Origin of the sequence: Streptomyces sp. NPDC002018 (assembly GCF_042890865.1) — a bacterium.
In the GTDB taxonomy this organism is placed as follows: domain Bacteria; phylum Actinomycetota; class Actinomycetes; order Streptomycetales; family Streptomycetaceae; genus Streptomyces.
The window spans coordinates 170,866-228,536 of sequence record NZ_JBIASO010000002.1 but is presented as its reverse complement, the minus strand read 5'-3'; the positions used below and the strand labels follow the sequence as shown (position 1 = coordinate 228,536).

Genomic DNA, 57,671 nt, shown 5'->3' with positions numbered 1-57,671 from the left:
TGCACAGCGGCGAGGAGCTGATCGTCAAGATCCGCGCCCACCGCCCCGGGGACCGGCTGGAGCTGACGCTCCTGCGCGGCGGCCGGGAAAGGACCCTGACGGTGGCCCTGGGCTCCGCGGACGGCACCTGACGGTCACCCGAAGGTACCGCCCGGACAGGTGCGGCAGGTACCGTGGAGCGGCCCGGACCTCGACCGCTTCAGGCCAGGACGGCCATCGACCTCCGTCCGCGGACCTGGAGAACAACAAGGAGCAGCAAGGTGTTCAATGACATCGGCGCACTTGAGCTGGTCACGATCGTGGTCCTCGCGGTGCTCGTGTTCGGCCCGGAGAAGCTGCCCAAGGTCATCCAGGACGTCTCCCGCTTCATCCGCAAGATCCGCGACTTCTCCGAGAGCGCCAAGGAGGACATCCGCTCCGAGCTGGGCCCCGAGTTCAAGGACTTCGAGTTCGAGGACCTCAACCCCAAGACGTTCGTCCGCAAGCAGCTCATGGACGGCGACGATCTGGGGCTGAAGGAGATCCGCAGCAGCTTCGACCTCCGCAAGGAGATGGCCGAGGTGACCGACGCGGTGAACGGCCATGAGAGTGGCTCCGTGTCGGACGCGCCGGTGGCTCCCGTCACCTCGGCGAACGGTTCCGCCGGCACTCCCGACCTGCTCAAGAAGCCCGACCGGCCCGCTCGGGACGACCGTCCGCCCTTCGACGCAGACGCCACCTGAACGACATCAATCCCGGCGAGCCGGGACGGGATGGCTATCCTCCATCTGTCCGGCAGTGAGGCGCCCGTAGGGGGCGGGCCGCTGCGGACGTACGAGATCGAGGAGGCGCCGGCCAGATGGAGACGACAAGCCGGACAGAGGCGCGGAGCGCCGGCTCATCCACCGCCCGGGGAGTGCCGGCGCTCGCCGGCCGTACGGTCGCGGACTATCTGCGCGCCCCGTTCCCCTGGTACGGGCTGGACGAGGCGTTCACCGGGCCGCGCTGGCTGATGCAGGTCGGAGCCACGGCCGACGGCGCCGTACGGCACGGCTCCACCGGTCATGGGGAGGAGCCGTCGATAAGGCCGGACCCCTCGGCGGACCAGGAGCGCTTCGCGGTGGTGGTCACGGTCGCCGTCAGCCCCGAGCGCCGCAGCGGTGACGGCAGCGGCCATCTCGATGCCATCACCGCCTCCTCGGCGGCCTGGCTGGCCGGCTCGGCGCTGCTCTCCTCGACCTGGCCGCCGCAGCTCGACCACACACTGCGCGACGACTGGCTGAAGCAGCAGACGGAGGCCGCGTTCGAACTGGCCGACGATCTGGAGGGGCCCGCCTGGTCGGCGCTCTCGCTGCCGGTCGACGGGGTGCCGACGCCCTTCTACTACCGCGAGTCCGAGTTCGGCTGGGTGCTGGCCGGGTCACCGAAGGGCGCCGTGCACCTCGGGGCCTACGGACGCGGGATGAGCGCCTACGGCCTCGGGTTCTCGGCGATCGAGGACATCCGCTCGTACGCCGCGTAGTCCGCCCCGCGTAGTCCGCCCCGCGGGTCCACGGCCCGTACGGCGTCCGGCAACGGGTGAGGGGCGAACGGGTAAGCGGCGAAGAGGTAAGGGGCGACCGCCCTGGCGGTCGCCCCTTACCCATGCCATGCCCGTCGTACGGCCGTGGCGGGGCCGTGGGTCCGTCAGAACTTGTTGCGCGGGGTGATCCCCAGCGACATGCCCGCCAGACCGCGCTGGCGGCCGCCCAGCCTGCCCGCGATCTCACGCAGCGCCGTGGCCGCCGGGGAGTCCGGGTCGGAGAGCACGATCGGCTTGCCCGCGTCCCCGCCCTCCCGCAGCCGTACGTCGATGGGGATCGAGCCCAGCACCGGCACCGTGGCACCGGTCGTCCTCGTCAGCCCCTCGGCGACCAGCTTGCCGCCGCCGGTGCCGAAGACATCGATCATCTCGTCGCAGTGCGGACAGGGCAGACCCGACATGTTCTCGACCACGCCGACGATCTTCTGATGGGTCTGTACGGCGATGGAGCCGGCCCGCTCCGCGACCTCGGCCGCGGCCTGCTGGGGGGTCGTGACCACCAGGATCTCGGCGTTCGGCACCAACTGCGCCACCGAGATCGCGATATCGCCCGTCCCCGGCGGCAGGTCGAGCAGCAGCACATCCAGATCGCCCCAGTACACATCCGCGAGGAACTGCTGGAGCGCGCGGTGCAGCATCGGCCCGCGCCACACCACCGGCGAGTTGCCCGGGGTGAACATACCGATGGAGATCACCTTCACACCGTTCGCCGACGGCGGCATGATCATGTTCTCGACCTGGGTGGGCCGCCCGTCCGCGCCGAGCATCCGCGGCACGCTGTGGCCGTAGATGTCCGCGTCGACCACTCCGACCTTCAGCCCGTCGGCGGCCATCGCCGCGGCCAGGTTGACCGTCACCGAGGACTTGCCGACCCCGCCCTTGCCGGACGCCACCGCGTACACCCGGGTCAGCGAGCCGGGCTTGGCGAACGGCACCTCGCGCTCCGCGGTGCCGCCGCGCAGCGACGACGCCAGCTCGCGCCGCTGCTCGTCGCTCATCACGTCCAGTGTCACCTCGACCCGGGTGACACCCGCGACCCCGGCCACCGCGTCCGTCACGCTCCGGGTGATGGTGTCGCGCATCGGGCAGCCGGAGACCGTGAGATACACCGTGACAGCCACCGCGCCGTCCGCGCCGATCTCCACCGATTTGACCATGCCCAGATCGGTGATCGGCCGGTGGATCTCGGGGTCGTTCACCGTCGCCAGCGCGGCGCGCACCGCCTCTTCCGCGGGGACGGTGGTTCCGTACGTGTCGGTAGCCATACCGAGATGGTACGGCGCCCGGGACCGCGGCGGGAAAGCCCGTCAGCGATCGGATTCCTCGCGTCCGTGGCCGGTCTCGGTGGGGAACACCACACGGTGCTCCACCATGTCCCGCAGCAGATCCTGGAGTTCGGAACGGATCCAGTCGCGGGTGGCGACCTCCCCCAGGCCCATCCGCAGCGCCGCGATCTCCCGGGTCAGATACTCCGTGTCCGCGATGGAGCGCTCGTTCTGCTTGCGCTCCTGCTCGTGGGTGACCCGGTCCCGGTCGTCCTGGCGGTTCTGGGCCAGCAGGATCAGCGGCGCGGCGTACGAGGCCTGGAGGGACAGCATCAGCGTCAGGAAGATGAACGGGTACGGGTCCCAGCGCAGCCAGACCGGGGCGGTGATGTTCCAGACGAGCCAGACGATGATGATCAGCGTCATCCAGACGATGAAGCGGCCCGTTCCCAGGAAACGGGCGATCCGCTCCGAGAGCACCCCGAAGGCCTCGGGGTCGTAGTCGGGCAGCAGTTTGCGCCGCGGGGTCAGCGGCTGGTCCAGCCGGTTCCGGCTGCCGCGCGACACCGCCGTGGACCCCATGCCGGGAACGGACCGCGCGTGGTCCCGGCCGCCGTCCTTGTCGCCACCCGTACGACGCTCACTCATCACGGCCCACCGCCTCCTCCAGGCCGTGATAGTCCGTCTCGCGCCAGTCGTCCGGCAGCATGTGGTCGAGGACGTCGTCGACGGTCACCGCGCCGAGCAGCGCCCCGCCGTCGTCCACCACGGGCGCCGAGACCATGTTGTACGCCGCGAGGAAACTGGTGATCGCCGAGAGCGGGGTCTCGGGGTCGAGCGGCGGCAGATCGCTGTCCACGATCGAGCTGACCAGGGTGTACGGCGGCTCCCGCAGCAGCCGCTGGAAGTGGACCGTGCCCAGATACCGGCCCGTCGGTGTCTCGTCCGGCGGCCGGCACACATAGACCTGCGCGGCGAGCGCGGGGGAGAGGTCCTGCTGGCGCACCCGGGCCAGCGCGTCGGCGACCGTCGCGTCGGGCCGCAGCACGATCGGGTCGGTCGTCATCAGACCGCCCGCGGTCCGCTCCTCGTACGCCATCAGCCGCCGTACGTCCGCCGCGTCGTCCGGACGCATCAGTGTCAGCAGCCGCTCCTTGTCCACCTCGGGCAGCTCGGAGAGCAGATCGGCCGCGTCGTCCGGGTCCATCGCCTCCAGGACATCGGCCGCGCGCTCCTCCTCCAGCTTGCCGAGGATCTCCACCTGGTCGTCCTCGGGCAGCTCCTCCATCACATCCGCGAGCCGGTCGTCGTCGAGCGCCGCGGCCACCTCGGCCCGCCGCTTCGGCGTGAGATGGTGCAGCGCGTTGGCGAGATCGGCCGGGCGCAGCCGCTCGAAGGTGGCGACGAGGTTCTCCGCGCCCTGCCCCTCCTCCTCCAGGGAGAAACCGGTGACGGCCGACCACTCCACGGTCAGCGCCTCCCCGCGCCGCCGCAGCGCGCCGCCCTTCCTGCCGCGCCGTACATAGACCTTGTCGATCTCCCAGTCGCGGCGGGCCGGGAGCTGGCGGACGGCGACGTCGAGGACCGTCACCTCCTCGCCGCTGTCCACCAGCCGCACCCGGCGGTCGAGCAGCTCACCGAGGACCAGACGCTCGGTCGGACGCTGCTCGAAGCGCCGTACGTTCAGCACCCCCGTGGTGATCACCTGGCCCGACTCGATGCCGGTGACACGCGTCATGGGCAGGAAGATCCGGCGCCGGCTGAGCACCTCGACGACCAGACCGAGCAGCCGCGGCGGCCGCCGGCCGACCCGCAGCATCGCCACCAGATCGCGGACCCGGCCCACCTGATCGCCGCTGGGATCGAAGACCGGCACACCGGCCAGATGCGAGACGAAGACCCGAGGAGCGCCGGCTGCCATAGCGCGCGCCTCCTTGTCCCTGAATGTCCTTCTATCCAGCGCGATAACGGGTTCAGGCTAGCCCGTACCGGTGCGGTACGGCCTGGTGGAACGGTCCGTACGGCGTGCGTACGGCTCTCTGTCGAGCGGTGCGGACAGCCCGGGTACGCTGCGGTCTGCCACCCGCCACCGTGCATGAGAGGCAGTGTGTCTGTGTCCCTTCTCCTGTCGTCCGGCCGTATGCGCCGGGCCGCACTCCCCGTCGCGCTCTGCGCGGGGCTGGCCGCCGTACTCACGGCGTGCGGTGAGGATCCGGACGAGGGGACGAACGGTGTTGGCAAGCTCACCGCCACCGAGATCGAGAGAAAGGCGCAGTCCGCGGCGGGCGGCGCGAGCGCGGTCCGGCTCTCCGGCTCGCTGGTGAGCAACGGGGAGACCTACAAGCTCAATATGCAGCTCAAGGCGGACGGCGGCATCGGTTCGGTGATCTCGAAGGACAGCACCTTCCAGCTCCTGCGGATCGAGGACGAGCTGTATCTGAAGGCCGACGCCGGGTTCTGGAGCCATGCGGACGACGATGAGGACCAGGACGCGGGCGGCGGCGACGAGCCCAGCGAATCGGACGCCGCGGTCGCGGACAAGCTCCAGGACAAGTATGTGAGGGTCCCCGACGACGACCCGTCGTACAAGCAGCTCAGCGGCTTCACGGACAAGAATGTGCTGCTCGACGGGATACTGACGCTGCACGGCAAGCTGACCAAGGGTGACCGCGACCGTATCGGCGGGCTGCGGACCATCAAGGTCAACGGCGGTGAGGGCGACGGCGGGACGCTGGACGTCTCCCTGGAGGGCGTGCCGTACCCGCTGCAACTGGTGCGCGCGGGCGGTGCCGGGACGGTCACCCTCTCCGACTGGGGAAAGGACTTCGTGCTGGAGGCCCCGGCGAAGGGCGAGACCGTCGACTACGGCAGAAGCCTGCCGAAGGCCGAGGACTAGGGTCTTTCGTCTGGATCTGGCTGGGTCGGGCCCCGGCCCTAGCGCTTCTTCGCGCGCTTCAGGAGCAGCCGGCCGAGCGAGGCGGGCACGGGCAGGCGGGTGGTCGCCGCCGTCGGCAGGGGCACGGCCGCCAGCGAGTCCGACGGCAGCTCGGTGGTCATGTCCTGGGGCGCCAGCCGCAGCACCCGGCACTCACGCGCCCAGCGCTCCGTCATCCCGTCCGCGTCCGTCGCGTTGAGCCGCTTGCCCTTCAGCTCGGCGACGGCCCTCTCCCAGGCCTCCGTGTGCGGGGGCAGTTCGGTGACGGCCGCGGTCCAGGTGACCAGCCGGCCGCCCTTGTCCTTGCTCCGTACGGTCACCTCGGCGGTGGAGCCGTCCGCGAGGCCCGGCAGAGGCTGTTCCACGGGACCGTCCCCGACCAGACAGGCGGCGCCCTCGTGCCAGATGTGCCACAGGGCACGCGCGGGCCCCGGGCCCCGTACCCAGATGAGGCCGGACTTCTTGGTGGCCTCCTCGACAAGCGCCGGGCCGAGCTGCGGATCCGTCATGCCCGCAGCTTAACGGGCGCACCCGGCCCGGATCCGGACACGGCCGGTGCCGGGCGGCCCGACAGGCCTGGGCTGGGCCTGGGCAGGGCCTGGGCAGGATCCACACGAGAGGCCCTAGAGCCAGCCGTTGCGCTTGAGCGTGCGGTGGATGGTCACACAGGCGATCGCGATCGCGCCGAGCACCATCGGATAGCCGAACTTCCAGTGGAGCTCCGGCATGTGATCGAAGTTCATGCCGTAGACCCCGCAGATGGCCGTCGGCACCGCGATGATCGCCGCCCATGATGTGATCTTGCGCATGTCCTCGTTCTGCGCGACGGTCGCCTGCGCCAGATTCGCCTGGAGGATCGAGTTCAGCAGTTCGTCGAAGCCGATGACCTGCTCGTGCACCTGCGCGAGATGGTCGGCGACATCGCGGAAGTACTTCTGGATGTCGGGGTCGACCAGCCGCATCGGCCGCTCGCTCAGCAACTGCATCGGCCGCAGCAGCGGGGAGACGGCCCGCTTGAACTCCAGCACCTCACGCTTGAGCTGATAGATCCGCCCGGCGTCCGAGCCGCGCGGGCTGCCCTTCGCGGGCGCGGAGAAGACATCGATCTCGACCTCGTCGATGTCGTCCTGCACGGCCGAGGCCACCGCGATGTACCCGTCGACGACATGGTCGGCGATCGAGTGCAGTACGGCCGAGGGCCCTTTGGCGAGCAGCTCCTCGTCCTCCTCCAGCCGGTGGCGCAGGGCGCGGAGCGAACCCTTGCCGCCGTGCCGGACGGTGATGACGAAGTCCCGTCCGGTGAAGCACATGACCTCGCCGGTGTCCACGACCTCGCTGGTCGCGGTCAGTTCGGTGTGCTCGACATAGTGGATGGTCTTGAAGACCGTGAACAGGGTGTCGTCGTACCGCTCCAGCTTGGGCCGCTGATGCGCGTGCACCGCGTCCTCGACCGCCAGCGGGTGCAGCCCGAACTCGGCCGCGATACCGGCGAATTCCTCCTCGGTCGGCTCATGGAGGCCGATCCAGGCGAAGCCGCCGCCGTCCCGTACCCGCAGCATCGCCTCGTGGGGCGTGACACAGGGGTCCTCCATCACCCGCCGGCCCTTGCGGTAGACCGCGCAGTCGACCACCGCGCTCGACGCGGACGGGTCACGGGTGGCGTCGTACGAGTCGTACTTGCCGTAGGCGGCGGTGCTCTTGCGCAGGGCCGGGCGGACCGCTGCGCGCAGGTCTCGGATCATCGACATGGCGGGCTCCTTCACGGAGAGGCCGTCGGCGAGGTGGCACAGCCCGGAATGGGGACGTGGTGCGGTACGTCCGCAAAGCGGGCGGCACCGCGGGGTCGCGGTGACGGCGTTCGCTACAGACAGGCGGAAAACACAGGCGAGAAAAGAAGTGCTCTTCCGTCGTGCGAGGTGCCGTGCCTGGACGGGGTGTGAGGCCTCAGATCCCCGGGACCCGGGTCAACGGGACGAACACGGGGCGGAAGAGCGGTTGGTATTGGCCGGGTGACTTCGATCCACCGCAGCCCCACCTCCTCCGGCCGGTCCCCCGTGGGGGATGACGTGACGTCGGGACTGGAGAGTGACGCTTCTGCGTACTGTCCCGACCAGCGGCCAAGACTATCAGCAGACAGACGTCAATCCCTTCCCTTGCCCGATTCTTACGCGATCTATGCTCGCCGTATGGCAGAAATTCTCGCTCTGGTGGAGGCCGGGCTGTGCGCGGCGCTGGGTGAACCGGACGCACGGGCCGCGGTGACCTTCCTGGGGACGGACCGTATCGAGGTGCTGCGCTTCCAGGGCTCCCGGAGCGGGCCGGCGGACGGTGCCTCCGCCGGGGGCCCCGGTGTGGTGCGGTACGCCACGCTCGGGATGTCCGCGCAGCCGATGGCGGACCCCTCGGCGCTGCTCGCCGATCCGGTGAAGGGGCCGCGCGCGGAGCTGATCCTCACCGTGCGGGCCGGGCTCGCGGAGACCGACCAGGTGCTCCGTCCGCTGGCCACACTCGCCGCGTCCCCGCAGGTCGAGGGCGTGGTCGTGGCCTCGGGCGGCTCGCTGGACCTCGGGGCGCCGCTCTGGCCGGGGGCGCCCTTCCAGTCGGTCCTGGTGGGGGAGTCCGGGGGCCTGGTGCCGGACCTGGAACTGGACGCTCCGCTGGAGCCCGTACGGTTTCTGCCGCTGCTGCCGATGACCCCCAACGAGGCGGCGTGGAAACGGGTCAGGGGCGCGCGGGAGCTCCAGGAGCGCTGGCTGGCGCACGGCACGGATCTGCGCGATCCGCTGCGCCGTTCCGTACCTCTGGACTGATCCCCGGCACCTCGGCACCGGTCTCCGGAGGCCTCAGGACCGGCTCCCGGCCGCCCCACGGATGAGGGACGCGTCATGTTCAGTCGCGCCGCGACTCCCTCCGGACGGGTGATCGTCCTTGACGCGGCGTCGGCCGGGGAGGACCGTGGGGCGCTATGAGGGGCGAACCCAGTTGCCCGAAGTGCGGTGGCCGGGTCAGGGCGCCCGGTCTTTTCGCCGACTCCTGGCAGTGCGATGTGCACGGCACCGTGCATCCGCTCCAGCCCGTGATACCGCCCAGCGTCGAGGCCCTCGGTGTCGTGGTGCACCGTGCGCAGGTCCCGGTCTGGATGCCCTGGCCGCTGCCCGTCGGCTGGCTGTTCACCGGGGTGGCGTACGCGGGCGACGACCGCAGCGGGGGCAGGGCCACCGCCGTCGCCTGCTCGGGACCCGGACCGCTCGGCGGTACGGGAGAACTGCTGCTGGTCGCCGAGGAGCTGGGGGTCGGGCTGGGCGCCCGGTACGCGGGGATCGACGGCCCCGACCCCGGACCGCACATCGGCGTCGACAAACCCCCGCAGGCCAAGCTGCTCGCCGCGGGCCGGCCCACCCCGCTCTGGCATGTCGCCCAGGCCCCGGCCGACCGGGCGGTCTTCGCGGGCGAGGCGCTGGGACTGTGGCTGTGGGCGATCGTCTGGCCCGAGCAGTCGGGACTGCTGCTCTACGACGAGCTGGTGCTGACCGATCTGCGGGACGCGGGCGCCGAGGTGGAACTGCTGCCCTGCGGGGCGCTGTCGCCCCGGCTGCTGAACTGACCGTAGCTGTAGCTGTAGCTGTAGCCGTCGCCGTCGTTGTTGCTCGTCGCCGTCGTCTCCCTGCCCACGGTCCGGGGCGCCCTCCCCGTGGCTCGGGGCTTCCCTCGCCTCCGTATCTCCATCTCCCGTGCCTCCTGAGCCTGTTGTGCTCCCCGGCTGTTCCCCGGCGCCCGTCATGACGTGCGCCGCGTCTCGCGGGCCGGGCGGAGGCGGGCCGACGGCGTCCCTGGTGTTCGAATCTCCCGTTATCCTGGAGCGTCCCTGTCCGCCCCGAGCCTCCGGAGTACGCGTCGTGCGCATCGATCTGCACACCCACTCCACCGCCTCGGACGGTACGGACACTCCGGCCGAACTGATGCGCAACGCGGCTGCCGCCGGGCTCGATGTCGTCGCACTGACCGACCACGACTCCGCGCGCGGCCACGCCGAGGCGATCGCCGCGCTCGCGGACCTCGACCGGGATCTCACCCTGGTGACCGGTGCCGAGCTGTCCTGCCGGCTCGACGGCGTCGGGCTGCATATGCTCGCGTACCTCTTCGACCCGTTCGAGCCCGAGTTCCTGCGCGAACGCGAGCTGGTGCGGGACGACCGGGTGCCCCGGGCGCGGGCGATGGTCACCAGACTCCAGGAGCTGGGCGTCCCGATCACCTGGGAGCAGGTGGCCCGGATCGCGGGTGACGCCTCCCTCGGGCGTCCGCACATCGCCACCGCGCTGGTCGAACTCGGAGTCGTCGCGACCGTGTCCGACGCCTTCACGTCCGAGTGGCTCGGCAATGGCGGGCGCGCCTACGCGGAGAAGCACGAGTTCGATCCGTTCGAGGCGATCCGCCTGGTCAAGGCCGCGGGCGGGGTCACCGTCTTCGCGCATCCGCAGGCCGTCAAGCGCGGTGCGGTCGTGCCCGACTCCGCCGTCGAGCGGCTCGCCGCCGCCGGTCTGGACGGGATCGAGGTCGACCACACGGACCATGACGCGCCGACCCGGGCCCGGCTGCGCGGCCAGGCCGCCGATCTCGGGCTGCTGGTCACCGGCTCCAGCGACTACCACGGCAGCCGGAAGTCCGTGGAACTCGGCGCGTGCACGACCGATCCGGAGATCTACGGCGAGATCACCCGGCGCGCGTCCGGCGCGTTCCCGGTGCCCGGCGCGGGCGGACGCGCCCAGGGCCTTTCGTAGGGCCTGCCTCTGGCCCCCGGGCCTGTCCCTGGCCCTGGCCGCAAAGGGCTCGGGCCCGTTCGTACCGGCGGGCAGGTCTGCCCGGCCGGTCGGCCCGGTCCCGTCCTGTCCCGTCCTGCCGTGCCGTCACCCTGCCGTGCGCCGCGCTCTCCTCCGCTCCGCCCCCTCATCACGCAAGGCATCACCGTGTTCGATTTCGCTGTTTTCGGATCGCTCTTTCTGACCCTCTTCGTGATCATGGACCCGCCGGGGATCACACCGATCTTCCTCGCCCTCACCTCGGGCCGCCCCGTCAAGATCCAGCGCGCGATGGCCTGGCAGGCGGTCGCCGTCGCCTTCGGCGTGATCACCGTTTTCGGGATTCTCGGCCAGCAGATCCTGGACTATCTCCATGTCTCCGTACCGGCGCTGATGATCGCCGGCGGTCTGCTCCTGCTGCTCATCGCGCTCGATCTGCTGACCGGCAAGAACGATGAGCCGAAGCAGACCAAGGACGTCAATGTGGCGCTCGTACCGCTGGGCATGCCGCTGCTGGCGGGGCCCGGCGCGATCGTGTCCGTCATCCTCGCCGTGCAGCACTCCGACGGGGTCACGGCGCAGCTCTCGGTCTGGGCCGCGATCCTCGCCATGCATGTCGTGCTGTGGCTGACGATGCGCTACTCGCTGGTGATCATCCGGCTGATCAGGGACGGGGGTGTGGTGCTGGTGACCCGGCTGGCCGGGATGATGCTCTCGGCGATCGCCGTGCAGCAGATCATCAACGGCGTGACCCAGGTCGTGCGGGGCGGCTGACCGGTCCCCGGACACAGGCAGCGCCCCCGTACGGGTGATCCGTAGGGGGCGCTTCGTCTGCGATGTGATGTGGAGTGCGTTATGAGGCCGGGGCTTCGGCCGGACGGATATAGATCCGCTGGCCCATCGCGGCTGCCTGCTGCACGATGCGGTTGACGGAGGCGGCGTCCACGACGGTGCTGTCCACGGCGGTGCCGTCGACGTCGTCGAGTCGCATGATTTCGAAGCGCATGGCTTCTCCCTTCGTCTGATCCTCCGGCTGGAGAACTGTGGGTGACGGGACGTCCTTCGTCTTTATGTGAATGGTGTTACGTGTAGCTTCAACGGGTTGCCCTCTGCAAATATTCCCTTGGCTAAGGAAATTCTCTGGGAGGCTGACTACTGGCGGGTACGGTGTCGTCCACAGAGAATGAAACGCGTATGAACGAGGCAGAGATCAACCCAGAGATCACCGAGGTCACCGCCCGGCTGGAGCGGACCAACGAGCTGCTCCAGCGCATGCTCGCCGAGGTCGCCAAGACACCGTCCACACATGCCATCTTCGTGGACGCCGGTTACGTCTATGCTGCGGCCGGGTTGCTTGTGGCGGGCACCGAAGACCGGCGTGCCTTCGATCTCGACGCCGAGGGACTGATCGAGGCCTTCATCGACAAGGCCCGGATCATCTTCGCGGACAGCCGACTGCTCCGCGTCTACTGGTACGACGGCGCCAGACGGCGGATCCACACCCCCGAGCAGCAGTCCATCGCGGAGCTGCCGGACGTCAAGGTCAGACTCGGCAACCTCAACGCCAACAACCAGCAGAAGGGCGTCGACTCCCTGATCCGCACGGATCTCGAATCGCTCGCCCGGCACCGTGCGATCAGTGACGCGGCCCTGGTCGGCGGGGACGAGGACCTGGTGTCCGCGGTGGAGGCAGCGCAGGGCTACGGCGCACGCGTCCATCTCTGGGGCATAGAGGCCGGCGAAGGCCGCAACCAGGCCGAGCCGCTGCTGTGGGAGGTCGACAGCCAGCGCACCTTCGACCTGGAGTTCTGCAAGCCGTATGTCACCCGGCGCCCGGTCACGACGTACGAGCACGAGGGCGAGCCGCCGCCCTCCCGGGACCAGGTGCGCTTCATCGGCGCGCAGATCGCCGCGACCTGGCTGGCGGAGCGCGGCCGGGAGGCGATGGGCGAGCTGCTGCCGGGCCATCCGTATCTGCCGGGCCCGGTGGACCAGGATCTGCTGATCGAGGCGGAGCGGCTGCTCCAGCGGTCCCTGCGGGGCCACGCCATACTGCGCCGGTCGCTGCGCGACGGCTTCTGGCAGCACCTCCAGTCGCAGTACTGACTCCGGTCGCGGTACTGACTCCGATCGCAGTGCCGACTCCGGTCGCAGTGCCGACTCCGGTCGCGGTACCGAACGGGGCACGGAGCGGGCGTCCACGGAGCGGGCGGTCACGGGACGGCGGTCCCACCGGCCGCCGGTCCGCCCGGCGGCGCTCTCAGCAGTGGCCGTCCCAGAAGCCCGTCAGCGCGGCGGCGGTCTCCAGCGGCCGGTCGGTGTTGGGCGAGTGCTGGGCGCCCTCGATGACGCTCCGGTGGGCCTTGAGCCGCTCCGCCATCGCGTCGAGCAGCGGAATCGGCCAGGTGTCGTCGCGCTCGCCGGAGAGCACATGTTTGGGCAGCGGCTGCACGGCGGCCAGCTCGTCCACCCGGTCCGGCTCCACGGAGAGCTGCCTGCCGGTGGTGATGAGCTGCGCCGGACGCGTCCGCAGCCAGCGTCTGCGCAGATCGGCGCCGTCGACGGGGGTCTCCTCGGGCGTCTCCATCGTGCGCATGACCTCCCAGACCTGCTCCATGGTCCAGGTGGCGAGCGCGTCGCTGAGCATCCTCACCCGCTCCCGCTGGGCCGGGGCGACCCGCGCGGGTCCCGAGGACATCAGGGTCAGGGAGAGGAACGGCCCGCGGTCGAGCAGTACGGCGGCGCGGGCGATCTGGCCGCCCAGCGAGTGCCCGAGCAGATGGACCGGGGTGCCGATCGCCTCCGCCTGCGCGAGCACATCGGCGGCCAGCTCACCCTGGGCGTAGGCCTCCGGGGTGTCCGGTCCCTCGGTCTCGTACTGTCCTCGGCCGTCCACCGCGAGCGCGCGGTACCCGGCCTCGGCGAAGGGTTCGAGCAGCGAGATGAAGTCCTCCTTGCTGCCGGTGTACCCGGGCAGCAGGAGCACGGTCCCCCGGGGCGTCCCCGTGGGCCCGCCGTCGAGCACGGCGAACCGGCCGCGACGGGTCGACAGGGTACGGGCGCGGGCGCAGGAGGGCGGGGTGAAGCTGGACGGCCGACTCATGCGACGAGGCTAGCGGCGGGGCGGTGGAGCGGCGCTGGTGACCCCGCCGCTCCGGCGCCCGCCCGCCTGCACCGCTCCGGCGGCCTGCCCACCGGCCCCCGCCCGCGCGCCGTACGGGAGCGGACACGCCGTACGGGAGCGGACACGCCGATGGCCCGGCATCCCTGGGGGTGTCGGGCCATCGGCGATATCCGTGGGCCGGTACCGGCCGGCGAAGGCCGGCTCAGCTCTCGGTCTTGGCCACGGTCGTACGCGTACGGCGGCGGCGCGGCTTGGGCACCGCCTCCCCCTCCGGTGTCCCGGCGGCCGTCTCCGCCGTGTCCGCCGCCTCGGCGACGGGCTTGGCGACGCGGGTACGCCGACGGGGCTTGGTCTCCGCGACGGGGGCCTCGGCCGGGTCGGCCACCGCCACCGTCTCCGCCACGGCCGCCGTCCCGGCCACGGGCTTGGCGACCCGCGTCCGTCTGCGCGGCTTGGTCTCGGCGACAGGAGCCTCGACGGTGTCCACGGCCACGGCCGCCACGGCCGTCTCGACCGCTATGGCGGCGTCGGCCGAGGGCTTCGCGGCCCGGGTACGGCGCCGGCGCGGCTTGGCCGCCGCCTCGGTCTCCGTCTCGGGCGCCACCGGCTCGGCCACCGCGGCGGCGGTGTCCACGGTGCCGGTGCCGGTACCGGTGTCGGTGGCGGTGGCGGTGGCGATGTCAACAGGGTCGGTCAGGACCGGAGCCTCGGCCCCGGGGGCCGCCACGGCACCGCCACGGGTACGCCGACGACGGCGCGGGGTGCGCGGCTCGGCCGGCTGCTCCGCGCTCGCCGGCACATCGGCCGGAACCGCCGTCTGGAACTGCGGCTCGGCCGTCCCGTCCAGCGCTGTTCCGTCCAGTGCGGTCCCGTCCAGTGCCGTCCCGTCCAGTGCGGTCCCGTCCAGGGCGGTCCCGCCACGGGTGCGGCGGCGCTGGCGCGGGGTCCGCGTACGGGCCGGGCGCTCCTCCCGAACCGCCGTGGCGGCGGACTTGCGGCCCCGGCCGCCCGTCTCGCCCAGATCCTCGACCTGCTCGGCCGAGAGACCGGCGCGGGTGCGCTCGGCCCGCGGGAGGACGCCCTTGGTCCCCGCGGGGATGTTCAGCTCCTCGAACAGATGCGGGGACGTGGAGTAGGTCTCCGGCGGGTCCGGGAAGCCGAGGTCGAGCGCCTTGTTGATGAGCTGCCAGCGCGGGATGTCGTCCCAGTCGACCAGCGTGACGGCGGTGCCGGACGCGCCCGCCCGGCCGGTGCGGCCGATGCGGTGGAGGTAGGTCTTCTCCTCCTCGGGCGACTGGTAGTTGATGACATGCGTCACACCCTCGACGTCGATACCGCGCGCGGCGACATCGGTGCAGACGAGCACGTCCACCTTGCCGTTGCGGAACGCGCGCAGCGCCTGTTCCCGGGCGCCCTGGCCCAGGTCGCCGTGGACCGCGCCGGAGGCGAAGCCGCGCTGGGCGAGCTGGTCGGCGATGTCGGCGGCCGTGCGCTTCGTACGGCAGAAGATCATCGCGAGTCCGCGGCCCTCGGCCTGGAGGATGCGCGCGACCAGCTCCGGCTTGTCCATGGAGTGGGCGCGGTAGACACGCTGGGTGGTGTTGGCGACGGTCGCGCCCGCGTCGTCCGGCGAGGTGGCGCTGATGTGCGTGGGCTGCGACATGTACCGGCGGGCGAGGCCGATGACCGCGCCCGGCATGGTCGCGGAGAACAGCATGGTCTGCCGCTTGGGCGGCAGAAGCTGGATGATCTTCTCGACGTCGGGCAGGAAGCCCAGGTCGAGCATCTCGTCGGCCTCGTCCAGGACGAGCGCGCGGACATGCGAGAGGTCGAGCTTCTTCTGGCCCGCCAGGTCGAGCAGCCGGCCCGGGGTGCCGACAATCACATCGACGCCCTTCTTGAGGGCCTCGACCTGGGGCTCGTAGGCCCGGCCGCCGTAGATCGCCAGTACGCGGACGTTCCGCACCTTGCCGGCCGTGAGCAGGTCGTTGGTGACCTGGGTGCACAGCTCGCGGGTGGGGACGACGACGAGCGCCTGCGGGGCGTTGGTGAGCTTCTCCGGCACGGCCCGGCCGGACTCGACGTCCGCGGGGACCGTGACGCGCTCCAGGAGCGGCAGACCGAAGCCGAGCGTCTTGCCCGTGCCGGTCTTGGCCTGTCCGATGACGTCCTTGCCGGAAAGCGCGACCGGGAGCGTCATCTCTTGGATGGGGAACGGAGACAGAATGCCGACGGCTTCAAGCGCCTCGGCCGTCTCGGGGAGGATTCCGAGTTCTCGGAAAGTCGTAGTCAGGGTGCTGCCTCTTCTGTGAGACGCGGCGAGAGGCGAACGCTGGGGGTCGTACCGCACCTGGGTACTCGGCCGGCCGTGGGTTGGCCGGATGGCGCGGGACCACTGCCGTCGCTCGAGCGCTCGTGCCGCTGAGGGGGCCCCTCATCTGCGGTCGTACGCTGCTGTGCGTACGATTCGCGTGGAGGGCGGTCGGGTCGGAGCCGATCGGGCCACCGACCGGGCATCCTCATGGGGCCTGTCCGAGGAAAAGACCCTCGGGCAAAACACTGCCAAACACTGCCAAACACTGCGAGGGCCCGCCAGAAAGCCAGCGGGCTCATTACCACTGTACCCCGGAATCGCGCATGTGTGTTGGGCGAATTCGTCGGAACGGTGTGACGACAGTGTCTGACCAGGGCCTTCCCGGGTGGGAAGAGCGGGCTATTGTGCCGTCCATGGAGACGCCCGACAACGCCACCGCACCCGCACCCGAAGCCGAGGCACCCACTGGGATCGCCGCCCAGGACTGGGGCACGGCCTCCACAGAGCCGCAGTACCGCGCCGCGGTCGTGGATCTGCTCGGCGCACTCGCCTACGGCGAGCTGGCGGCCTTCGAGCGGCTCGCCGAGGACGCCAAGCTGGCGCCCACCCTGGCCGACAAGGCCGCGCTGGCGAAGATGGCCGCCGCCGAGTTCCACCATTTCGAGCGGTTGAGTGACCGGCTGCGGGCGATCGACGCCGAGCCGACCGGCGCGATGGAGCCGTTCGCGAAGGCCCTCGACGAGTTCCACCGCCAGACCGCGCCGTCGGACTGGCTGGAGGGTCTGGTCAAGGCGTACGTCGGGGACTCGATCGCCAGCGACTTCTACCGCGAGGTGGCCGCGCGTCTCGACACCGACACCCGCTCGCTGGTGCTGGCCGTACTGGACGACACGGGGCACGGCAACTTCGCCGTGGAGAAGGTGCGCGCCGCGATCGACGCGGAGCCCCGGGTCGGCGGGCGGCTGGCGCTCTGGGCGCGGCGGCTGATGGGGGAGGCGCTGTCGCAGGCGCAGCGGGTGGTGGCCGAGCGTGACGCGCTCTCCACGATGCTGGTCGGCGGGGTGGCCGACGGGTTCGATCTCGCGGAGGTCGGCCGGATGTTCTCCCGGATCACCGAGGCCCACACCAAGCGGATGGCCGCGCTGGGGCTGGCGGCCTGACACCGTGACCACCGGGCCGTGCGTCAGGACGGCATGGCCCGGCGCAGCCGGCGGCCCGTGGGGCGGACCAGCAGCGACAGCAGCACCGCCCCCACCAGCAGCGCGCCGCCGAGCATCGCCAGCACATGGCCGGGTCCGAGTGCCATATACGTGAGATAGGCGCCGAAGAGGGCGCCGAGCGGACCGGTGAGGAACACCGTCCGGTGCGCCGGCAGCCGGTGCGACAGCAGATGGGCCGCGGCCCCCGAGAGACCGAGCCCGAGCAGGGCCGATCCCAGAGCTACCCAGATCACTGCCGATCACCTCACCACACCATGACGCCACCGCGGTACGGGCCTTTGGGCCCAGCACGTCACTACCCGGCGTGGCTGGAAGGCAACCCTCCCGGCATCTCCCGGACACGATCGATCCGGGGCCCGCGGCGATGGTGACGGAGATCGCGGTGCGTGCGGGCGGGATGTGCGGTGCAGCGGTATGTGCGGTACGAGGGGCGGCGGTACGGGGAATGGCCCGGCGGGAGTCCCGCCGGGCCATTCCTGATGCCGGTACGACCGGCCCCGGGCCGTGTCCGGCACCGATGGCCGGACACGCCCTAGAGCGCGCCGAATCCGACCCGTCGTGTCGTCGGCTCACCGATCTCCACGTACGCGACCCGCTCGGCCGGTACGAGGACCTTGCGCCCCTTGTCGTCCGTCAGGCTGAGCAACTGCGCCTTGCCGGCCAGCGCGTCGGCCACGGCGCGCTCGACCTCCTCGGCGGACTGCCCGCTCTCCAGAACGATCTCCCGGGGCGCGTGCTGCACGCCGATCTTGACCTCCACGGCTATGTCCCTCCGAACGGTCAGTGCGTTGCGCGGTCAGCCGCGCTGTACGCAGCACACATTAGCCCGGGGAGTGGACGGGGAAGACGCCGTGGTGAACGCCCGCAGCGAACACGCGCCGCTCAGTGCTGTTCACCGCCGTGCAGCGGGAAGCCGGCGATACCGCGCCAGGCCAGGGAGGTCAGCAGCCTGACCGCCTCGTCGCGGGGGATGGCCGATTCGCTGGAGAGCCAGTAGCGGGCCACCACCTGGGAGACCCCGCCCAGCCCCACGGCCAGCAGCATGGATTCTTCTTTGGAGAGCCCGGTGTCCTCGGCGATCACATCGGAGATCGCCTCCGCGCACTGGAGCGCGACGCGGTCGACGCGCTCGCGCACCGCGGGTTCGTTCGTCAGGTCGGACTCGAAGACGAGCCGGAACGCGCCGCCCTCGTCCTCGACATAGGCGAAGTAGGCGTCCATCGTCGCCTCGACGCGCAACTTGTTGTCGGTGGTCGAGGCGAGCGCCGTGCGGACCGCCTGGAGGAGAGCCTCGCAGTGCTGGTCGAGCAGGGCGAGATACAGCTCCAGCTTTCCGGGGAAGTGCTGATACAGAACGGGCTTGCTGACACCGGCCCGTTCGGCGATGTCGTCCATCGCGGCGGCGTGGTAGCCCTGCGCGACGAAGACTTCCTGTGCCGCACCCAGAAGCTGATTGCGTCGGGCGCGGCGCGGCAGGCGCGTGCCTCGCGGGCGCGCCGCCTCGGTCTGCTCTATGGCTGTCACGCCGCCTCCCAAAAATCGTGCCGTGTGCGCGCTGTGCGCCGCCCCGCCATCGTACTTTTGGGTAACGGGGCTGTGCGCGGCGCGGACGCAGAATTTCACGGACCGGGACACCCGCGGTAGCCGGGAGAAGGACGGGGCCCTCCGCGGCGCACCGCCGCTGGTCAGCGGTAACCGTCCTCGTCCTCGTCCAGGTCGACCGCCCGTGCCTGTTCCACGGCGTCCGCCTCACTCACCGTGGCCGGATCGATGTCCGTCAGCGGCTCGTCACCGCGGCGCCGCACCTCGGTGTGCTGCTCCACGGCGTCGGCCTCGGGGGTCTCCTCGCCGAGTTCGACGTCCTCGTCCGTGTCCGTGTCCGTGGCTGTGTCTGTGTCGTCGTGGTCGTGGCCGTGTTCCCTGAAGGTGTCCGGGTCCGTGGGGTCCACCGGCATACCGTGCCCTTCCTTCTCGCCGTTCAGCGCCGCGGAGAGCCGGAGCGGCCGGTCCGCGGAAGGGGTGCCGGGGCGCACGCCCCTTCCCCCGAGCGTAGAAGCCCAGGTCTCCGGACGCCATGCGGCCTGTGATACCGAACACATAATGGCGTGCGTGATCGTCTCGTAACATTGCCGCATGTCGTCGACCGAGCTGCCGGAATCCATTACCGCCGCCGTGGCTCCGAGGGTGAGTCCCGTCCGGGTCGCGGAGGGGGAGACGCTCCGCTCCGTCACGCTGCCCGGACTCACCCTGACCGTACGGGGACGGCCCACGACCCGTACGGGAGCGCCGCCCGCGCTCTATGTGCACGGGCTCGGGGGCTCCTCGCTGAACTGGTCGGGGCTGATGCCGCTGCTGGCGGACCTCGTCGACGGGGAGGCCGTCGATCTGCCCGGGTTCGGGGACTCCCCGCCGCCGGACGACGGCAATTACTCGGTCACCGGGCACGCCCGCGCGGTGATCCGGCTGCTGGACGCGGGCGGGCGCGGCCCCGTCCATCTCTTCGGCAACTCGCTGGGCGGCGCGGTCGCCACCCGGGTCGCGGCGGCCAGGCCCGATCTGGTGCGCACCCTGACGCTGGTCTCGCCGGCGCTGCCGGAGATCCGCGTCCAGCGCACCGCGGTCCCCACCGCGCTGCTCGCGGTCCCCGGCGCGGCCGGGCTGTTCGGCAGGCTGACCCGGGGGTGGACGGCGGAGCAGCGCACCCATGGGGTGATGGGGCTCTGTTACGGCGACCCTTCCGTGGTCACCGAGGACGAACTGCGGGGCGCCGTCCAGGAGATGGAGCGCAGGCTTCAACTGCCGTATTTCTGGGACGCGATGGCCCGTTCGGCACGCGGTATCGTCAACGCGTACACCCTGGGCGGTCAGCACGCACTGTGGCGGCAGGCCGAGCGGGTGCTGGCACCGACGCTGCTTGTCTACGGCGGACGGGATCAGCTCGTTTCGTACCGTATGGCACGGAAAGCGGCGTTCGCTTTCCGTGATTCACGGCTCCTTACGCTCCCTGACGCCGGGCATGTTGCCATGATGGAGTACCCGCGGGAGGTCGCGCAGGCCTGCCGCGAACTCATCGCCGGCGCCGACAAAGCGAACAACGCCAGAAGCGCCGACAACGCCAGAAACGCCAACAACGACAACAACGACAACAACGCTGACAACACCGACAGGAGCTGATCCGGGGCGTGGGACGACACAGCCGCAAGGGCCCCGTATCCCAGGGCTCGCCGGGCCCGGCCGCTGTCGCGCCCGCGGAGGCCGGAGCGGATCCGGATCCGGAGCCGGAAGGATCCGGCGGAGGCCGGCGCAGGCGCTCCGGAGCCGGTGAGGACCAGGGGCAGGGTCAGGGGCAGCGCGCGGGCGCGGCGTACGGCACCCCCGCCCACGGCACTCCCCTGTACGGCACCCCCGCGCGCGGCGTGCCGAAGGTGCGCGGCGGCCATCCCGAGCAGCGGGAGCCCGGCGGTGGCTGGGGTTCCGGGCAGCGGTACGGCGACTGGCAGGACACGGCCGCGCCGCGTCCGGCGGGCCGGCCGGCGACCGCCCCGCGCGGCCGTACGGCATCCGGGACAGGGGTGCCCGGTGCCGGTGTGCCCGGGACCGTCGGGGCGGGGCGGGCCACGCCTCCCGCGGCGCCAGGAAAGGCGGCCCCCGGGACGGGAGCGCCGCTGATCCCCGGCCCCCGGCGCGAGTTCATCGACGCGTTCGACTCCGACGCCTTCGACGCCCCCGGCGCCCCCGGCGCCCGTACCGTTCTGCGGGAGAGCGCGCCGCTCGCGCCCCCGCCGTTCCCCGCCACCACCGGAGGCCGGGACGGTGACGGGGGTGCGGACACGGCCGTCGGCACCGGCGACGGTGCGGAGGGCGGCCCCGGGGCGGACCAGCCCGCCAAGGGCGGCAAGGGACGCGCCCTCACCGGTATCGCCGCCGCCGCGGTGACCACGGTGCTCGCCGTCGTCGTGGCCGGACAGGTCACCGGCGGCGCGGAGCCGTCCGGCGCGCGGACCGCCGACGGTCTCGACCGTACCGAGGACGAGTTCGCCTCCCGTTCGGACGGCCGGGCCACCCCGGGCCAGGCCCCGCCGCCCGCGGCGGCGCCTCCCACGTACGCCGAGCTGATGACCCGTCAGTTCCCGCTCGACCCCGAGCTGACGGCCTCCGGCCGGTTCACCGCCGTGCCCGGTCTGGACCGCGCGCCCGGCAAGGGGCAGAAGTTCCGCTACCGCGTGGACATCGAGGACGGACTGGGCCTGGACGGACAGCTCTTCGCGGAGGCCGTGCAGAAGACCCTCAACGACGACCGGAGCTGGGCGCACGGCGGCGCCATGACCTTCGAGCGGATCTCCAGTGGCAGGCCCGACTTCGTGATCACGCTCGCGAGTCCCGGCACCACGGGTGTCTGGTGCGCCAAGTCCGGTCTGGACACCACCGTCGACAATGTGTCCTGCGACTCGGCCTCGACCGACCGGGTCATGATCAACGCCTTCCGCTGGGCGCGGGGGGCCAAGACCTTCGGCGCCAAGGCGATGGTCGGCTACCGCCAGATGCTGATCAACCACGAGGTCGGCCACCGGCTCGGGCACAATCACGTGAGCTGCCGCACTCCCGGAGCGCTCGCCCCCGTGATGCAGCAGCAGACGAAGTCGCTGGACATCGAGGGAATCACGTGCAGGCCCAACCCGTGGGTCTTTCCCAATACTTGAGACGCCTGTCTCAAACCGCGTTGACATCGGGGGCGGGGTCGTCCATATTTCTCGGCATGTCCCCCCACCGCCCCGCCTCCCTCGGTCGCGCCGCCATAGAGCTGGCGCTCATCGGTGTGACCGCGCTCTGCGTGGCCGACATTCACTGTCGCTGACCCCTGCCCGAGCGCGTGTCGGCCGTCCCCCTCCGCCGTAGCACTCCGCGCCTGGGCGTACTCCGTCCGTACGCAGGCGCGGCATCCACCGGGTTCACCTTCACCACTCTCCACCGCTGCCGTCTGCACGGACATCTGGCATATCGCGCCATAGTTCCCGTTCCGTCCGGCTTATCCCCGCAGCAACCGAGAGGCTTCATTCCGATGCGTCAACCGTCCGTCCTGTCCCGCCGCGTGGCCGCGGCCGCCATCACCCTTGTCATGGCGGCGGGTGCCGCCGCCTGCTCGGGTCCCCAGGACAACGATGCCAAGGCCGGGGCCGCGGACAAGGGCAAGCCGCAGAAGGGCGGCAAGCTCACGGTGCTGAACTCCGACCCGCAGAGCGACTTCGACCCGGCGCGTCTCTACACCTCCGGCGGCGGCAACGTCCCGTCGCTGGTCTTCCGCACCCTCACCACCCGCAACCGCGCCAACGGCGCGGCCGGCACCAAGGTCGTCCCGGACCTCGCCACCGACACCGGGCGTCCCAACGCGGACGCCACGGAGTGGACGTACACCCTCAAGGACGGGCTGAAGTTCGAGGACGGCACCCCGATCACCAGCGCCGACATCAAGTACGGCATCGAGCGCTCCTTCGCCGCCGAACTCTCCGGCGGCGCGCCCTATCTGCGTGACTGGCTGGTCGGCGGCGCCGACTACCAGGGCCCGTACAAGGACCCGAAGGGCCTCGCCTCGATCGAGACGCCCGACGCCAAGACCATCGTCTTCAAGCTCAGGAAGCCCGAGGGCGACTTCCCCTTCCTCGCCACCGCGACCCAGTTCGCACCGGTTCCGAAGGCCAAGGACAAGGGGGCCAAGTACGAGGAGCACCCGGTCTCCTCGGGCCCGTACAAGGTCGTCAGGAACGAGGACGACGGCCGCCGCCTCCTCCTGGAGCGCAACCCGAACTGGTCGGAGACGACCGACGACCAGCGGCACGCCTACCCGGACACCATCGACGTGCAGTCGGGCCTCGACGCCGCCGTCATCAACCAGCGGCTGTCGACCAGCTCGGGCGCGGACGCCGCCGCCATCACCACCGACACCAACCTCGGTCCGGCCGAACTCGCCCAGATCGGCAGTGACAAGGCGCTCGCGGCGCGCGTCGGCACCGGCCACTTCGGCTACACGAACTACCTCGCCTTCAACCCGAAGGTGAAGCCGTTCGACAACCCGAAGGTGCGCCAGGCGATCTCGTACGCCATCAACCGCACCAGCGTGATCAACGCGGCCGGCGGCTCCGCGCTCGCCGAGCCCGCGACCACGTTCCTGCCCGACCAGGCGGCCTTCGGCTACACGCCGTACGACCACTTCCCGGCCGGGAAGACCGGTGACCCGGCCAAGGCGAAGGAACTGCTGAAGGAGGCCGGTCACCCCAACGGACTGACCATCTCCCTCACCCACTCCACCGCGCAGAACCGGGAGACCAGCCCCGAGGTCGCCACCGCCGTCCAGGAGTCGCTCAAGCAGGCCGGGATCACGGTCAAGCTGGTCGGCCTGGAGCCCAACGCCTTCAACGAGGCGCGCTGGAGCGCCGCCAAGTCCCCGGGCTTCTTCATCTCCCGGTGGGGCGCGGACTGGCCGTCCGGCGGTCCGTTCCTGGCGCCGATCTTCGACGGGCGGCAGATCGTCAAGGACGGCTCCAACTTCAACCACGCGCTGCTCGACGACCCGGCGGTCAACAAGGAGATCGACGAGATCAACAAGCTGACCGATCTGGCCGAGGCGGCCAAGCGGTGGGGCGCGCTCGACAAGAAGATCGGTGAGCAGGCGCTCGACGTGCCGCTGTTCCACCCGGTCTACAAGCGCCTCTTCGGCAAGGACGTCAAGAACGTCGTGATCAGTGACTGGACCGGTGTCCTCGACATCTCGCAGGTCGCGGTCAAGTGAGTACGGTTCCCGATCTGCCGGCGTCCGGGGCGGGAACGGGGGCCGCCGTGGCGGTCCCCGGCGCCTCGGACGCCCGTCAGGCCTGGCGGCGGCTGCGCGGACGCCCCTCGGCCGTCGTCGCCGCGGGCGTCCTCGGACTGCTCGTGGTGCTGGCCCTCGCCGCGCCGCTGCTCGCCGCCGTCGAGGGCCAGGACGCCAACACGTACCACGACGCCCTGGTGGACTCGGCGCGCGGCGGGGTGCCGGTCGGCTCGTTCGGCGGGGTGAGCGGCGACCACTGGCTGGGCGTCGAACCGGGCACCGGACGGGATCTGTTCGTACGGCTGCTCTACGGCGCCCGGGTCTCGCTGCTGGTCGCGGTGGGCGCCACCGTCGTCCAGGTGCTGATCGGGATCACCGTCGGCCTGGCCGCCGGGCTCGGCAACCGGCTGCTCGACACCGTCCTGAGCCGGTTCACCGATGTGATGGTCGCCCTGCCCATGCTGGTGCTCGCCATCGCCCTGACCGCCGTCGTGCCCACCGACTTCCCGCGTCCGCTGCTGCTGATCCTGGTGATCGGGCTGCTCAACTGGGGTGGTACGTCCCGGATCGTCCGGGCCCAGACGCTCACCCTGAAACAGCTCGACTTCGTCGCCGCGGCCCGGCTCGCCGGCTCGGGCCGCTGGCGGGTCGCCCGGCGCGAACTGCTGCCCTCGCTCGCCGCGCCCGTCATCACCTACGCGGCGATCCTGCTGCCCATGAACATGGTGATCGAGGCGTCGCTGTCCTTCCTGGGTGTCGGGGTCAAACCGCCGACGCCGTCGTGGGGACAGATGCTGTCGACCGCGCAGACCTGGTTCCGCGCCGATCCGATGTACGTACTGCTGCCGGCCGGGCTGCTGTTCGTGACCGTGCTCGCCTTCACCGTGCTGGGCGACGCGATCAGGGCCGCCCTCGATCCCCGGGAGGCGGCGCGGCTGAGGGTCGGGCGGCGAACGTCCCGTACCCCCGGCGGGACATCCGCGACCGGTGGGGCCTTCGCCGGGGGGAGTTCCGCCTCCGGCACGGTTCCCGGACCGGGCCGGGCCCGCGCCGCCGCCGACTCGCCCAAGGACATCTCCTCATGACGCGCTATCTGCTCAAACGGCTGGGCGGCGCCCTGCTGGTCCTGCTCGTGCTCTCCGTCGTGATCTACGGGCTCTTCTATCTCGCGCCCGGCGACCCGGCCCGGCTCGCCTGCGGCGAGCGGTGCAGCACCCAGCAGGTCGCGCAGGTGCGCGAGCAGCTCGGCCTGGGCGACCCGGTGTACACGCAGTACGCCCACTTCCTCCAGGGCATCCTCGTCGGACGCGACTACTCCACCGGCACGGCCCTGCTGCACTGCGACGCGCCGTGCCTGGGCTTCTCGTACCAGACCGACCAGCAGGTCACCTCGCTGATCGTGGACCGGGTGCCCGCGACGCTCTCGCTCGCCCTGGGGGCCATGACGATCTGGCTGGTCATCGGGGTGGGCACCGGGCTGCTGTCCGCGCTGCGGCGCGGCGGGATCACCGAGCGCGCGCTGACGGTGCTCACCCTGGCCGGGACGGGCACGCCCGTGTTCATCCTCGGTCTGCTGCTGCTGATGCTCGTCTGCGCGTACTTGCAGTGGCTGCCGTTCCCGACCTACGTGCCGCTGACCGACGACCCCGAGCAGTGGGCGTGGAACATGCTGCTGCCCTGGCTCACGCTGGGGCTGTTCGAGAGCGCCAAATACGCGCGGCTGACGCGCAGTTCGACGCTGGAGACGCTGGCCGAGGACCATATCCGCACGTTTCGCGCCTATGGCGTCGGGGAGCGGGCGGTCGTCGGGCGGCACGCGCTGCGCGGCGCCGTACCGCCGGTCATCGCGCTCAGCGCGCTGGACTTCGGCTCGGTGATGGGCGGGGCGGTACTCACCGAGTCCCTCTTCAACATTCCCGGGATCGGCAAGACACTGATCGACGGAGTACGGGAGATCGATCTGCCCGTGGTGGTGGGGGTGGTGCTGGTGACCGGCACGGCCGTCGTACTGGCGAATGTGGTGGCCGACCTGCTGTACGCGGCCGCCGACCGGAGGGTGGCACTCCTGTGACGGAGCATGTGCGCGACGAACTGCGTGACCGGCCGGCCCGGTCCGACGATCGGCCGGATCGGCCGGATCAGCCGGATCGGCAGGGGGCGGGGGCGGGGACGGGGACGGGAAGCCTGATCGAGGTCGAGGACCTGACCGTCGACTTCGTGTCGGGCGAGGAGACCGTACGGGCCGTCGACGGACTGTCCTTCTCGCTGGCGGCGGGCCGGGCGATCGGCCTGGTCGGTGAGTCCGGCAGCGGCAAGAGCACGGTCGCGGCCGCGCTGCTCGGGCTGCACCGGGGGACCGGCGCGCGCGTCGGCGGCACGGTGCGCGTGGGCGGTACGGACGTGGGCGCCGCCTCCGACCGCGAACTGCGCGCGCTGCGCGGCGCGGTGGCCGCGATGGTCTTCCAGGACCCGCTGTCGTCCCTGGACCCGTACTACGCCGTCGGCGACCAGATCGCCGAGGTCTACCGCGTCCATACGGACGCCTCGCGGCGGGCGGCCCGCGCACGGGCCGTCGAGGTGCTCGACCGGGTGGGCATCCCGGACGCGGCGCGCCGGGCCAACGCCAGGCCGCACGAGTTCAGCGGCGGCATGCGCCAGCGCACCCTCATCGCCATGGCGCTCGCCTGTGAACCGCGTCTGCTGATCGCCGACGAACCGACCACGGCCCTGGATGTGACGGTCCAGGCGCAGATCCTCGATCTCCTCCATGAGCTGCGCCGTGAGACGGGCATGGGGCTGCTGCTGGTCACCCATGACGTGGGGGTCGCGGCGGAGAGCGTGGACGAGGTGCTGGTGATGCGGTACGGCAGGGAGGTCGAGCGCGGCCCGGTGGCCGAGGTGCTCGGATCGCCGCGGCAGACGTACACGCGCACGCTGCTGTCCGCGGTGCCCCGGGTGGACGCGCCCCTGACGCGGGTCTCCGGGCGCCCGGCGGGCCCCGGCGAGGTACCCGGCCAGGTATCCGGCGAGGTGCTGCTCGAAGCCACCGACCTGCGGCGGGAGTTCCGGCGGGGACGGCGGACCGTCACCGCCGTGGACGGGGTGTCGCTCACGGTCGGAGCCGGTGAGACCCTCGGCATCGTCGGGGAGAGCGGCAGCGGCAAGACCACCCTGGGGCGGATGCTCGTACGGCTGCTGGATCCGACCGGCGGCGGACTGCGCTACCGGGGTACGGAGATCGGAGCGGTGTCCGAGAAGGAGATCCGGCCGTACCGCCGCGAGTTGCAGATGATCTTCCAGGACCCCGTCGCCTCGCTCAATCCGCGCCGTTCGGTGGGCGAGTCCGTCGCCGATCCGCTGCGGGCGGCGGGGGAGCTGGACGACGGACGGATCGTCGCCCGCGTGCGGGAGCTGCTGGAGCGGGTGGGGCTCGACGCCGACCGGTACGACCGGTATCCGCACGAGTTCAGCGGGGGCCAGCGGCAGCGGATCGGTATCGCGCGGGCACTGGCGGCCGATCCCCGGCTGATCGTCTGCGACGAGCCCGTCTCCGCCCTCGATGTGACGACCCAGGCCCAGGTGGTCGAGCTGCTCGCGGAACTCCAGCGGGAACTGGGTCTGGCGCTGGTCTTCATCGCCCATGACCTCGCCGTGGTACGGCAGGTCAGTGACCGGGTCGCCGTGATGCGGGACGGCAGGATCGTGGAACAGGGGACGGTCGAGGAGGTGTACGGATCGCCCTCCGACCCGTACACCCGGCAGTTGCTCGCCGCCGTGCCCGCGCTCGATCCGGTGCTCGCCGCCGCGCGCCGCTCGGCCAGGAAGGCGCTCGCGGCGCCCGCCGGAGACATGGCCGCGGCCTGACCCCGCGTAGCCGGAGCACCCCGTAGCGCGACAGAACGCTACCGGTGCGAAAAAGTTACGTGCATTCACCCCTTCCGGTGGCGCGACGGACAACCGTCCGTCGCGCCACTGGCATATCCGCTTACGGTCGTCCCGCTGCGAGTCGCCGGTCAACGGCGGCTGCCCACAAGGGAGATCGGGGGTGCGCTCGTGCGGATCGGACTGCTTACGGACGGTGGCTATCCGTATGCCATGGGTGAATCCGGACGCTGGTGCGACCGGCTCGTACGCGGGCTCGCACAGCACGAGTTCGACATCTACGCGCTCAGCCGCAGTGCGCGGCAGGAGGCGGGCGGCTGGACGGAGCTGCCGCGCCGGGTCCGGCGCGTGCGCACGGCGCCCCTCTGGGCACCGGCGGACGACGGCCGCGGTTACGGGCGGCGCGACCGGCGCCGGTTCGCGGAGCACTTCGGTCAACTGGCCGTCGCCGTCTGCTCGGACGGGACGGCGGGCGGACCGGGTGCGGCGGGCGGGCCGGGCACGGCGGGCACGGCGGGTGCGGCGGGTGCGGTGGCCGGGACGGCGGGGACGGCCCGCGGGGCAGCCGGGACGGCCGGGGCGGCGGGGGCGGCCGGGGCGCGGCCGGTGGAGGGCGCCGATGCCTTCGCGGCCGGGCTCTACGGGCTCGCGGAGCTCGCCAGGGAGCGCGGTGGACTCCACGGCGCACTGCGCTCGGAGGCGGCTCTCCGGCTGCTGGAGTCCGCCTGTCGTACACCCGGCGCGCGCCGGAGCGCGCAGTCCGCGACCGTGTCCGACCTCCTGGCCTTCGCCGAGCGGCTGGAGCACGTTCTGCGCCCCCTGTCGCTGGACTGGTACGACGACGGGGCGCTGGGCGCCGTCGATCTCTGCCACGCCGCCTCCGGTGGCGCCGCCGCTCTCCCCGGACTGCTGGCCAAACGCTTCTTCGGGGTGCCGCTGCTGGTCACGGAGTACGGCGTCCAGCTCCGGGCGCACTATCTCGCGACCGGGGGCGCGGGAAGCGCTACGGCGGACCCCGAGCCGCTCGGCACACCGGTCCGCGCGCTGCTCGCCGCCCTGCACGGGCGGCTGGCCGCCGAGATCTACCGGCAGGCGCAGATCATCACCCCCGGCAACACCCATGCCCGGCGCTGGCAGGTACGGTGCGGCGCGGACCGCGCCAAGCTGCGCACGGTCTACCCCGGGATGGAGGCGGAGCGTTTCTCCGGCGCGGGGTCGCCAACGGGTTCCGGAGCCGGCTTCGGTGCGGGCTCGGCGGCGGGTTCGCCGGCGGGTTCCGGAGGTTCCGGAGCGGGTTCCGGGGCCGGGGAGGGCGATCCGGACACGCTCGTCTGGGTCGGCAGGATCGAGCCCGCCAGGGATCTGATCTCGCTGCTGCACGCGTTCACGATGGTCCGCGCCGCGGAGCCCGGCGCGCGGCTGCGGATCGTGGCCGCCCCCGCGCAGGGCCCGGGAGCCGAGGCGTATCTCGCGCACTGCCGCGCCCTGGCCGTCCAGCTCTTCCCCGACGAGGCCGTGGACGCGCACAGCGACGGCGAGAACCCGGTCTCCTTCGAGGAGATCGGCGGCCCCGAGATGCCCGGACTCCCCGACGCCTATGCGGCGGGGGCCGTGGTCGTCCTCTCCAGCGTGGTCGAGGGCTTCCCGGTCAGCCTGGTCGAGGCGATGTTCAGCGGACGCGCGACGGTCTCCACGGATGTCGGCGCGGTCGTCGAGGTCATCGGCGGCACGGGACTGGTGGTGCCCCCGCGCAATCCGCGGGCGCTCGCGGACTCCTGTATCGCGCTGCTGCGCGACCCCGGGCGGCGCGCCCGGCTGGGCGCGGCGGCGCGCTCCCGCGCACTGGAACTGTTCACCGTCGAGCGGAACCTCGCGGCGTTCGACGCCCTCTATCTGGAACTCGTCTCGCGCACCCCCGTACGGCGCGCGGCGGACCCCGTGCCCTTCGCCTATCCGGCCGAGCTGTACGCCCCCGTCCGCTGGGGCGCGGGCAGCCAGGGCGGCCAGGACCAGCGGGGCAGCCAGGACCAGCAGGACAGGCAGGGCAGCCAGGACCGGCAGGACCGGCAGGACCGGCAGCGGCCTGCGGCGCGGTCTCGGCTCCCGGAGCGTACGTCCGTGGGCGTGGGGGAGAGCGATGTCTGACGAAGCCGCACCCCTGACGGCCTCCCCGGCCACCCCACCGCCCGGCGACCCGGCCGGGAGGCCCCTCGCGAAGTCCGCCCGGAAGCCCGTCGGCAGGCGCGGGACCGGAGACCCGGTCAAGGGACTGCTGCACCGGTACCGGGAGCTGTGCGAGCGTGCCGTCGACCCGCTGGAGATCGCCGCCGTGCTGGAGGCCCACGGGATCACCGACCGGACCGCCGCCCGCTTCCGGCACCGGGACGTCTTCGCCCTCGCCGACGAGCTGTACGCCCGCGTACCGCACGGAACGAGCGGGCGGACCCCGGCGCGCACGGCGCACGGAACCGGCGCCCGCGTCGGCTGGTGGGCGGTGGTCGCGCTGCTGCCCGGGGCCGTGGCCTGTCTCACCCTCGTCGGGCTGGAGCGCGGCACCGGACAGGGGCGGCTCGCGATAGGCCTGGCGGGGGCCCTCGCGCTCACGGGCGCGCTCTCCGCCTGCCTCCGCCGAGGGCCGCTGCGCGCCGGGGGCCGCACGGTCCCCGCCGCCGGTCTCTGGGTGTACTGGCTGCTGGCCTATCTGGTCTGCGGTGACGGACTCCTGGACGAACTGGTCGGCGGCGGGCCCGACGGACCGTGGCCCGCGACCGTGACGCCCCTCGCCGCGCTGGCGTGCGCCGTCGTCCCCGCCGCCTGGTGCGCCCGTCTCTTCTCCGTCGGGGCAGGGCGCAGGCTGGCCGACAGCCATGGACTCGCCGAATTCTCCGCCCGGGTGCGGCCCCTGCTGCTCGCCCTCGTCGGACTGTACGTCTGCGCCCTCACCGCTCTCACGACGGGCGCCGACCTCGTCTTCGCCGAAGACGGCAGGACCGTCCCCACCGTCGCCCTCGGCACGCTCCTGCTGCTGGCCCGGCTGCTCACCGTCCACGGCCTCCCCGGTCCGGCCACCGCCGGACTCGCCGCCGCCTGCGCCGTGGAGATCCTCTCCTGCGCGTCCGTGCTCGCGGGCCGCCTCCCGGGCTTCGAGCCGCTCGCCGTCCCGGTGACCCACGCGGTCCGGATGTGGGGCTCCTCGGCCGTACCCGCCCTCGCCTGCGGAGCCGCCGCCCTGGTCCTGCTCCTCCATGCCGCCGTCGCCCTGTCCCGGGCCTCGGCGCACACCCGGCCCCAGCCCCTCGTACCCCGACGCACCCGACCCCGCACCACAGCGACACCACACGGAAAACCATGAAGGAGACACCAGACATGACCCCGCGATCCCCAGCACCGGCCCCCGCCCAGGCCCGTCGGCACGGAAAGGCGGGGCGATGAGGGTTCTGCTGCTCGGTGCCAACGGTTTCCTCGGCCGCTTCGTGGCCGACCGGCTGCTCGCCGACCCCGCCGTGCACCTCACCGCGCTCGGCCGCGGCGACGACGCGGACGTACGGTTCGATCTCGCGGGCGGCAGCCCGGGAGCCCTCACCCGCTTCCTGGACGCCGTCCACCCCGGAGTCGTGATCAACTGCGCCGGGGCCACCCGGGGCGGTGCCCGCGAACTGACCCGGCACAACACCGTCGCCGTCGCCACGGTCTGCGAGGCCCTGCGCCGCAGCGGCTGCGGAGCGAGACTCGTCCAGCTCGGCTGCGCCTCCGAGTACGGGCCGTCCCAGCACGGCTCGTCCACGGCCGAGGACGCCGTGCCCCGCCCCGGCGGTCCGTACGGGGTGAGCAAGCTGGCCGCGTCCGAGCTGGTGCTCGGCTCCGGGCTCGACGCCATCGTGCTCCGGATCTTCTCGCCCGTCGGGCCCGGCACCCCGGCGGGCTCCCCGCTCGGCCGGCTCGCGGAGGCCATGCGCCGGGCCATGCAGGCGGGCGACGGCGAGCTGAAGCTCGGCGGGCTCGGCGTGCAGCGCGACTTCGTGGACGTACGGGACGTGGCGCGCGCCGTGCACGCCGCGTCCCTCTCGGCCGCCCAGGGCATCGTCAACATCGGCACCGGCCGGGCCGTCAAGCTCAGGGACGCCGCGGCCGTGCTGGCGAGGGTCGCGGGCTACGCCGGAGCCCTCCATGAACTCGACATGCCCCCGGGGCCGGTGCGCCCCGGCCACGCCACCATCGGACCGCCGCGCGGCGAGCCGGCGATCGAACACATCGGCGCGGGCCCCTTCCCGTACCCCGACGGCTGTGGCGGCTGGCAGCAGGCGGACGTACGCACCGCCCGCGACCGGCTCGGCTGGCGGCCCCGGATCAATCTGGAGGAGTCGCTCGCGGACATCTGGATGGAGGCGGCGTGCCGCATCTGACCAGGACCGGCCACCGGCCCTCCGCCACCGAGCGGGGCCGGCTCGGCTTCGGCGTGCCCGGATACGCGCATCCGCTGCTCGCACCGGTCGAATGGGCCGAACTGACCCGGCCGGGAACGCCGCTGCACTGGGCCGTCCTCAATGTCGCGGACGGTCCCGGAGACCGTCCCGACCCGCACTGCCTGGCGGCCGCGGGCCGGCTCATCGGCACGGGCGCCAGGGTGCTCGGCCATATCGATCTGGCCCACGGCACCCGCCGTCCGGACGAGATCGTCACGGAGGCGGAGCGCTTCCTCGACTGGTACCGCGTCGGCGGGTTCTTCCTCGACCGGTGCCCGACGGGCCGCGAGGAACTCCCGGAGATCCGGCGGACGACGGCGGCCCTGGAGGCGTTACTGGCCGCCGGGGCGGCGGGCGCGGGACGGGACGGACGGCCGACGGAGTCGTCCGGGGGGCCGGGGGAGCCGTACGGACGGCCGGGGGAGCCGTACGGGAGGCCGGGCGGCGGGCATCTCGTCCTGGGGCACGGAACCCATCCGCACCCCGGATACGCCGAGGCCGCCGACCAGTTGGTGACCTTCTCCGGACCCTGGACGGACTACCGCTGGTCGCAGGCGGCCGAGTGGACCGCCGACCATCCGCCCGAGCGCTTCGTCCATCTCGTCCACGGGGTGCCCCGCGGCCATCTCGACGAGGCGATGAGGATCGCCCGCTGGCAGGGCGCGGGAACGATCTTCTTCACCGACCACCGCGGCCGGCCGGACCGCGGCGGGCCGGGCGAACGGAATCGGGGCGCCTGGGAACGGGGGGAAAGGGGTGAACACCGCACCAGAACGGGGCATGACGGACCATTCGCATCACTGCCCGGCTACTGGGACGAAATCGTCTCGCGAGTCGGACCGGGTGTCTCGGAATGAGAAGGGCCGTGGCAGTGTTGCAGGAAGAACAACCGTACTGAATCATCGACCAACCCCCTGTTGAGGTCCCTGTGTCGTTGCCACCCCTGGTCGAGCCCGCTGCGGAGCTCACCGTCGACGAGGTCCGCAGGTACTCCCGTCACCTCATCATCCCGGATGTGGGGATGGACGGGCAGAAGCGGCTGAAGAACGCGAAGGTGCTGTGTGTGGGTGCCGGAGGTCTCGGCTCCCCGGCTCTGATGTACCTGGCCGCGGCCGGTGTCGGCACCCTCGGCATCGTGGAGTTCGACGAGGTCGACGAGTCGAACCTCCAGCGGCAGATCATTCACAGCCAGGCCGACATCGGCCGGTCGAAGGCCGCGTCCGCGCGTGACTCCGTCCTCGGTATCAACCCCTATGTGAACGTGATCCTTCACGAAGAGCGGCTAGAGGCCGAGAACGTGATGGAGATCTTCTCGCAGTACGACCTGATCGTGGACGGCACCGACAACTTCGCCACCCGCTATCTGGTCAACGACGCCTGCGTGCTGCTGAACAAGCCGTACGTCTGGGGTTCGATCTACCGCTTCGACGGGCAGGCCAGCGTCTTCTGGTCTGAGCACGGCCCGTGCTACCGCTGCCTCTACCCGGAGCCCCCGCCGCCGGGCATGGTGCCCTCCTGCGCCGAGGGCGGCGTGCTGGGCGTGCTCTGCGCGTCCATCGGCTCGATCCAGGTCACCGAGGCGATCAAGGTGCTCACGGGCGTCGGCGAGCCGCTGGTCGGACGGCTGATGATCTATGACGCCCTGGAGATGCAGTACCGCCAGGTCAAGGTCCGCAAGGACCCCGACTGCGCGGTCTGCGGCGAGAACCCCACCGTCACCGAACTCATCGACTACGAGGCCTTCTGCGGTGTCGTGTCGGAGGAGGCCCAGGAGGCGGCGGCCGGCTCGACGATCACTCCCAAGCAGCTCAAGGAGTGGATCGACGACGACGAGAACATCGAGATCATCGATGTCCGGGAGCCGAACGAGTACGAGATCGTCTCGATCCCCGGCGCCAAGCTGATCCCGAAGAACGAGTTCCTGATGGGCACCGCCCTGGCGACCCTGCCGCAGGACAGGAAGATCGTCCTGCACTGCAAGACGGGCGTCCGCAGCGCGGAGGTCCTGGCGGTGCTGAAGTCCGCGGGCTTCGCGGACGCGGTGCATGTCGGCGGCGGAGTGATCGGCTGGGTCAACCAGATCGAGCCGGAGAAGCCGATCTACTAGGCACCCGGTCTCCTGGGTACCCGGTCTTCCGGGTACCCGATCCGCTGGGTACTGGTTCACTGCCGTGCCGTTCTGTTCCGAAGGGGCCGGTCCACCTCGTGTGGACCGGCCCCTTCGTCGTCCGTCGCGGCGGGCCGTCGTATGAGCGTCGTGACCGGACAGCCGGCGGCTCCTGGCGCGGCCCCTGCCCGGACAGGGCCTAGGCGCAGCTCTTTCCCGGGGCCGGGACCTTGTCGCGCAGGAAGTAGTCGTCCACGACCTGGGTCACACAGGCGTTCCCGGTGGTGTACGCGCCATGGCCCTCGCCCTCGAAGGTGAGATGGACCCCGACCCCCTCGCCGAGTTCCTCGGCCATCCGCAGGGAGCCCTCGTACGGCGTCGCCGGGTCGCCCTTGCCTCCTATCACCAGGATCGGGTCCGCGCCCGGCGCGGCCACCTCCGGTGTCTCGTGCTCGCCGGCGACCGGCCACCGCGCGCACCAGCCGGCCAGGTCCCAGGCCAGATAGGGGCCGAAGACCGGCGACACCTCGCTGAAGTCGGCCAGCAGCCGGGAGCGGACCTCGGCCGCGTCGACCCTGCCCTCGGCGTCCGCGCAGGATATGGCGCGCTGGGCGTGGTGCGCGGTGCCGTAACGGCCCCGCGCGTCACGGTCGTTGTACGCGTCGGCCAGCCGCAGCAGTCCGGTGCCGTCGCCGTTCTCGGCGCCCTCCAGCGCGTCGGTCAGCTCGGGCCAGCTCTCCTCGCCGTACAGCGGGCTGATGATGCCGGTGAGGGCGAGGCCCTGGGTGAGCGTGCGGCCCATGGCGGTCGGCAGCGGCTCGCTGTCCAGCCGGTCGAGCAGCTTCACCACCCGCGCGGTGCCGCTTCTCGCCCCGATGTCCCGGCTCTTGAAGTAGTTCTCCAGGGCGCGCTGGAAGCCGAGCGCCTGATTGCGGGAGTGGCCGGTGTAGTCGGCCGACGGATCGACCACCGCGTCCAGGGTGAGCCGGCCGACCTTCGACGGGAACAGATGGGCGTAGACGCCGCCGAGTTCGGTGCCGTACGAGAAACCGAAGTAGTGGAGTTTCCGGTCGCCGAGCACCTGGCGCATCAGATCCATGTCCCGGGCGGCGCTGGTGGTCCCCACATACGGCAGGATCCGCCCCGAACGCTTCGCGCAGCCCGCGCCGAACTCCGCCGAGTCGTCGAGGAAGACCCGCTCCTCGGCCGGGGTGTCCGGGGTCGAGTCGATACGGAGGGAGCGTTCCGTCTGCCTGTTGTCCCGGCACACCACCCCGGAACTCTCCGCGACGCCACGGGGATCGAAGCCGACCAGGTCGTACCGCTCGTGGAGCCGGTCGAACAGATCGGCCGCGCCGGGCAGCGTGGCGACCCCCGAGCCGCCGGGCCCGCCGAAGTTGAAGAGGAGCGAGCCGATGCGGCGGTCCTTGTCCCTGGCCGTCGAGCGGATCAGGGCTATCGCGGTGGTCTCCCCGGCCGGGCGGGTGTAGTCGAGGGGCGCCACCAGGGTGGCGCACCGCCAGTCGGCGCCGGGGGCCTTCGCGCCGCTGCCGCGCGCCTTCTCGGGGGCGGCGCACCGTACCCAGTCGAGCCGCTGGGCGGTGAACGCGCCGGGCAGTGCGGGCGAGGCCGGTCCCGCTCCCCCTTCCTGTGCCCGGCCCTGGACGGTGCCGGGGGCGGGGGCGGCGGTGACCGGGGAGGCGGCCTTGGCGTCGGGCGGGGTGTCCTCCGTACCGCCGCATCCGGCGAGCGCGCCGACGAGCAGCAGCAGTCCCGCCGACAGCGTGGACAGCGTTGACAGCGCGGACGTGGACAGCGCGGACAAGGAGGCTGTCCGGTGAGGTCTGGGCATCGGGCAATTCAAGCCCGTCCCGCGGTGGAGGACAACCGAGGTCCAGGCCGAACCGAGGCGGTGTGCGGCGTGATCCGTCGCGGGAGCCGCCGCCGCTCCCCCTATCGGCATACGGTCCCCGCCTTGGGGACCGTGCCGTTCAGCAGATAGTCGTTCACGGCCCCCTGCACACAGGGGTTTCCGCTGTCGTACGAGCCATGGCCCTGGCCGTGGTACGTGATCTCGACCCCGACACCCTTGCCCAGCGCCTCGGCCATCGCCCTGGCGCCCGCGTACGGGGTCGCCGGGTCACCGGTGTTGCCGACGATCAGGATCGGGGCCGCGCCGGGCGCGCTGACGTCCGGGTGCGACCACTGTCCCGGCACCGGCCACTTGGAGCAGCTCATCAGCCCCCAGCCGAGGAAGTCCCCGAAGACGGGCGACGCCCTGCGGAACTCGGGGAGCTTCGCCCGGGTCTGCTCCAGGGTGTAACGCTCCTTGGAGTCCACGCAGTTGATCGCCGCGTTGGCCGCCTGGATATTGCTGTACCCGCCGTTCTCGTCCCGCCCGTTCATCGCGTCGGACAGCGCCAGCAGCAGCGCCCCGTTACCGCCGTCGGCCTCGTCGAGCCCCTGCTCCAGATAGGGCCAGAACTCCTTCGAGTAGAGCGCCTGGGCGATGCCGTTGGTCGCCTGGGTCTGGGTCAGCTTCCGGTTGCCGATGCCCGCGATCGGCTTCTTGTCGAGCCGGGTGAGCAGTCCGGTGATGAACCCCTCGATCTGCTTCGGTGTGGTGCCGGGCAGTCGGCAGGCGTCGCCGCGGGCCACACAGTCCTTCGCGAAGTTGTCGAGGGCGAGCTGGAAGCCCTTCGCCTGGCCGAGCGAGCCCTGTTCGGAGTCCTGGGAGGGGTCGACGACGGCGTCGAAGACCGCGCGGCCGACCTTCGACGGGAACAGATGGGCGTAGACACCGCCCAGTTCGGTCCCGTAGGAGATACCGAAGTAGTACAGCTTCTTGTCGCCGAGGACCTTGCGCATCAGCTCCATGTCGCGTGCGGCGTTGGTCGTACCGACATACGGGAGGGACTCCCCGGAGCGCTTCTCGCAGGCCGCCGCGTACGAGGCGAGTCCGTTGACGAAGGTCTTCCGCTCGGCGGCGTCGTCCGGTGTGGCGTCCTGCGCGTAGTACGCGTCGAGCTGGCGGGCGTCCTTGCACTCGACGGGGTCGCTGCGGCCGACGCCGCGCGGGTCGAAGCTGACCAGGTCGTAACGGGACCGGAGCTTCTCGTAGTCCGGGGCGAACGACGGCAGTCCGGAGACTCCGGAACCGCCGGGGCCGCCGAAGTTGAAGACGAGCGAGCCGATCCGCCGGGCCCTGTCACGTGCCGGGGCCCGGATGAGCGCCAGGTCGATCGTGTCACCGCCCGCCTTGGCGTAGTCGAGCGGCACCTTCATCGAGGCACACTGCCACCGCGCGCCGCCGGGCAGCGGGGACGGTGCCGTACCGCCGCCCTCCGCGGTCGACGGTGCCGGGCACGCCGCCCAGTGCAGCCGCTGGGAGCCCAGGTTCTTCGGCACGGCCGTGCTGTTCGCCCTGCCCCCGTTGGAGCTGGCGCCGTCGGGGCTCCCGCTGTCGGAGCAACCGGTGGCGGCCAGCAGGGCGGCGGCGGTGACAGCGGCGAGCGCCGTGCCGCGCCGGGTGGGGGAGGTCGGCATGGACCCATCGTGCGCTCCGGGGGCGCGCGCCGCGCGGGGCGGCGGCCATGCGAGTGGCGGCCGGGCCCCGGCGCCGGAGGACCCTGGGGCGTGGTGCTAAAGCAGCGCCAGGCCGGAGCGCCGGGCGGGAGCGCCGGGCGGGAGTGCCAGGCAGGAGCGCCGGGCGGGAGCGCCGGGCCGGAGTGCCGGGCCGGAGCGCCGGGCGGGACTTTCGCGGTACGCCCTAGAGCGCCTCTTTGCGGGTGAGGTGGCTGAAGCACACCCAGCCGGGCAGTACCGGCAGCCAGAGCGTCAGCAGCCGGTACAGCAGGACGGCCGGCGCGGCGATCTCCTTCGGCAGTCCGACCGCGATCAGTCCCAGCGTCAGCGCGCCCTCGATGGCGCCCACCCCGCCCGGCGTCGGGGCGGCCGAGCCGAGCGCGCTGCCCGCCAGGAAGACCACGGCGATGCTCGCGTAGCTGAGCTGCTGGTTGCCGTTGTCGAACGCCCGGATCGAGGCGTCCAGACACATCACGAACACCCCGGTCAGCAGCAGCATCCCGCCGATACCGGTGAGCAGCTTCATCGGCCGCTGGAGCACATCGAGCATGCGCGGCACCACCCCGGCGAACAGCGAGCGCAGCCGCGTCACCACGAACTTCCGCAGGAACGGGATCGCGGTCACCACCAGCACCAGCACCGCGACCGTGAGCAGACCCGCGATGACGGTCCTGGACGGGGTGAGCGACGCCGACTTCTCCGTACCGGTCAGATAGCCGAACGACAGCAGCAGCAGGATGTGCGAGCCGAGCCCGAAGAGCTGCGACGCGCCCACGCTCGCCACCGCGAGCCCCGGCCGCACCCCCGCGCGCTGGAGGAAGCGGGTGTTCAGCGCCACACCGCCGACCGCCGCCGGAGCGACGATCTTGACGAACGAACCGGCGACCTGCGCGGCGACCGTCCTGCGGAACGGCACCCGCTCCGGTACGAAGCCCAGGAGGCTCATCGACGCCGCGACATAGCTGAGCACCGAGAACGCCGCCGCGGCGGCCACCCAGCCCCAGTGCGCCTGGCTGACCACCGTGTTGAAGTCGAGCTGTGTCAACTGCGTGAGCAGGAAGTACCCGGCGATCGCCCCGGCGATGAAGCTGATGAGCGTACGGGGTTTGATCCGTTCCAGCCGGACCGGTTCGACCGGCGCCTGCGGCCTGATCAGCAGCACCTGCCTCCGCATCTGGGAGAGCAGATCCTCCTCGCGCGCCTCGTCCAGCGCGTCGTCTATCGCCCGCTTCTCGGCCTGCTTCTCCGCGCGCAGGGACTTCCGTACGGCCTTGCGGTCACCGTCCTCGGCGGCGAGGTCCGCCGCTCTGGCGCGCTTGTTGGTCTCGGAGGCCGCGAGCACCGCCTCACGCTCGCGCTGCGACCGCTCACGGGCGAGCCGGCGCAGCGTCGCACGGGTGGAACGGCTCAGCGCGATCGGCTGGAGCAGGGGCAGACAGTTGGCGACGGCGTCCGGGCCGATCACCTCCACGGCGGCGGCGACGGAACGCTCCGCGCCGACCCGCAGGCCCATCGTCGTGAGCAGTTGCGCGGTGTCCATCCGCAGCACCAGATCGCCCGCCGCGATCTCACCGCCGCGCAGCTCCGTGAGGATGATCTTGTCCGAGCGGTCCACCATGAGGGCGTCACCGGTGAGCCTGCGGTGCGCGATACGGCGGGACTGGAGCGCCTTGACCTGGTGCCAGGCGTTCCGTACCAGCTCGTCGGTGATCGCCTCGTCCGGCAGCGAGTCCAGGGACCGGGCGCCCAGGTGCTCGTACACGAGCATGACGGCGTCGGGGCCCAGCTCGGAGGTGGCGATCAGCCTCGGGGCGTTGGCCCCGGCGGCGATGGCCGCGTACGCGAGAAGGGCTTCCTGTTCGAGCGCCTGGCGCAGGGAGGGGATGGAGCTGCGGGTGGTGAAGGAGCGCAGCGTGAGCTGTCGCCAGACCCGGTAGAAGAAGCCCTGCGCCTGCTGTTCGCGGTCGACGACGGTGACATCGAGCGGCGGCCCGTCCTCCAGGGTGACCAGATAGCGGCGGCCCCGGTCGCCCTGTTCGGCGGTGTCGGACACGTCCTCGGCGCGCATCGCGCTGACCGGGCGGAAACCGACATGGCGCAGACCGGCCATCAGGGTCTGCCCGGTGGGCCGTACGTTGGGGGAGCCGACCGCGTAGAGCGTGCCGTACGCGACCGTCCAGCCGATCAGCACGGTCAGGGCGATCGAGAACGGGGTGGTGTACCCGGCGACGAGCATCGCGAAGGCGTCGAGCAGCAGCACCACCCAGAGCACGACCCGCCAGCGGGGCCGGCGGGCCATCCCCACGGCCGTCATATAGGCGATGACGGGGGCGAGATAGCCGTGGACGGGGTCGGTGAGCCCGGCGCCGAGCTGGGGCCGGGTCAGGGCGTCCTGGATGGACTCCGGGGCGGACCGGGCGACCCAGAGGTCGGTGGCGAGCGTCACCCCGTGGGCGAGTACGGCGGCGAGGACGCCGTCCGCGATCCGCAGCCCGTCGCGTTTGATCAGCCGTTCGATCGCGAAGGCGACGGGGACGAGCAGCACGGCGATGCTGGAGACCAGCCCCGCGACCTTGACCATCAGATCGGGGGCCTGGCCCGTGCCCTTGGTGATGTCCTGTTCCAGGCCGGTGGTGGTGCCGTGGGCGAAGGCGGAGAGGCCGAGGAGGAGGGCGATGGCCAGGACGCCGACCAGCAGGCGCAGAAGGTCGGAGGGCCGGTGGACGCGGGCCGCGAGAAGCGGTTCGTCGCCAGAGACGCGGTCGGCGTGGGGGGCGGCGGTGTCGCAGTTGTCGGGGTTCTCGGGGTCCCCGGACTTTCCGGCGTCCCCGGCGTCCCCGGCGTTCTCGGCTTTCTCGGGGCTCTTCGGGTCCCCGGGGCTCTCCGGGTCCCCGGGCGACGGGATGTCCTCGGAGCCGGTGGTCCCGGGGCGTGCGGCTCCGGCGGTACCGGTGGTTCCGGTGGTCGCGGCTCCGGTGGTGCCGCTGGTTCCGGTGGTCGTGGGTGGGGCGGTGCCGGGGCGTGCGGTCCCTGGTCTTGACGGTCCTGCCGCGGTGGTGCCGGGCGGAGCGGTCGCGGTCCTGTCGGCCCCGGCGGGGGCCCCGGCAGGGGGCTCGCCCGTGGCGGTACGCGTCCTGGCGGCCGTTTCCGGGCGCGGCTCAACGCCGGAGGTGCCCGCCGTCGCAGATGGCTGCACGGCCCGCTCCTCCACCGAATCCGTCTCTTCTTGATCTCGTATCACCAGTCACCGCCGGGACGATGGTGGCACGAGCCGACGACAGACGGGGGCATCAGGGTGCATTGCGGGGGCCGGGGGTGGGCGAGATGCGCCCCTTTGCGGCTGTACGTACACAGGGTGATCGGGTGAACGCGCTCCGGAATGGCCGGATGGCGGCGCCGGGGGACATGTCGGTGGCGTGCGGCAGGATGGGACGGATGAGGAACGACGAGCCGACGAGAGAGCCGCCGGGGGCGCCCGCGGACCCGGCCGCGGAGCCGGGGCGGCTGCCCGGATACGCGGAGCGGGTGCTCGATGTCGCCGAGCTGATCCCGGCCGGCCGGGTGATGACGTACGGCGATGTCGCGGAGTGGCTCGGCGAGGGCGGACCGCGCCAGGTGGGCCGTGCCATGGCGCTCTACGGCGGCGCCGTGCCCTGGTGGCGCGTGGTCCGCTCGGACGGTGTGCTGCTCCCCGGACACGAGCTCGCGGCCCTGGGCCACTACCGCGAGGAGGGCACGCCGCTGCGGGAGGCGGCGCGGAGCGCGGAGGGGCATGTGCCGCGCCTGGACATGAAGCGGGCGAGATGGGACGGCACGGGCGCGGACGAGATGACTCACATATGACAGCTTCCGCCATGCGGCTGTCCTGCGGGGTGTGCCGCGGGGGTGCTGAGGACCACACGGACCGGACGAAGGCGCACGCGACGGCGCGCGGACCGGCGCTCGGAACGTCCGGCGGACCGGCTCCGCAGCGGCGGGCTCCGGGCGCGCGGACTCCCCAGGCGCGGCCCTCGGGGTCCCGCACGGCGAACCGCACGACGGACCACTCGGCGGACCGCACGACGGACCGCACGACGGACCACTCGGCGGACCGCACGACGGACCGCACGACGGACCACTCGGCGGACCGCACGGCGGACCGCACGACGGACCACCCGACGGACCACCCGGCGGACGGACTGCGTCCCGGCCGTCCGGCGGCGTAGCGTCGTCGGCACGCGTCACCCGCACCCCAGGCACCCCCGTCACCACCAGCACCCTCTCCAGGACCGGCGATCCACGTGAGTTCCTCCTCCTTCACCGGGCGTACCCCGCACCGTCGGGTACGGCAGCGGACCCCGGGCGCGTACCGGCTGGTGCGTACCCCGCCGGTCCCGGTGGACCCCCCTGAGCTGGACGCAGCCCAGCGCGGGGTGGTTGACCACGGGACGGGGCCGCTGCTGGTACTGGCGGGCCCCGGCACCGGCAAGACCACGACGCTCGTGGAATCGGTCGCGGAACGGATCGGGCGGGGCACGGACCCCGAACGGATCCTGGTCCTCACCTTCAGCCGCAAGGCGGCGGTGGAACTGCGCGACCGGATGGCCGTACGGCTCGGCGGGCGGCGCGGTCCGCAGGCGACCACCTTCCACTCGTTCTGCTACGCCCTGATCCGCGCGCACCAGGAGGCCGAGCTCTTCACCGAGCCGCTGCGGCTGCTCTCCGGGCCCGAGCAGGACGTGGCCGTGAGGGATCTGCTGGCGGGCCAGATCGATCTGGAGCGCGAGGGGCGGGGGCGTGTGCGATGGCCGGACGAACTGCGCGCGTGTCTCACCACGCGCGGCTTCGCCGACGAGGTACGGGCGGTGCTCGCCCGGAGCCGCGAACTGGGCCTCGGCCCCGATGCGCTGGGCGCGTTCGCGCGCCGCACGGGCCGGCCCGACTGGTCGGCCGCCGCGTCCTTCCTCGCGGAGTATTTGGATGTCCTGGACATGCAGGGCGTGCTCGACTACGCGGAGCTGGTGCACCGGGCCGTGCTGCTGGCCGAACGCCGCGAGGTCGCGGAACGGCTCGTCGCCCGGTACGACGCGGTGTTCGTCGACGAGTACCAGGACACCGACCCGGCGCAGGTCCGGCTGTTGCGCGCGCTGGCCGGGCAGGGCCGCACACTGGTCGCCTTCGGCGATCCGGACCAGTCGATCTACGCGTTCCGGGGAGCCGATGTGAACGGCATCCTGGACTTTCCGTACGCCTTCCCGCGCCTGGACGGGAGGCCCGCGCCGGTGGCGGTCCTCACCACCTCCCGCCGTTCCGGCGCCGGGCTGCTCGCCGCGACCCGGCTGCTCACCCGCCGTATGCCCCTGACCCGGCTGCCCGCGGGGAAGGTGCAGGCGCACCGCGAGCCCGTTCCCGTCCGGGAGGGAGGCACAGTCGAGACATACACCTTCCCGACCCCTTCGACGGAGCTGGACAATATCGCCGACATCCTCCGCCGGGCACATCTGGAGGACGGTGTGGCCTGGAAGGACATGGCGGTGCTGGTCCGTGCGGGTGGTCGCACCATCCCCTCCATCCGCCGCGCCCTCACCTCGGCGGGCGTCCCCCTGGAGGTGGACGGCGACGATGTGCCCCTGCGCCATGAACCGGCGGTGTCCCCGCTTCTGACGGCGCTCAGAGCGGTGGCCCGCGCGTCGATCCACCCGACACCCGCGCCTGCCGGGACCCCGGCCGGGACCGCGACCGGGGCCGGGTCCGGGGCCACGTCGGACACGGCCGAGAGCACAGGGGAGGGCATCGTGCCCGACGCCCCCGACGCCCCCGACGCCCCCGACGCCCCCGACGCCCCCGACGCGTCCGCCGCCGTCGGCTGGCTCGATGTCGAGACCGCCCTCGCTCTCCTCTCCTCGCCCCTCGGCGGCATGGACGCCGCCGATCTGCGCCGTCTCGGGCGCGCGCTGCGGGACGAGGAGCGGGCCGGGGGGACCAGGGTTCCGGCACCGTCCGACGTGCTGCTCGCCCGCGCGCTCGCCGAGCCCCAGCGGCTCGTGGCGCACGATCCGGCGTACGCCCGGGGCGCCCAGCGCCTCGGCGCGCTGCTGCGCAAGGCGAGGGAACTGCTCGAAGGCGGCGGTACCGCCGAGGAGGCCCTCTGGGCGTTGTGGGACGGCACCACCTGGCCCGCGCGGCTCGAACGCTCGGCCCTGCGCGGCGGCCCGGCCGGCCGTAACGCCGACCGCGACCTCGACGCCGTATGCGCCCTCTTCGACGCCGCCGCCCGCGCCGAGGAGCGCACCGGCGGCCGGGGCGCGCTCAACTTCCTGGAGGAGCTGGACGCGCAGGACATCGCCGCCGACACGCTCAGCCGCCGGGCCGTGCGCCCCGACGCCGTACGGCTGATGACGGCCCACCGTGCCAAGGGCCTCGAATGGCGCCTCGTCGTCGTCGCGGGCGTCCAGGAGGGTCTCTGGCCCGACCTGCGCCGCCGCGGTTCCCTGCTGGAGGCGGACAGGATCGGCCGTGACGGTCTCGCCGAGCCCCTCACTCCGGGCGCCCTCCTCACGGAGGAGCGCAGACTCTTCTACGTCGCCGCGACCCGCGCCCGTGACCGGCTCGTCGTCACCGCAGTCAAGGCGCCCGCCGACGACGGGGACCAGCCCTCCCGCTTCCTCACCGAACTCGGCGTCGAACCCAGGGACATCACCGGCCGTCCCCGCCGTCCCCTCGCCGTCGCCGCGCTGGTCGCGGAGTTGCGCGCCACCACGGTCGACCCGGAGGCGACCCCCGCCCTGCGCGACGCCGCCGCGCGCCGGCTCGCCCGGCTCGCCGCGCTCAGCGACGAGGAGGGCCAGCCGCTCGTACCGTCCGCGCACCCCCACCGCTGGTGGGGTCTGTACGAGCCGACCCGCAGCGCGGTCCCGCTGCGCGACCGGGACCAGCCCGTGGCGCTCTCCGGCAGCGCCCTGGACCAGTTGGCGAACACCTGCGCGCTCCAGTGGTTCCTGGGCCGTGAGGTGAAGGCGGACGAGCCCGCCACCGCCGCCCAGGGCTTCGGCAATGTCGTCCATGTCCTGGCCGACGAGGTCGCCTCCGGCCGTACCCCCGCCGATCTCGCCGTCCTCATGGAACGGCTGGACTCCGTGTGGGACGCGCTCGCCTTCGACGCCCCCTGGAAGTCCCAGCAGGAGAAGGAGCACGCGCGCGTGGCGCTCGAACGCTTTCTGCGCTGGCACGTCATGGACCGCGGCGGACGCACCCCCGCCGCCACGGAGCACGGGTTCGACGTCACCCTCGAAGCGGGCGCGTACGAGGTGCGGATCCGGGGCTCCATGGACCGCGTCGAGCGGGACGCCGAGGGCCGCGCCTATGTCGTCGACTTCAAGACCGGCAAGCAGGCCCCCACCAAGGAAGAGGTCGCCCACCACCCCCAGCTCGCCGTCTACCAGCTCGCCGTACGGGAGGGCGCCGTGGACGAGGTCTTCGACGGCCGCCGTCCGGAACCGGGCGGCGCCGAACTCGTCCAACTGCGCCAGCCGGCGCCCAAGAAGGAGGGCGGCGAGCAGCTCCCCAGGATCCAGGCGCAGGAGCCGCTCGCGGGGGAGTGGGTCGGCGAACTGCTGACCACCGCCGCCGGACGCGTGCTGGACGAACGGTTCACCCCCACCACGGGCGGACACTGCGCCCACTGCGCCTTCCGCGCCTCGTGCAGCGCACAGCCGGAGGGCCGGCAGATCGTGGAGTGACGAGGGCGGAAGTGGAGTGACGAGGGGGGTACGGGGGCACAGGCACGGGGGCATGGGGGCGGGAGCACGCCCCCGGGCGGCGGCTCAACGGCCCGGCCCGGCCCGGCCCGGCGTGGCGGTGCCGTCCGGTGTGGCAGCGCCGTCCGGCGTGGCGGCGGCTCAAGGCCCGCCCGGCGTTGTCAGTGGCGGCGGATAGCCTATCCGGGTGTCCGTACATCTCACCGATCCCGAGCAGCTCAAGGAGCTTCTCGGCATCCCCTTCACCCCGGAGCAGACGGCCTGCATCACGGCGCCGCCCGCCCCGCAGGTCATCGTGGCCGGAGCCGGCTCCGGGAAGACGACGGTGATGGCCGCCCGGGTGGTGTGGCTGGTGGGCAGCGGACAGGTCGCCCCCGAGCAGGTCCTCGGGCTCACGTTCACGAACAAGGCGGCGGGCGAGCTGGCCGAGCGCGTCCGCAAGGCGCTCGTACGGGCCGGGGTCACCGACCCCGATGTCATCGACCCGGACCACCCCCCGGGCGAGCCCCGGATCTCCACGTACCACGCCTTCGCGGGCCGGCTGCTCACCGACCACGGTCTGCGGATAGGCCTGGAGCCGACCGCCCGGCTGCTCGCCGACGCCACCCGCTTCCAGCTCGCCGCGCGTGTGCTGCGGGAGGCGCCGGGACCGTATCCGGCCCTGACCAAGACGCTCCCCGCCCTGGTCAGCGATCTGCTCGCGCTCGACGCCGAGCTGGCCGAGCACCTGGTGCGCACCGGCGGGCTCGGCGCGTACGACAGCGCGCTGCTGCGCACCCTGGAGGGTGCCAGGCTCAGCAACGCCGAGCTGCGCAAGGTCCCCGAGACGGTGGCCGCCCGCGGCGAACTGCTCGACCTGGTGGGGCGCTACCGCGAGGCCAAGCGCGCCCGCGACCTTCTCGACTTCGGGGACCAGATCGCGCTCTCCGCCGAGCTGGCCTCGACCAGGGCCGAGGTCGGCGCGATCCTCCGGGACGAGTTCCGGGTCGTCCTGCTCGACGAGTACCAGGACACCTCCGTCGCCCAGCGGCTCCTGCTCTCCGGGCTCTTCGGCGGCGGCACGGGGCACGCGGTGACCGCCGTCGGCGACCCCTGCCAGGCGATCTACGGCTGGCGCGGCGCCTCCGTCGCCAACCTCGACGACTTCCCCGAGCACTTCCCGTACGCCGACGGCACCCCGGCCGCCCGGTTCTCGCTCAGTGAGAACCGCCGCAGCGGCGGCCGTCTTCTCGACCTCGCCAACGCACTCGCCGAGCCCCTGCGCGCGATGCACGAGGGCGTGGAGGCGCTGCGCCCGGCGCCCGGCGCCGAGCGCGACGGCGTGGTGCGCTGCGCCCTGCTCCCCACGCACGCGGAGGAGATCGAGTGGCTCGCCGACTCCCTCGCCCATCTCGTGCGCACGGGCAAGGAGCCGGGCGAGATCGCCGTACTGTGCCGTACGGCCGGGGACTTCCCGGAGATCCAGGGCGCGCTGGTGGCCCGCGAGGTGCCCGTCGAGGTCGTCGGTCTGTCCGGGCTGCTCCATCTCCCCGAGATCGCCGATCTGGTCGCCATGTGCGAGGTCCTCCAGGACCCGGGCGCCAACGCCTCGCTCGTACGGCTGCTCACGGGCCCCCGCTGGCGCATCGGGCCGCGCGATCTCGCGCTGCTGGGACGCAGGGCCCGGCTGCTGGTCCACCGCGGCGGCGGCGAGGACGGGGAGGACGACCTCGACGCACGGCTGGCCGCGGCGGTCGAGGGCACCGATCCCGCCGAGGTGATCTCACTCGCGGACGCCCTCGACACCTTCCTGGAGTCGGCGGGCGCCCCGGACGACGGACTGCCCTTCTCGGCGGCCGCACGGGTCCGTTTCGCGCGGCTGGCCGCCGAGCTGCGGGAGCTGCGCCGGTCCCTGGCCGACCCCCTGATGGATGTCCTGCACCGCGTACTGGCGACGACCGGCCTTGAGGTCGAGCTGTCCGCGTCACCACACGCCCTGGCCGCCCGCCGCCGCGAGACGCTGAGCAATTTCCTCGATATCGCGGCCTCCTTCGCGGCGCTCGACGGGGAGGCGGGACTGCTGGCCTTCCTGGCGTTCCTGCGGACGGCGGCGCAGTACGAGAAGGGCCTGGACAACGCGCTCCCGGGCGGCGAGAACACCGTCAAGGTCCTCACCGCGCACAAGTCCAAGGGGCTGGAATGGGACGTGGTCGCCGTGCCGGGACTCGTCACGGGCCAGTTCCCCAGCGGCCGGGCGCGCGAGGCGTGGACGTCCCAGCCGAAGGTCCTGCCGCACGCGCTGCGCGGTGACGCGGCGACACTGCCGGATGTGACGTCCTGGGACGCGAAGGGGCTCAAGTCCTTCAAGGACGCGATGAAGGCGCACCAGCACACGGAGGAGCTGCGGCTGGGGTATGTCACCTTCACCCGGCCGCGCTCCCTGCTGCTCGGCTCCGGCCACTGGTGGGGCCCGACCCAGAAGCGCCCGCGCGGCCCGTCGGACTTTCTGCACGCCCTGTACGACCACTGTGCGGCCGGGCACGGCGAGATCGAGGCATGGGCGGACGCACCGGAGGAGACGGACGAGAACCCGTCCCTGCGCGCGGAGACCACCCCCCACGCCTGGCCCCTTCCCCTGGACGCCCGGTCCCTGGCCCGCCGCCGGGAGGCGGCGGACACGGTCCTGGCGCATATGGAGGAGCTGCTGAGGCGGGAGGGACAGCAGGCCGGGAACGACACAGGGAACGACGCAGAGAACGGCGCCGCGAACGAGGCCGGGGCCGCACCGGAGCCCCACCTCACGCCCCACGCCGCGACCGAGCCCCCCGGGCCCCGCGAGCCGGACGAACCGTACGCCGCGTCGGAGCCGTACGCCGGGTCGGAGCCGTACGACCTGGCGGAGGCGGCCGAGGCAGCCGGATTGTTCGACCCGGCGGACCCGGCGGAGTCGGACCCGGCGGACCCGGCGAACCCGGAGGAGCCGTCCGGCCCCGATGCCGAGCCGTTCGGGGCCGGCCCGTCCGATGCCGGGCCTTTCGACGCCGACCCTTTCGAGGATGATCCGTTCCACGCCGAGCCGTCGGACGACGGTCCTCCCGATGCCGGTCCTAATCCCGATGACGCCGGTCCTGACGACGGCGATCTTGCCGACTGGGACGGCTGGGCCACCACGCGCGCGCCGTCCGCCGGCGCCCGGGACGGAGCCGGGCGGGGCCCCGCGGATCCCCGGGTGCCCGGTCCCCGTTCCCCGTCCGGTGGGACGGCCGCCCGGGGAGCCGGGGACCTGCCCGAGGCTCAGGCCCCCGTCCAGGGAAGCGGCGGCGGGGAGACGGCCCCCGCCGGCCCCGACCCGCACCTCACCCCCGAAGAGCTCCGCACCCTCGCCTCCTGGGACCGTGATCTCGACGCCCTCACCAGCGAGCTGCGCCGCGCCCGCGCCTCCGTCCGCGACGTCCCCGTACCGCCCTCCCTCTCCGCCTCCCAGCTCCTCCGTCTCGCCGCCGACCCGGACGGGTTCGCCCATGAGCTGGCCCGCCCCATGCCGCGTCCGCCGCAGCCCGCCGCCCGCAGGGGTACCCGCTTCCACGCCTGGGTGGAGTCGAGGTTCGAGGAGCTGCCGCTGCCGATGCTCGGCCCCGACGAACTGCCCGGGGGAGAGGAGGACGAGCCGGAGATCGCCGACGAGCGCGACCTGGCCGCGCTGAAGGAGGCGTTCGAACGCACCCCGTACGCCCGGCGCACGCCGTACCGCGTGGAGGAGCCCTTCCATCTCACCCTCGCGGGCCGGGTGATCCGGGGCCGTATCGACGCCGTCTACCGCCATGTCCACCCCGATCCGGTGACCGGCTCGGAGACCTGTACGTACGAGATCGTGGACTGGAAGACCGGCCGGGCCCGTACCGCCGACCCCCTCCAGCTCGCCGTCTACCGTCTCGCGTGGGCCGAGCAGCACGGCCTCCCGCCGTCCGCCGTGACGGCCGCGTTCCTCTACGTACGGACCGGGGAGGTCGTCCGTCCCGACCGCCTTCCCGGCCGCCCCGAGCTGGAACGCATCCTGACCGGGGGCCCGGAGGATCCGCCCGATGACACAGGGCGTCATGACGCAGGGCGTCCGCCCGACGACGTGGGAGGTTCCCACGACGGCTCCGACATGCCCACGGACGGGGGATCCCCGGAACCGGCAGACGAGACCGCTCCCCGGGCCCGTTAGGCTCGACATCATGAGCGACACCCCGGACAGCGTCGTCCGTACGTACATCCACACCCACCGTGCGGCCTTTCTCGACGACCTCGCCGACTGGCTGCGCATTCCGTCCGTATCGGCACAGCCCGACCACGACGCTGATGTGCGGCGCAGTGCCGACTGGCTCGCCGAGAAGCTCAAGGAGACCGGCTTCCCGGTCGCCGAGATCTGGGACACCCCGGGCGCTCCGGCCGTCTTCGCCGAGTGGCCCTCCGCCGATCCGGACGCTCCGACCGTGCTGGTCTACGGCCACCACGACGTACAGCCAGCCGCCCGCGAGGACGGCTGGCACACGGACCCGTTCGAGCCGGTCGTCCGGGACGGCCGGATGTACGGACGCGGCGCCGCCGACGACAAGGGCCAGGTGTTCTTCCACACCCTCGGGGTACGGGCGCATCTCGCCGCCACCGGCCGCACCACCCCCGCCGTCCATCTGAAGCTGCTCGTCGAGGGCGAGGAGGAGTCGGGCTCCCCGCACTTCCGCGCCCTGGTCGAGCGGCAGGCGGACCGGCTGGCCGCCGACGCCGTGATCGTCTCCGACACCGGTATGTGGTCCGAGTCCACCCCGACCGTCTGCACGGGGATGCGCGGTCTCGCCGACTGCGAGATCGAGCTGTACGGGCCCGACCAGGACATCCACTCGGGATCCTTCGGCGGCGCCGTCCCGAACCCGGCCACCGTTGCCGCCCGCCTGGTCGCGGCACTGCACGACGAGCACGAACGGATCACGATCCCCGGTTTCTACGACGGGGTCGCCGACCTCGGCGACGCCGAGCGCGCCCTCCTCGCGGAGCTGCCCTTCGACGAGGAGGAGTGGCTCCGTACGGCCCTGTCCCACGGGACCCTCGGGGAGGCCGGATACTCCACCCTGGAGCGTGTCTGGGCCCGTCCGACCGCCGAGGTCAACGGCATCGCGGGCGGTTACCAGGGCCCCGGCGGCAAGACGATCATCCCGTCCTCGGCCCTGCTCAAGCTGTCGTTCCGGCTGGTCGCGGGCCAGGACCCGGACCGCGTCGAGCGTTCCGTACGCGAATGGATCGACGCCCGTGTCCCCGCGGGCATCCGCCACAAGATCAGCTTCGGTGCGGCCACCCGCCCCTGTCTGACCCCGCTGGACCATCCCGCGCTCCAGTCGGTCGTACGGTCCATGGGCCGTGCCTTCGGCCGGCCGGTCCGCTTCACCCGCGAGGGCGGCTCGGGACCCGCCGCCGACCTCCAGGACGTGCTGGGCGCCCCGGTCCTCTTCCTGGGCATCTCCGTACCGTCCGACGGCTGGCACGCGCCCGACGAGAAGGTCGAACTGGATCTCCTCCTCAAGGGCGTGGAGACGACGGCCTACCTCTGGGGCGACCTTGCCACCGCTCTGCGCTAAGGCCGCCGCCGACGACCTCGCCGCACACTCCGCTGATCAGAAACCCAATCCATCCGGGGGAGTTGGAAGTACCTGTGAGCACCATCAGCAGTGACGCCACCGCACACCGACCCATCGGCCTGACCGCTCCGAGCGGTATCGACCGCGCGGCGCACCACCGGCTCGACGAGGCCTGGCTCGCGGCGGCGTGGAGCCATCCGACGACCAGGGTCTTCGTGGTGTCGGGCGGCCAGGTGCTGATCGACGACACCCCCGACGGCCGTACCGAACTCGTCATGATCCCGTCCTTCGAGGCGCCCGTGACCGAGGCCCACCGCTACTTCCTCGGTACGGACGCGGACGGGGTGCGCTATTTCGCGCTCCAGAAGGACACGCTCCCGGGCCGGATCGACCAGTCGGCGCGGGCCGCGGGGCTGCGCGAGGCCGGAATGCTGCTGTCGGCCCGGGACGCGGGTCTGATGGCGCATGCCGTGGCGCTGGAGAACTGGCAGCGGCTGCACCGCTTCTGCTCCCGCTGCGGCGAGCGCACCGTGATCGCCGCGGCCGGTCATATCCGCCGCTGCCCGGCCTGCGGGGCCGAGCACTATCCGCGTACCGACCCCGCCGTGATCATGCTGGTCACCGACGAGGAGGACCGCGCGCTCCTGGGCCGTCAGGTGCACTGGCCGGAGGGCCGTTTCTCCACGCTGGCGGGGTTTGTGGAGCCGGGCGAGTCGATCGAGCAGTCGGTGGTCCGCGAGGTGTTCGAGGAGGCGGGTGTCACGGTCGGCGAGGTCGAGTACATCGCCAGCCAGCCCTGGCCGTTCCCGTCGAGCCTGATGCTCGGCTTCATGGCCCGCGCCACGTCGTCCGAGATCACGGTGGACGGCGAGGAGATCGAGGAGGCGCGCTGGTTCTCCCGGGAGGATCTGCGGACCGCGATCGAGTCGGGCGAGATCCTCCCGCCCGCCGGTATCTCGATCGCCGCGCGCCTGGTGGAGCTGTGGTACGGCAAGCCCCTGCCGAAGCCCGCGAACTGACCCTTAGGGCATAGGGCATAGGGCATAGGGCACGGCATACCGCGAGCGAGCGAGCGGCCGCCCGACGCGACGACAGGGCGGCCGTCGGGGCCGAGCCCCCGCCCAACGGCCGAGCGGCTGCCCGAGGGCTGAGCGGCTGCCCGCCGGCCGAGCCCCCGCCGGGATCGTTCCCGCGGGGGCTCGGGTGACCGCTCGCGACAGAGCCGCGGGCGCTGTGGACTCCTGATCGGCAAGGTCGCACACGTGGCGTCCGGCGTCGGTGTGGACCGGTAGTCCTCGGCAGGTGTGAGGGGGATCAGCGCCCGAGCACGTCAGTCCAGCAGCGCGACAGTGAACGTCTCGCGGTGGTCGGTCAGCCAGGCCTGCACGCGGTCCCAGCGTTCCCATCCGCCACGGTCGGCCAGCGCTTGGAGGTAGACAGGATCACCGTCGGCCACGCGGCGGGCGACGAAGGCCCGGCAGATCACCGTGGCCTGTTCGATCACGCCGGGCAATTCGGCGCGCTCTCCCGCCGAGAGGCCGTAGCCGTCGGCGAGGATCCGCAGCCGTGCCGGCGCGTCCAATGCGGCGGGATGCAGGGCGGCCGCGGATACCGGATCAAGCATGGGAACCCAGTAGCGGGCGGCCATGGCCACGTCCCAGAGAGGACGGCCCGGAGCTGCCAGGTCGAAATCGATCAAGGCGGCGGCACGACCGTCGCGGAAGACGACGTTCTCCGGGCACACGTCGTTGTGGCACAACAGCGTTCCTCCCTCCGGGTCGGCGAGGTCCTGAGGCCACTCGACGTCCTTGTCGACAGGGATGGTCGCGCCGGCCGCATGCAGGCGGCGCAGCAGGATCCCCACCGATTCGAGAGCGGTTGTCGTCAGCACCCAGGGCGGGAACGGTGGCAGAGCCACGTCGCCAGGAATGAAGGTCAGCTGCTCACGACCGTCAGCAGTCAGACCCACGGGAGTCGGAGCCGCGTCGAAGCCGTGCTCTTTCAGCGCGAGGAGGTGGGAATGGAGGGCGTGTGCGTTCCGCGGTGCCGGGCGTTCCACCAACGCACCCCGGCGGAAGACCGCCCCCGCGTTCACCATGCCTCCGACCAGCGCCTCACAGTCCGCCTCGCCCTCGGTCGTCATGTCGATCACGCTACCGCCGAGCCGCCTCGCACAGGGCGGGCATACAAAACCCCCGATCCGGCGCCAGGCCGGTCGGGGGTCGTGTGCGTCATATGGGTCAGACGCCGAGCGCCTGCTTCACCTGGGCAAGGCTCGGGTTCGTCATGACGACCTCAGAGCCTCCCTGGGCGGGAACCACCAGCACCGTCGGCACCGTCTGGTTGCCGCCGTTCGCCTTCTCGACGAAGGCCGCCGAATCCGGGTCCTGCTCGATGTTGATCTCGGTGTACGCGATGCCTTCGCGGTCCATCTGGCCCTTGAGCCGACGGCAGTATCCGCACCATGTGGTGCTGTACATCGTCACAGTGCCCGGCATGTCTCTCGCGCTCCTCTGGCTCGCCGAATGCGTCGTCTGGTCGTCCGCATTCTGTTCGAACGTACGGGGCCCGGCCGCCATTCCCGTACGGACGCGGTACGGGCTTCCCGGACCGGCGGGCATGTCCGGCCGGCGTATCCGGGGGTGTCTCCGGCGGGTGGATCCGGCGGGTGTGCTCATACGACCGGCACGGCTCCCCTGTGGACAACCGCCGCACCCGTCCCGGGCGACCTGGCAGCATGGCGGGGTGACAGCAGCAACGCACTCCCCACTCTTCCCGCACCTTCCCCGGGAATCCGAGGGCGGCCAGATCGTGGCGCCGCCGCGCGACGCCGACGCGGTGCTCGACGGGCTCGACCCCGAGCAGCGCGAGGTCGCCACGGCCCTGCACGGTCCGGTCTGTGTGCTGGCCGGGGCCGGCACCGGCAAGACGCGCGCGATCACCCACCGGATCGCCTACGGCGTGCGCGCGGGCATACTCCAGCCCGCGAGTGTGCTGGCCGTCACCTTCACCAACCGGGCCGCGGGCGAGATGCGCGGACGGCTGCGCCAGCTCGGCGCGGGCGGTGTCCAGGCGCGCACGTTCCACTCGGCGGCGCTGCGCCAGCTCCAGTTCTTCTGGCCCAAGGCGGTCGGCGGGGAGCTGCCGCGGCTGCTCGACCGCAAGGTCCAGCTCGTCGCCGAGGCCGCGGCGCGTTGCCGGCTCCGGCTCGACCGCAACGAACTGCGCGATGTCACCGGCGAGCTGGAGTGGGCCAAGGTCACCCAGACCGTCCCGGCCGACTATCCCGCCGCCGTGGCGAAGTCCGTCCGCGAGGCCCCGCGCGATCCGGCCGAGATCGGCCAGATCTACGGGATGTACGAACAGCTCAAGCGGGACCGTTCGGTGATCGACTTCGAGGACGTGCTGCTGCTCACGGTCGGCATCCTCCAGGACCGGCACGACATCGCCGACCAGATCCGCCGCCAGTACCAGCACTTCGTGGTCGACGAGTACCAGGACGTCAGCCCGCTCCAGCAGCGGCTGCTCGATCTCTGGCTGGGGGACCGGGAGAGCCTGTGTGTCGTGGGTGATGCCAGCCAGACGATCTACTCCTTCACCGGCGCCACCCCGGACCACCTGCTGAACTTCCGCACCCGCCACCCGGGCGCCACCGTGGTGAAACTGGTCAGGGACTACCGCTCCACGCCCCAGGTCGTCCATCTCGCCAACGGCCTGCTGAACCAGGCTCGCGGCCGGGCCGCCGAGCACCGGCTCGAACTGATCTCGCAGCGCGACCCGGGCCCCGAGCCGGTCTGCACGGAGTACGCGGACGAGCCCACCGAGGCCGAGGGCACCGCCCGCAGGATCCGCGATCTGATCGCCGCGGGCGTCCCGGCCGGCGAGATCGCGGTGCTCTACCGGATCAACGCCCAGTCGGAGGTCTACGAACAGGCCCTGGCCGACGCGGGCGTGCCCTACCAGCTCCGGGGCGCGGAGCGATTCTTCGAGCGCCAGGAGGTGCGGGAGGCGGGCGCGGCCCTGCGGGGTGCGGCCCGCTTCGGGGGCAACGACTCCCTGCTCGACGATGTCGTCGAACTGCCCGCGCAGGTCCGGGCGGTGCTCTCCACCAAGGGCTGGACCAGCGAGCCCCCGGCGGGCTCGGGCGCGGTCCGCGACCGCTGGGAGTCCCTGGCCGCCCTGGTCCGTCTCGCCGAGGACTTCGTCCGGGCGAAGCCGGGGGCGACACTCGCCGATCTGGTGGCGGAGCTCGACGAGCGCGCCGCCGCCCAGCACGCGCCCACGGTGCAGGGCGTCACACTCGCCTCGCTGCACGCGGCGAAGGGCCTGGAGTGGGACGCGGTGTTCCTGGTGGGGCTCGCCGAGGGCATGATGCCGATCACCTACGCCAAGACCGATGAGCAGATCGAGGAGGAGCGCCGGCTTCTCTATGTCGGGGTCACCCGGGCGCGGTTGCATCTCAGCCTCTCCTGGGCGCTCTCCCGCTCTCCGGGAGGCCGGGCCTCCCGTCGCCCCACCCGTTTTCTCAACGGGCTGCGTCCGGGCTCCACGGCCCCGGCGCGGCGAAGCGCGGGGGCGCTCCCGGGCGGCTCCCCGGAGCACGGCGGCGCCGTCGGCCGGCGCAAGCGGCGCGGCCCGGTGATCTGTCGGGTCTGCGGCAAAACACTGACCGACGCCGGCGAGATGAAGCTCATGCGCTGCGAGGACTGCCCGTCCGACATGGACGAGGCGCTCTACGAGCGGCTGCACACCTGGCGCGCCGGCCAGGCGAAGCGGCTGGGACAGCCCGCCTACTGCGTGTTCACCGACAAGACGCTGATGGCGATCGCCGAGGCCGTACCGGCCGGCGAGCGTGAGCTGACCGCGATCGCCGGTGTCGGCGCCCGCAAGCTGGACCGCTTCGGAGCCGATGTTCTGGCCATCTGCGCAGGTGAGGAGCGTGTGGCGGACGCCGTGGAGGACTGATGCAAACTCGTCGAGAAAATAGTTTGCGCCCGCCCGGGGAATCCCCATAGGTTCTTAACCACGGGAACGGCGGGCTTCACCGAAGCCCTGTCCCCGTGCTCTACTTAACCAAAGCAGTACCTGTCCGCTATACGTGCGACTGGCCCAGGCCGGTCCTTGAGACGCCGAGAGGAGGCGATTCCAGTGATCAGCATCATCCGCAGCACCTTTGTCGGCACCGACAAATTGACCGATCGCTCGGTCGTCTCCGTGTGCTCGCTCGGCTTCTCCGGTTCCGAACTCATCGCCACAGGTCTGTCCGGCGTCTCCGTCGTCCGGCCTGTCGTTCTGTCGGGTCTTCCCGTCAGCGAGCGCAATGAGCGACCGACCAAGGCACTGGAAGCAGGAGTAGCAGCGGCAGCGGCCAAGGCCTATGCCTTTGCGGCGACCGGTGCCGAAACGAAGCGGCAGACGCAGCACCACACGATGTGGGCCTTCCGTGGGCTCGAACCCTGGAGTGATCCAGCCTGATCCACCATCAGGCCGGCGCCTTCAGGGCCGCGGAACCCCACCCGGGATCCGCGGCCCTTCTGTTTGTCCCGAACGGGAGAGACAGAGACGAAGGGGCCTCGGAACTAGCACTACTCGGTACCAGCCGACACCCGGCCAAACAGGCCGGACCGACCAGACGAGGAACGAAACCCGTGCAACTCGAAGCGCACGCCCCGTCCGTACCGCCTTCCGAAACGATCTCCCCGCCCGTCCCCACGGAGGACTCCACCTTGACTCCGCTCACCGCGCTCACCGCGCTCGACGACGCCATCGAGAGCCTCGGCGTACCCGTTCCCTGTCGTGCCTACGACCCGGAGGTCTTCTTCGCCGAGTCCCCCGCCGATGTCGAGTACGCCAAGGCGCTCTGCCGCACCTGCCCGCTGGTCGAGGCCTGCCTCGCCGGCGCCAAGGAGCGGCGTGAGCCGTGGGGCGTGTGGGGTGGCGAACTCTTCGTCCAGGGCGTGGTCGTGGCCCGCAAGCGGCCGCGTGGCCGTCCCCGCAAGAACCCGGTCACGGCATGAACGCCACCGGAACCATCGACCGTCCCTTCACGCACGATCCCCAGAAGCAGGCTCCGATGACCTCTTCCCTGAGCGAGCCGTCCGGCTCCGCCACCCCAGCCGTCAGCACAACGGGCGCGAACGACTCGCGTCAGAACAGGACCCGTGAGATGCAACTCATCCCAGAAGCCATGGCGCGCGCGCATATGAACGAGCGCCTGCGTGAAGCCGACGCGGAACGCCGGGCCGCGCGCCTGGTCGCCGCCCGGCGGATGCAGCGCCGCGCCG

The 57,671-nt window shown here is 72.1% G+C and carries 49 protein-coding genes (2 of these 49 only partly in view); 32 read left to right on the top strand and 17 right to left on the bottom strand.

The features are described from left to right. From ACFYYH_RS04500 to ACFYYH_RS04490, 3 genes are all read left to right on the top strand, one after another. Positions 1-131 carry the 3' portion of a trypsin-like peptidase domain-containing protein gene (locus tag ACFYYH_RS04500; RefSeq protein ID WP_388545775.1) on the top strand. The gene continues 1,696 nt to the left of window position 1, outside the view, so the window shows 131 of its 1,827 coding nt (coding positions 1,697-1,827); its start codon lies off the left edge, out of view; it ends in the stop codon at positions 129-131. A 129-nt stretch (positions 132-260) separates the two neighbouring features. After that, positions 261-722, top strand: a complete 462-nt coding sequence (locus ACFYYH_RS04495; protein ID WP_388545773.1) for a sec-independent translocase — start codon at positions 261-263, stop codon at positions 720-722. A gap of 116 nt (positions 723-838) precedes the next feature. Next, positions 839-1,501 carry a hypothetical protein gene (locus ACFYYH_RS04490; RefSeq protein ID WP_388545771.1) on the top strand — a complete coding sequence of 221 codons (663 nt, stop codon included), beginning with the start codon at positions 839-841 and terminating at the stop codon, positions 1,499-1,501. A gap of 164 nt (positions 1,502-1,665) precedes the next feature. On the opposite strand, the gene ACFYYH_RS04485 is transcribed toward ACFYYH_RS04490, so the two are convergent. The 3 genes from ACFYYH_RS04485 to ACFYYH_RS04475 are packed head-to-tail and all read right to left on the bottom strand — an operon-like array spanning position 1,666 to position 4,747. Then, positions 1,666-2,826: an Mrp/NBP35 family ATP-binding protein gene (locus ACFYYH_RS04485; protein WP_388545769.1), complete on the bottom strand. Its 1,161-nt coding sequence runs from the start codon at positions 2,824-2,826 to the stop codon at positions 1,666-1,668. Positions 2,827-2,868: 42 nt separating this feature from the next. Beyond that, positions 2,869-3,408, bottom strand: a complete 540-nt coding sequence (locus ACFYYH_RS04480; protein WP_388546333.1) for a DUF1003 domain-containing protein — start codon at positions 3,406-3,408, stop codon at positions 2,869-2,871. Between the two features lie 58 nt (positions 3,409-3,466). Beyond that, positions 3,467-4,747, bottom strand: a complete 1,281-nt coding sequence (locus ACFYYH_RS04475) for a magnesium transporter MgtE N-terminal domain-containing protein (protein WP_388545766.1) — start codon at positions 4,745-4,747, stop codon at positions 3,467-3,469. Positions 4,748-4,966: 219 nt separating this feature from the next. On the opposite strand from ACFYYH_RS04475, the gene ACFYYH_RS04470 reads away from it, so the two are divergent. Beyond that, entirely contained in the window at positions 4,967-5,722 is a 756-nt protein-coding gene (locus ACFYYH_RS04470; RefSeq protein WP_388546332.1) for a hypothetical protein, read from the top strand. A gap of 38 nt (positions 5,723-5,760) precedes the next feature. Here the strand turns inward: ACFYYH_RS04470 and ACFYYH_RS04465 are convergent, their stop codons facing one another. Further along, positions 5,761-6,270 carry a hypothetical protein gene (locus ACFYYH_RS04465; RefSeq protein WP_388545764.1) on the bottom strand — a complete coding sequence of 170 codons (510 nt, stop codon included), beginning with the start codon at positions 6,268-6,270 and terminating at the stop codon, positions 5,761-5,763. A 114-nt stretch (positions 6,271-6,384) separates the two neighbouring features. Beyond that, the gene (locus tag ACFYYH_RS04460) at positions 6,385-7,509 is read right to left on the bottom strand and encodes a magnesium and cobalt transport protein CorA (RefSeq protein ID WP_388545762.1); all 1,125 of its coding nucleotides are present in this window, start codon (positions 7,507-7,509) and stop codon (positions 6,385-6,387) included. Between the two features lie 438 nt (positions 7,510-7,947). Between ACFYYH_RS04460 and ACFYYH_RS04455 the strand changes: the two genes are divergently transcribed. The 4 genes from ACFYYH_RS04455 to ACFYYH_RS04440 all read left to right on the top strand — a co-directional run bounded on the left by ACFYYH_RS04455 (position 7,948) and on the right by ACFYYH_RS04440 (position 11,331). Beyond that, entirely contained in the window at positions 7,948-8,571 is a 624-nt protein-coding gene (locus ACFYYH_RS04455) for a suppressor of fused domain protein (protein ID WP_388545759.1), read from the top strand. A 155-nt stretch (positions 8,572-8,726) separates the two neighbouring features. After that, a complete protein-coding gene (locus tag ACFYYH_RS04450) occupies positions 8,727-9,365 on the top strand; it encodes a DUF6758 family protein (protein WP_388545757.1) in 639 nt (212 codons plus the stop codon). A gap of 292 nt (positions 9,366-9,657) precedes the next feature. Then, a complete protein-coding gene (locus ACFYYH_RS04445) occupies positions 9,658-10,539 on the top strand; it encodes a PHP domain-containing protein (RefSeq protein WP_388545755.1) in 882 nt (293 codons plus the stop codon). A 186-nt stretch (positions 10,540-10,725) separates the two neighbouring features. Then, positions 10,726-11,331 (top strand): MarC family protein, encoded by a 606-nt coding sequence (locus tag ACFYYH_RS04440; protein WP_388545753.1) that lies wholly within the window; start codon positions 10,726-10,728, stop codon positions 11,329-11,331. A 79-nt stretch (positions 11,332-11,410) separates the two neighbouring features. On the opposite strand, the gene ACFYYH_RS04435 is transcribed toward ACFYYH_RS04440, so the two are convergent. Then, positions 11,411-11,563 carry a hypothetical protein gene (locus tag ACFYYH_RS04435; protein WP_388545750.1) on the bottom strand — a complete coding sequence of 51 codons (153 nt, stop codon included), beginning with the start codon at positions 11,561-11,563 and terminating at the stop codon, positions 11,411-11,413. Positions 11,564-11,751: 188 nt separating this feature from the next. On the opposite strand from ACFYYH_RS04435, the gene ACFYYH_RS04430 reads away from it, so the two are divergent. Next, positions 11,752-12,663 carry an NYN domain-containing protein gene (locus ACFYYH_RS04430; protein WP_388545747.1) on the top strand — a complete coding sequence of 304 codons (912 nt, stop codon included), beginning with the start codon at positions 11,752-11,754 and terminating at the stop codon, positions 12,661-12,663. Positions 12,664-12,817: 154 nt separating this feature from the next. Here the strand turns inward: ACFYYH_RS04430 and ACFYYH_RS04425 are convergent, their stop codons facing one another. Both ACFYYH_RS04425 and ACFYYH_RS04420 read right to left on the bottom strand, forming a co-directional pair. Further along, on the bottom strand, positions 12,818-13,660 hold the full coding sequence (locus ACFYYH_RS04425; protein WP_388545745.1) for an alpha/beta fold hydrolase: 843 nt from the start codon (positions 13,658-13,660) through the stop codon (positions 12,818-12,820). A gap of 223 nt (positions 13,661-13,883) precedes the next feature. After that, positions 13,884-15,881, bottom strand: a complete 1,998-nt coding sequence (locus ACFYYH_RS04420) for a DEAD/DEAH box helicase (RefSeq protein ID WP_388545743.1) — start codon at positions 15,879-15,881, stop codon at positions 13,884-13,886. A 527-nt stretch (positions 15,882-16,408) separates the two neighbouring features. On the opposite strand from ACFYYH_RS04420, the gene ACFYYH_RS04415 reads away from it, so the two are divergent. Next, on the top strand, positions 16,409-17,155 hold the full coding sequence (locus ACFYYH_RS04415; protein ID WP_388545740.1) for a ferritin-like fold-containing protein: 747 nt from the start codon (positions 16,409-16,411) through the stop codon (positions 17,153-17,155). A 23-nt stretch (positions 17,156-17,178) separates the two neighbouring features. Here ACFYYH_RS04415 and ACFYYH_RS04410 read toward each other — a convergent pair whose 3' ends face one another. The 4 genes from ACFYYH_RS04410 to ACFYYH_RS04395 all read right to left on the bottom strand — a co-directional run bounded on the left by ACFYYH_RS04410 (position 17,179) and on the right by ACFYYH_RS04395 (position 19,248). Next, a complete protein-coding gene (locus tag ACFYYH_RS04410; RefSeq protein ID WP_388545738.1) occupies positions 17,179-17,448 on the bottom strand; it encodes a hypothetical protein in 270 nt (89 codons plus the stop codon). Positions 17,449-17,747: 299 nt separating this feature from the next. Continuing rightward, the gene (locus ACFYYH_RS04405; RefSeq protein WP_046500385.1) at positions 17,748-17,975 is read right to left on the bottom strand and encodes a DUF3107 domain-containing protein; all 228 of its coding nucleotides are present in this window, start codon (positions 17,973-17,975) and stop codon (positions 17,748-17,750) included. Between the two features lie 122 nt (positions 17,976-18,097). Then, the gene (locus ACFYYH_RS04400) at positions 18,098-18,739 is read right to left on the bottom strand and encodes a TetR/AcrR family transcriptional regulator (protein ID WP_388545737.1); all 642 of its coding nucleotides are present in this window, start codon (positions 18,737-18,739) and stop codon (positions 18,098-18,100) included. A 161-nt stretch (positions 18,740-18,900) separates the two neighbouring features. Beyond that, entirely contained in the window at positions 18,901-19,248 is a 348-nt protein-coding gene (locus ACFYYH_RS04395; protein WP_388545734.1) for a hypothetical protein, read from the bottom strand. Positions 19,249-19,348: 100 nt separating this feature from the next. Between ACFYYH_RS04395 and ACFYYH_RS04390 the strand changes: the two genes are divergently transcribed. The 12 genes from ACFYYH_RS04390 (at position 19,349) to moeZ (ending at position 34,472) form a co-directional block, all read left to right on the top strand. Continuing rightward, the gene (locus tag ACFYYH_RS04390) at positions 19,349-20,389 is read left to right on the top strand and encodes an alpha/beta fold hydrolase (RefSeq protein WP_388545732.1); all 1,041 of its coding nucleotides are present in this window, start codon (positions 19,349-19,351) and stop codon (positions 20,387-20,389) included. A gap of 8 nt (positions 20,390-20,397) precedes the next feature. Continuing rightward, positions 20,398-21,915, top strand: coding sequence for a DUF3152 domain-containing protein (locus tag ACFYYH_RS04385; RefSeq protein ID WP_388545729.1), 1,518 nt, complete (start codon positions 20,398-20,400; stop codon positions 21,913-21,915). A gap of 56 nt (positions 21,916-21,971) precedes the next feature. Then, the gene (locus ACFYYH_RS04380; RefSeq protein ID WP_388545727.1) at positions 21,972-22,070 is read left to right on the top strand and encodes an Ms4533A family Cys-rich leader peptide; all 99 of its coding nucleotides are present in this window, start codon (positions 21,972-21,974) and stop codon (positions 22,068-22,070) included. Between the two features lie 204 nt (positions 22,071-22,274). Further along, a complete protein-coding gene (locus ACFYYH_RS04375) occupies positions 22,275-23,999 on the top strand; it encodes an ABC transporter substrate-binding protein (protein ID WP_388545725.1) in 1,725 nt (574 codons plus the stop codon). Further along, positions 23,996-25,105 (top strand): ABC transporter permease, encoded by a 1,110-nt coding sequence (locus ACFYYH_RS04370; RefSeq protein WP_388545723.1) that lies wholly within the window; start codon positions 23,996-23,998, stop codon positions 25,103-25,105. The genes ACFYYH_RS04375 and ACFYYH_RS04370 overlap by 4 nt, the downstream gene beginning before the upstream one ends. Next, entirely contained in the window at positions 25,102-26,091 is a 990-nt protein-coding gene (locus tag ACFYYH_RS04365; protein ID WP_388545721.1) for an ABC transporter permease, read from the top strand. Before ACFYYH_RS04370 ends, ACFYYH_RS04365 begins: the two co-directional genes overlap by 4 nt. 116 nt (positions 26,092-26,207) lie before the next feature. After that, the gene (locus ACFYYH_RS04360; protein WP_388546330.1) at positions 26,208-27,884 is read left to right on the top strand and encodes a dipeptide ABC transporter ATP-binding protein; all 1,677 of its coding nucleotides are present in this window, start codon (positions 26,208-26,210) and stop codon (positions 27,882-27,884) included. A 189-nt stretch (positions 27,885-28,073) separates the two neighbouring features. Continuing rightward, positions 28,074-30,047 carry a DUF3492 domain-containing protein gene (locus ACFYYH_RS04355; RefSeq protein ID WP_388545718.1) on the top strand — a complete coding sequence of 658 codons (1,974 nt, stop codon included), beginning with the start codon at positions 28,074-28,076 and terminating at the stop codon, positions 30,045-30,047. Next, the gene (locus ACFYYH_RS04350; protein WP_388545715.1) at positions 30,040-31,254 is read left to right on the top strand and encodes a hypothetical protein; all 1,215 of its coding nucleotides are present in this window, start codon (positions 30,040-30,042) and stop codon (positions 31,252-31,254) included. The genes ACFYYH_RS04355 and ACFYYH_RS04350 overlap by 8 nt, the downstream gene beginning before the upstream one ends. 76 nt (positions 31,255-31,330) lie before the next feature. Next, positions 31,331-32,305 (top strand): NAD-dependent epimerase/dehydratase family protein, encoded by a 975-nt coding sequence (locus ACFYYH_RS04345; protein WP_388545712.1) that lies wholly within the window; start codon positions 31,331-31,333, stop codon positions 32,303-32,305. After that, on the top strand, positions 32,293-33,222 hold the full coding sequence (locus tag ACFYYH_RS04340; RefSeq protein ID WP_388545709.1) for a spherulation-specific family 4 protein: 930 nt from the start codon (positions 32,293-32,295) through the stop codon (positions 33,220-33,222). The genes ACFYYH_RS04345 and ACFYYH_RS04340 overlap by 13 nt, the downstream gene beginning before the upstream one ends. Before the next feature lie 71 nt (positions 33,223-33,293). Beyond that, positions 33,294-34,472, top strand: coding sequence for an adenylyltransferase/sulfurtransferase MoeZ (gene moeZ, locus ACFYYH_RS04335; RefSeq protein ID WP_388545707.1), 1,179 nt, complete (start codon positions 33,294-33,296; stop codon positions 34,470-34,472). A 199-nt stretch (positions 34,473-34,671) separates the two neighbouring features. On the opposite strand, the gene ACFYYH_RS04330 is transcribed toward moeZ, so the two are convergent. The 3 genes from ACFYYH_RS04330 to ACFYYH_RS04320 form a co-directional block, all read right to left on the bottom strand. Continuing rightward, entirely contained in the window at positions 34,672-36,324 is a 1,653-nt protein-coding gene (locus ACFYYH_RS04330) for an alpha/beta hydrolase (RefSeq protein WP_388545705.1), read from the bottom strand. 101 nt (positions 36,325-36,425) lie between these two features. Further along, complete coding sequence (locus tag ACFYYH_RS04325; RefSeq protein ID WP_388545703.1) at positions 36,426-38,018, bottom strand: alpha/beta hydrolase; 1,593 nt, start codon at positions 38,016-38,018, stop codon at positions 36,426-36,428. A 223-nt stretch (positions 38,019-38,241) separates the two neighbouring features. Beyond that, complete coding sequence (locus ACFYYH_RS04320; protein ID WP_388545701.1) at positions 38,242-41,253, bottom strand: lysylphosphatidylglycerol synthase domain-containing protein; 3,012 nt, start codon at positions 41,251-41,253, stop codon at positions 38,242-38,244. A gap of 239 nt (positions 41,254-41,492) precedes the next feature. Between ACFYYH_RS04320 and ACFYYH_RS04315 the strand changes: the two genes are divergently transcribed. The 6 genes from ACFYYH_RS04315 to nudC all read left to right on the top strand — a co-directional run bounded on the left by ACFYYH_RS04315 (position 41,493) and on the right by nudC (position 52,406). Further along, positions 41,493-41,900: an MGMT family protein gene (locus ACFYYH_RS04315; protein WP_388545698.1), complete on the top strand. Its 408-nt coding sequence runs from the start codon at positions 41,493-41,495 to the stop codon at positions 41,898-41,900. Next, positions 41,897-42,262, top strand: coding sequence for a hypothetical protein (locus tag ACFYYH_RS04310; RefSeq protein ID WP_388545696.1), 366 nt, complete (start codon positions 41,897-41,899; stop codon positions 42,260-42,262). Before ACFYYH_RS04315 ends, ACFYYH_RS04310 begins: the two co-directional genes overlap by 4 nt. Before the next feature lie 75 nt (positions 42,263-42,337). Further along, positions 42,338-45,775: an ATP-dependent helicase gene (locus tag ACFYYH_RS04305; protein ID WP_388545694.1), complete on the top strand. Its 3,438-nt coding sequence runs from the start codon at positions 42,338-42,340 to the stop codon at positions 45,773-45,775. A gap of 205 nt (positions 45,776-45,980) precedes the next feature. Beyond that, positions 45,981-49,982 (top strand): UvrD-helicase domain-containing protein, encoded by a 4,002-nt coding sequence (locus ACFYYH_RS04300; RefSeq protein ID WP_388545692.1) that lies wholly within the window; start codon positions 45,981-45,983, stop codon positions 49,980-49,982. 10 nt (positions 49,983-49,992) lie between these two features. Beyond that, positions 49,993-51,387, top strand: a complete 1,395-nt coding sequence (locus ACFYYH_RS04295; protein ID WP_388545691.1) for a dipeptidase — start codon at positions 49,993-49,995, stop codon at positions 51,385-51,387. Positions 51,388-51,461: 74 nt separating this feature from the next. After that, positions 51,462-52,406: an NAD(+) diphosphatase gene (nudC, locus tag ACFYYH_RS04290; protein ID WP_388545689.1), complete on the top strand. Its 945-nt coding sequence runs from the start codon at positions 51,462-51,464 to the stop codon at positions 52,404-52,406. A gap of 311 nt (positions 52,407-52,717) precedes the next feature. Here the strand turns inward: nudC and ACFYYH_RS04285 are convergent, their stop codons facing one another. Continuing rightward, a complete protein-coding gene (locus ACFYYH_RS04285) occupies positions 52,718-53,530 on the bottom strand; it encodes a phosphotransferase enzyme family protein (RefSeq protein ID WP_388545687.1) in 813 nt (270 codons plus the stop codon). A gap of 97 nt (positions 53,531-53,627) precedes the next feature. Beyond that, positions 53,628-53,885, bottom strand: coding sequence for a mycoredoxin (locus tag ACFYYH_RS04280; protein ID WP_388545685.1), 258 nt, complete (start codon positions 53,883-53,885; stop codon positions 53,628-53,630). A 247-nt stretch (positions 53,886-54,132) separates the two neighbouring features. Here ACFYYH_RS04280 and ACFYYH_RS04275 point away from each other — a divergent pair, with 247 nt between their 5' ends. From ACFYYH_RS04275 to ACFYYH_RS04260, 4 genes are all read left to right on the top strand, one after another. After that, the gene (locus ACFYYH_RS04275) at positions 54,133-56,352 is read left to right on the top strand and encodes an ATP-dependent DNA helicase UvrD2 (RefSeq protein ID WP_388545683.1); all 2,220 of its coding nucleotides are present in this window, start codon (positions 54,133-54,135) and stop codon (positions 56,350-56,352) included. 183 nt (positions 56,353-56,535) lie between these two features. Then, positions 56,536-56,862: a hypothetical protein gene (locus ACFYYH_RS04270; protein WP_388545680.1), complete on the top strand. Its 327-nt coding sequence runs from the start codon at positions 56,536-56,538 to the stop codon at positions 56,860-56,862. A 173-nt stretch (positions 56,863-57,035) separates the two neighbouring features. Beyond that, a complete protein-coding gene (locus tag ACFYYH_RS04265) occupies positions 57,036-57,404 on the top strand; it encodes a WhiB family transcriptional regulator (RefSeq protein ID WP_388545678.1) in 369 nt (122 codons plus the stop codon). Further along, positions 57,401-57,671, top strand: partial view of a hypothetical protein gene (locus ACFYYH_RS04260; protein ID WP_388545675.1) — the 5' portion only. Its footprint extends 53 nt past the window's final position; 271 of the gene's 324 nt are visible here — the first part of the coding sequence; its start codon is at positions 57,401-57,403; the stop codon falls past the right edge of the window. The genes ACFYYH_RS04265 and ACFYYH_RS04260 overlap by 4 nt, the downstream gene beginning before the upstream one ends.

Coding starts and splice junctions, on each gene's coding strand:
- ACFYYH_RS04490 (WP_388545771.1), top strand. CDS start 839: ATGGAGACGACAAGCCGGACAGAGGCGCGGAGCGCCGGCTCATCCACC.
- ACFYYH_RS04485 (WP_388545769.1), bottom strand. CDS start 2,826: ATGGCTACCGACACGTACGGAACCACCGTCCCCGCGGAAGAGGCGGTG.
- ACFYYH_RS04480 (WP_388546333.1), bottom strand. CDS start 3,408: ATGGGGTCCACGGCGGTGTCGCGCGGCAGCCGGAACCGGCTGGACCAG.
- ACFYYH_RS04475 (WP_388545766.1), bottom strand. CDS start 4,747: ATGGCAGCCGGCGCTCCTCGGGTCTTCGTCTCGCATCTGGCCGGTGTG.
- ACFYYH_RS04470 (WP_388546332.1), top strand. CDS start 4,967: ATGCGCCGGGCCGCACTCCCCGTCGCGCTCTGCGCGGGGCTGGCCGCC.
- ACFYYH_RS04465 (WP_388545764.1), bottom strand. CDS start 6,270: ATGACGGATCCGCAGCTCGGCCCGGCGCTTGTCGAGGAGGCCACCAAG.
- ACFYYH_RS04460 (WP_388545762.1), bottom strand. CDS start 7,509: ATGTCGATGATCCGAGACCTGCGCGCAGCGGTCCGCCCGGCCCTGCGC.
- ACFYYH_RS04455 (WP_388545759.1), top strand. CDS start 7,948: ATGGCAGAAATTCTCGCTCTGGTGGAGGCCGGGCTGTGCGCGGCGCTG.
- ACFYYH_RS04450 (WP_388545757.1), top strand. CDS start 8,727: ATGAGGGGCGAACCCAGTTGCCCGAAGTGCGGTGGCCGGGTCAGGGCG.
- ACFYYH_RS04435 (WP_388545750.1), bottom strand. CDS start 11,563: ATGCGCTTCGAAATCATGCGACTCGACGACGTCGACGGCACCGCCGTG.
- ACFYYH_RS04430 (WP_388545747.1), top strand. CDS start 11,752: ATGAACGAGGCAGAGATCAACCCAGAGATCACCGAGGTCACCGCCCGG.
- ACFYYH_RS04425 (WP_388545745.1), bottom strand. CDS start 13,660: ATGAGTCGGCCGTCCAGCTTCACCCCGCCCTCCTGCGCCCGCGCCCGT.
- ACFYYH_RS04420 (WP_388545743.1), bottom strand. CDS start 15,881: ATGACGCTCCCGGTCGCGCTTTCCGGCAAGGACGTCATCGGACAGGCC.
- ACFYYH_RS04415 (WP_388545740.1), top strand. CDS start 16,409: ATGGAGACGCCCGACAACGCCACCGCACCCGCACCCGAAGCCGAGGCA.
- ACFYYH_RS04390 (WP_388545732.1), top strand. CDS start 19,349: ATGTCGTCGACCGAGCTGCCGGAATCCATTACCGCCGCCGTGGCTCCG.
- ACFYYH_RS04380 (WP_388545727.1), top strand. CDS start 21,972: ATGTCCCCCCACCGCCCCGCCTCCCTCGGTCGCGCCGCCATAGAGCTG.
- ACFYYH_RS04375 (WP_388545725.1), top strand. CDS start 22,275: ATGCGTCAACCGTCCGTCCTGTCCCGCCGCGTGGCCGCGGCCGCCATC.
- ACFYYH_RS04365 (WP_388545721.1), top strand. CDS start 25,102: ATGACGCGCTATCTGCTCAAACGGCTGGGCGGCGCCCTGCTGGTCCTG.
- ACFYYH_RS04350 (WP_388545715.1), top strand. CDS start 30,040: ATGTCTGACGAAGCCGCACCCCTGACGGCCTCCCCGGCCACCCCACCG.
- ACFYYH_RS04345 (WP_388545712.1), top strand. CDS start 31,331: ATGAGGGTTCTGCTGCTCGGTGCCAACGGTTTCCTCGGCCGCTTCGTG.
- ACFYYH_RS04330 (WP_388545705.1), bottom strand. CDS start 36,324: ATGCCCAGACCTCACCGGACAGCCTCCTTGTCCGCGCTGTCCACGTCC.
- ACFYYH_RS04325 (WP_388545703.1), bottom strand. CDS start 38,018: ATGCCGACCTCCCCCACCCGGCGCGGCACGGCGCTCGCCGCTGTCACC.
- ACFYYH_RS04315 (WP_388545698.1), top strand. CDS start 41,493: ATGAGGAACGACGAGCCGACGAGAGAGCCGCCGGGGGCGCCCGCGGAC.
- ACFYYH_RS04310 (WP_388545696.1), top strand. CDS start 41,897: ATGACAGCTTCCGCCATGCGGCTGTCCTGCGGGGTGTGCCGCGGGGGT.
- ACFYYH_RS04295 (WP_388545691.1), top strand. CDS start 49,993: ATGAGCGACACCCCGGACAGCGTCGTCCGTACGTACATCCACACCCAC.
- ACFYYH_RS04285 (WP_388545687.1), bottom strand. CDS start 53,530: ATGACGACCGAGGGCGAGGCGGACTGTGAGGCGCTGGTCGGAGGCATG.
- ACFYYH_RS04280 (WP_388545685.1), bottom strand. CDS start 53,885: ATGCCGGGCACTGTGACGATGTACAGCACCACATGGTGCGGATACTGC.